Source organism: Simplicispira sp. GW247-4R2A (assembly GCF_059424465.1).
Map to the genome: position 1 here is coordinate 112270 of NZ_JBWKZM010000004.1, position 45515 is coordinate 157784.

At 65.6% G+C, this 45515-nt stretch carries 39 protein-coding genes and 1 pseudogene (1 of these 40 running past the window's edge); 22 read left to right on the forward strand and 18 right to left on the reverse strand.

The features are described from left to right. Together AC07ZH_RS04575 and AC07ZH_RS04580 are read left to right on the forward strand one after the other, a co-directional pair. Positions 1 to 383: the 3' end of an NADH-quinone oxidoreductase subunit L gene (locus tag AC07ZH_RS04575; RefSeq protein WP_495198745.1), read on the forward strand. Its footprint begins 1234 nt before the window's first position; only the last 383 of its 1617 coding nucleotides appear in the window; its start codon lies off the left edge, out of view; its stop codon occupies positions 381 to 383. Continuing rightward, positions 380 to 2863: pseudogene (locus AC07ZH_RS04580) on the forward strand (YbcC family protein); the annotation flags it as partial. The gene AC07ZH_RS04575 and the pseudogene AC07ZH_RS04580, both read left to right, overlap by 4 nt. Positions 2864 to 2897: 34 nt before the next feature. Here AC07ZH_RS04580 and AC07ZH_RS04585 read toward each other — a convergent pair. After that, the gene (locus AC07ZH_RS04585) at positions 2898 to 3881 is read right to left on the reverse strand and encodes a LysR family transcriptional regulator (RefSeq protein WP_495198746.1); all 984 of its coding nucleotides are present in this window, start codon (positions 3879 to 3881) and stop codon (positions 2898 to 2900) included. A gap of 88 nt (positions 3882 to 3969) precedes the next feature. Between AC07ZH_RS04585 and AC07ZH_RS04590 the strand changes: the two genes are divergently transcribed. Further along, the gene (locus AC07ZH_RS04590; protein WP_495198747.1) at positions 3970 to 5103 is read left to right on the forward strand and encodes a YeiH family protein; all 1134 of its coding nucleotides are present in this window, start codon (positions 3970 to 3972) and stop codon (positions 5101 to 5103) included. On the opposite strand, the gene AC07ZH_RS04595 is transcribed toward AC07ZH_RS04590, so the two are convergent. Both AC07ZH_RS04595 and AC07ZH_RS04600 read right to left on the reverse strand, forming a co-directional pair. Next, on the reverse strand, positions 5072 to 5377 hold the full coding sequence (locus AC07ZH_RS04595) for a YkgJ family cysteine cluster protein (RefSeq protein ID WP_119109706.1): 306 nt from the start codon (positions 5375 to 5377) through the stop codon (positions 5072 to 5074). The two genes, AC07ZH_RS04590 and AC07ZH_RS04595, sit on opposite strands and share 32 nt — an antisense overlap. 57 nt (positions 5378 to 5434) lie before the next feature. Next, a complete protein-coding gene (locus AC07ZH_RS04600; protein WP_495198748.1) occupies positions 5435 to 6025 on the reverse strand; it encodes an NADPH-dependent FMN reductase in 591 nt (196 codons plus the stop codon). A 247-nt stretch (positions 6026 to 6272) separates the two neighbouring features. Between AC07ZH_RS04600 and mnmG the strand changes: the two genes are divergently transcribed. The 11 genes from mnmG to AC07ZH_RS04655 all read left to right on the forward strand — a co-directional run bounded on the left by mnmG (position 6273) and on the right by AC07ZH_RS04655 (position 17098). Next, on the forward strand, positions 6273 to 8249 hold the full coding sequence (mnmG, locus tag AC07ZH_RS04605) for a tRNA uridine-5-carboxymethylaminomethyl(34) synthesis enzyme MnmG (RefSeq protein ID WP_495198749.1): 1977 nt from the start codon (positions 6273 to 6275) through the stop codon (positions 8247 to 8249). Beyond that, complete coding sequence (gene rsmG, locus AC07ZH_RS04610) at positions 8246 to 8932, forward strand: 16S rRNA (guanine(527)-N(7))-methyltransferase RsmG (RefSeq protein ID WP_495198750.1); 687 nt, start codon at positions 8246 to 8248, stop codon at positions 8930 to 8932. Before mnmG ends, rsmG begins: the two co-directional genes overlap by 4 nt. Before the next feature lie 87 nt (positions 8933 to 9019). Then, on the forward strand, positions 9020 to 9823 hold the full coding sequence (locus AC07ZH_RS04615; protein ID WP_495198751.1) for a ParA family protein: 804 nt from the start codon (positions 9020 to 9022) through the stop codon (positions 9821 to 9823). Between the two features lie 50 nt (positions 9824 to 9873). Beyond that, complete coding sequence (locus AC07ZH_RS04620) at positions 9874 to 10413, forward strand: RBBP9/YdeN family alpha/beta hydrolase (RefSeq protein WP_495198752.1); 540 nt, start codon at positions 9874 to 9876, stop codon at positions 10411 to 10413. Positions 10414 to 10421: 8 nt separating this feature from the next. Then, on the forward strand, positions 10422 to 11336 hold the full coding sequence (locus AC07ZH_RS04625) for a ParB/RepB/Spo0J family partition protein (RefSeq protein ID WP_495198753.1): 915 nt from the start codon (positions 10422 to 10424) through the stop codon (positions 11334 to 11336). 20 nt (positions 11337 to 11356) lie between these two features. After that, the gene (locus AC07ZH_RS04630; RefSeq protein ID WP_495198754.1) at positions 11357 to 12160 is read left to right on the forward strand and encodes a class I SAM-dependent methyltransferase; all 804 of its coding nucleotides are present in this window, start codon (positions 11357 to 11359) and stop codon (positions 12158 to 12160) included. 172 nt (positions 12161 to 12332) lie between these two features. After that, on the forward strand, positions 12333 to 13841 hold the full coding sequence (locus AC07ZH_RS04635; RefSeq protein ID WP_495198755.1) for a COG3014 family protein: 1509 nt from the start codon (positions 12333 to 12335) through the stop codon (positions 13839 to 13841). Between the two features lie 40 nt (positions 13842 to 13881). Then, positions 13882 to 14274, forward strand: a complete 393-nt coding sequence (locus AC07ZH_RS04640; RefSeq protein WP_495198756.1) for a YcfL family putative periplasmic lipoprotein — start codon at positions 13882 to 13884, stop codon at positions 14272 to 14274. A gap of 26 nt (positions 14275 to 14300) precedes the next feature. After that, positions 14301 to 14909 carry a penicillin-binding protein activator LpoB gene (gene lpoB / locus AC07ZH_RS04645; RefSeq protein ID WP_495198757.1) on the forward strand — a complete coding sequence of 203 codons (609 nt, stop codon included), beginning with the start codon at positions 14301 to 14303 and terminating at the stop codon, positions 14907 to 14909. A 180-nt stretch (positions 14910 to 15089) separates the two neighbouring features. Continuing rightward, positions 15090 to 16043: a hypothetical protein gene (locus AC07ZH_RS04650; protein WP_495198758.1), complete on the forward strand. Its 954-nt coding sequence runs from the start codon at positions 15090 to 15092 to the stop codon at positions 16041 to 16043. Between the two features lie 29 nt (positions 16044 to 16072). Continuing rightward, positions 16073 to 17098, forward strand: a complete 1026-nt coding sequence (locus AC07ZH_RS04655; protein ID WP_495198759.1) for an alpha/beta hydrolase — start codon at positions 16073 to 16075, stop codon at positions 17096 to 17098. A 37-nt stretch (positions 17099 to 17135) separates the two neighbouring features. Here the strand turns inward: AC07ZH_RS04655 and AC07ZH_RS04660 are convergent, their stop codons facing one another. From AC07ZH_RS04660 to AC07ZH_RS04675, 4 genes are all read right to left on the reverse strand, one after another. Further along, on the reverse strand, positions 17136 to 17765 hold the full coding sequence (locus AC07ZH_RS04660) for a flavin reductase family protein (protein ID WP_245960603.1): 630 nt from the start codon (positions 17763 to 17765) through the stop codon (positions 17136 to 17138). Between the two features lie 183 nt (positions 17766 to 17948). Next, entirely contained in the window at positions 17949 to 19958 is a 2010-nt protein-coding gene (locus tag AC07ZH_RS04665) for a methyl-accepting chemotaxis protein (protein ID WP_495198760.1), read from the reverse strand. Between the two features lie 141 nt (positions 19959 to 20099). Further along, a complete protein-coding gene (locus tag AC07ZH_RS04670) occupies positions 20100 to 20243 on the reverse strand; it encodes a DUF3149 domain-containing protein (RefSeq protein WP_119109889.1) in 144 nt (47 codons plus the stop codon). Positions 20244 to 20348: 105 nt separating this feature from the next. Next, positions 20349 to 21242 carry an AraC family transcriptional regulator gene (locus tag AC07ZH_RS04675; RefSeq protein WP_495198761.1) on the reverse strand — a complete coding sequence of 298 codons (894 nt, stop codon included), beginning with the start codon at positions 21240 to 21242 and terminating at the stop codon, positions 20349 to 20351. A 64-nt stretch (positions 21243 to 21306) separates the two neighbouring features. On the opposite strand from AC07ZH_RS04675, the gene AC07ZH_RS04680 reads away from it, so the two are divergent. Next, the gene (locus tag AC07ZH_RS04680) at positions 21307 to 22569 is read left to right on the forward strand and encodes an MFS transporter (protein WP_495198762.1); all 1263 of its coding nucleotides are present in this window, start codon (positions 21307 to 21309) and stop codon (positions 22567 to 22569) included. Positions 22570 to 22615: 46 nt separating this feature from the next. Here AC07ZH_RS04680 and AC07ZH_RS04685 read toward each other — a convergent pair whose 3' ends face one another. Next, a complete protein-coding gene (locus tag AC07ZH_RS04685) occupies positions 22616 to 24718 on the reverse strand; it encodes a putative bifunctional diguanylate cyclase/phosphodiesterase (RefSeq protein WP_495198763.1) in 2103 nt (700 codons plus the stop codon). 290 nt (positions 24719 to 25008) lie between these two features. Between AC07ZH_RS04685 and AC07ZH_RS04690 the strand changes: the two genes are divergently transcribed. The 5 genes from AC07ZH_RS04690 (at position 25009) to AC07ZH_RS04710 (ending at position 29777) form a co-directional block, all read left to right on the forward strand. Beyond that, positions 25009 to 25644, forward strand: a complete 636-nt coding sequence (locus tag AC07ZH_RS04690; RefSeq protein ID WP_119109721.1) for a MarC family protein — start codon at positions 25009 to 25011, stop codon at positions 25642 to 25644. Positions 25645 to 25649: 5 nt separating this feature from the next. Further along, complete coding sequence (locus AC07ZH_RS04695) at positions 25650 to 26345, forward strand: winged helix-turn-helix domain-containing protein (protein WP_495198764.1); 696 nt, start codon at positions 25650 to 25652, stop codon at positions 26343 to 26345. 87 nt (positions 26346 to 26432) lie between these two features. After that, positions 26433 to 27872, forward strand: coding sequence for a two-component system sensor histidine kinase CreC (creC, locus tag AC07ZH_RS04700; RefSeq protein WP_495198765.1), 1440 nt, complete (start codon positions 26433 to 26435; stop codon positions 27870 to 27872). Positions 27873 to 27981: 109 nt separating this feature from the next. After that, complete coding sequence (locus AC07ZH_RS04705; protein WP_495198766.1) at positions 27982 to 29475, forward strand: cell envelope integrity protein CreD; 1494 nt, start codon at positions 27982 to 27984, stop codon at positions 29473 to 29475. Next, the gene (locus tag AC07ZH_RS04710) at positions 29472 to 29777 is read left to right on the forward strand and encodes a hypothetical protein (RefSeq protein WP_495198767.1); all 306 of its coding nucleotides are present in this window, start codon (positions 29472 to 29474) and stop codon (positions 29775 to 29777) included. The genes AC07ZH_RS04705 and AC07ZH_RS04710 overlap by 4 nt, the downstream gene beginning before the upstream one ends. Positions 29778 to 29912: 135 nt before the next feature. Here the strand turns inward: AC07ZH_RS04710 and AC07ZH_RS04715 are convergent, their stop codons facing one another. The 7 genes from AC07ZH_RS04715 to nosZ form a co-directional block, all read right to left on the reverse strand. Beyond that, positions 29913 to 30539, reverse strand: coding sequence for a nitrous oxide reductase accessory protein NosL (locus AC07ZH_RS04715; protein ID WP_495198768.1), 627 nt, complete (start codon positions 30537 to 30539; stop codon positions 29913 to 29915). Positions 30540 to 30550: 11 nt separating this feature from the next. Then, entirely contained in the window at positions 30551 to 31096 is a 546-nt protein-coding gene (locus AC07ZH_RS04720) for a nitrous oxide reductase accessory protein NosL (protein ID WP_495198769.1), read from the reverse strand. Beyond that, on the reverse strand, positions 31093 to 31905 hold the full coding sequence (locus AC07ZH_RS04725) for an ABC transporter permease (protein WP_495198770.1): 813 nt from the start codon (positions 31903 to 31905) through the stop codon (positions 31093 to 31095). The genes AC07ZH_RS04720 and AC07ZH_RS04725 overlap by 4 nt, the downstream gene beginning before the upstream one ends. A 7-nt stretch (positions 31906 to 31912) precedes the next feature. Beyond that, entirely contained in the window at positions 31913 to 32845 is a 933-nt protein-coding gene (locus AC07ZH_RS04730) for an ABC transporter ATP-binding protein (RefSeq protein WP_495198771.1), read from the reverse strand. Beyond that, a complete protein-coding gene (locus tag AC07ZH_RS04735; RefSeq protein ID WP_495198772.1) occupies positions 32823 to 34088 on the reverse strand; it encodes a nitrous oxide reductase family maturation protein NosD in 1266 nt (421 codons plus the stop codon). The genes AC07ZH_RS04730 and AC07ZH_RS04735 overlap by 23 nt, the downstream gene beginning before the upstream one ends. Then, positions 34085 to 36718 carry a 4Fe-4S binding protein gene (locus tag AC07ZH_RS04740; protein WP_495198773.1) on the reverse strand — a complete coding sequence of 878 codons (2634 nt, stop codon included), beginning with the start codon at positions 36716 to 36718 and terminating at the stop codon, positions 34085 to 34087. The genes AC07ZH_RS04735 and AC07ZH_RS04740 overlap by 4 nt, the downstream gene beginning before the upstream one ends. A gap of 65 nt (positions 36719 to 36783) precedes the next feature. Beyond that, the gene (gene nosZ / locus AC07ZH_RS04745) at positions 36784 to 38727 is read right to left on the reverse strand and encodes a TAT-dependent nitrous-oxide reductase (protein WP_495198774.1); all 1944 of its coding nucleotides are present in this window, start codon (positions 38725 to 38727) and stop codon (positions 36784 to 36786) included. Between the two features lie 595 nt (positions 38728 to 39322). Between nosZ and AC07ZH_RS04750 the strand changes: the two genes are divergently transcribed. Together AC07ZH_RS04750 and AC07ZH_RS04755 are read left to right on the forward strand one after the other, a co-directional pair. Continuing rightward, on the forward strand, positions 39323 to 39796 hold the full coding sequence (locus tag AC07ZH_RS04750) for a c-type cytochrome (protein WP_495198775.1): 474 nt from the start codon (positions 39323 to 39325) through the stop codon (positions 39794 to 39796). 11 nt (positions 39797 to 39807) lie between these two features. After that, positions 39808 to 40851, forward strand: coding sequence for an FAD:protein FMN transferase (locus AC07ZH_RS04755; protein WP_495198776.1), 1044 nt, complete (start codon positions 39808 to 39810; stop codon positions 40849 to 40851). Positions 40852 to 40914: 63 nt separating this feature from the next. Here AC07ZH_RS04755 and rsmA read toward each other — a convergent pair whose 3' ends face one another. From rsmA to AC07ZH_RS04770, 3 genes are read right to left on the reverse strand one after another with little or no spacing between them, the layout of a single operon-like run. Beyond that, the gene (gene rsmA, locus AC07ZH_RS04760; protein WP_495198777.1) at positions 40915 to 41673 is read right to left on the reverse strand and encodes a 16S rRNA (adenine(1518)-N(6)/adenine(1519)-N(6))-dimethyltransferase RsmA; all 759 of its coding nucleotides are present in this window, start codon (positions 41671 to 41673) and stop codon (positions 40915 to 40917) included. Next, the gene (locus tag AC07ZH_RS04765) at positions 41670 to 43037 is read right to left on the reverse strand and encodes a peptidylprolyl isomerase (RefSeq protein ID WP_495198778.1); all 1368 of its coding nucleotides are present in this window, start codon (positions 43035 to 43037) and stop codon (positions 41670 to 41672) included. The genes rsmA and AC07ZH_RS04765 overlap by 4 nt, the downstream gene beginning before the upstream one ends. Before the next feature lie 22 nt (positions 43038 to 43059). After that, positions 43060 to 45483, reverse strand: a complete 2424-nt coding sequence (locus AC07ZH_RS04770) for an LPS-assembly protein LptD (protein WP_495198779.1) — start codon at positions 45481 to 45483, stop codon at positions 43060 to 43062. Between the last annotated feature and the right edge of the window lie 32 nt (positions 45484 to 45515).

Sequence of the window (45515 nt, forward strand, 5' to 3'; positions counted from 1 at the left end):
GCAGCGCGCTCGCGCTCAAAGGCTGGCGGATGCCCGTATTGGCGCTCGCGGCGTTCGCCGTGGCGCTGGGCTATTTCAGCTTGCACCTGCTGTCTGGCGCCTGGTTGCGCTTGCCGGTGCAGATGCCGCTGGTGGGGCTGTGCGTCTTTGGCGCCTTGGCCTTTGCTGCGCTCTTCTGGCTGCAGTCGCTGATTCGGATTGCGCCGCACTCGCCATTGGCACAGCGCCTTTACCCGTGGCTGTACGGCGGCTTTTTTCTTGACGAGACGTTCAATGCCATGACCTTTCGTGTGTGGCCACCGGCGAAAAGGCCGATGCGCCCCAACGCGCAAGGCTTGCCTGTTGCGAACGCTCTTTCCACCATTTCCGGAGTGCAGACATGACCGCCGCTAAGCTTTCTAACCCCGTGTCCGACGCACTGGAACAGCACATCGCAGCGGCATGCGCAAGGGTGGCGCCCACCTGGCCCCTGGACCGGTTTATCGCCGTCAATCCCTACTGGGGCTGGGTAGGGCAGCCGATTGAAGTCGCAGCGGGCACCCTCGGCACACTGGCCGGAACGCGACTGACGATGTCCCGGAGCTGGTTTCAAGCTGAGTGGGCCGCGGGCCGGCTGACGCATCGGCATCTGAAGCATGCAGCGGATTGCGCTGTGTCTGCGCTGGGCAGCGAAAGCGCGGACGACGGGGAAGCAGGCGTCAAGCGAAGCGTCCAAGTAGCGGCGCTTGTGAACGACTTGGTGCAAGCCTTGGAGCGGGCCGAGCCGAATCCGAAAAATCTGGCCCGCTTGCCGTTGATCAGCGATCTGCGCGACGCAGCCGGCGCGCCGAGGCCTGGCCTTTCGTGGAATGCGCTGATCACCCATCAGGTCAGCCAGCACTGCGCGGCTTACTTTGACGACCAGGGTTCTGCCTGGGGCTTGGACCGGAGCCAGGGGCTGTACGGCAGTTGGCGCGAGCAACTGGCGCACGACCATGGTTTGCCTTGGCGTCAAGGACGCAGCGCTCTGCATGCGCGCCTTGCACAGCTGCCCAGCGAGCCGCGCGCCAGCATCGCCAATTCGCTGGAAGGGCTGGGCATTGCGCCGCAGGGCCAGCAGGCTTATCTCACCGCGGTGCTGCTGTCTCTTGGCGGCTGGGCGGCATGGTGCGCTTACCAGCGTTGGCAAGCCCGCCTGGCCGGAGGCGACGACGAGCAAATTGAGCATTTGTTGGCGATCCGTCTTGCATGGGAATGGCTGCTGCACAGCGATGCAGAGCTTGAGACACGCCCAGCCTATTGGACGGCTGCATGGGCGCAGGCCGATGCTGCTGCCGAGGCGCTGGCGGCCGCCCAGCGCATCGACTGGCTGCTGCAGCACGCGCTTGAAATTGCCCAGCAGCAGGAAACCATCGCCGGCTTGACTCGGCCAACGCCTGCGAGCGCATTTGACGGCGCCAAAACGCCAAAATTTCAGGCCGTGTTCTGCATCGACGTGCGCTCGGAAGTGTTTCGGCGAGCGCTGGAGGCGGCCGAGCCCGGCGCCCAGACGCTGGGGTTCGCCGGGTTCTTCGGCCTGCCGATGGCGTACCAGCCACTGGGCAGCGCGCTTACACGGCCCCAGCTTCCCGGGTTGCTTTCGCCCACGCTGCAAGTGACGGAGTCGGTCAAAGCCAGCGGCTTGGCGGCAGCGAGTGGCACGGCGCAAGGTCCCCACTTGGCCCAAGTGCTGGCAGCCAAGCGCAAAGAGGCGCTGCACTGGAGCGATCGCTGGGCCGCATTCCGCGCAGCACCGTCGTCGGCTTTTAGCTTTGTCGAGAGTTTGGGTTTGCTGTATGGCGGCAAGCTGCTGAGCAGCAGTTTGGCGTCCGACGCGCCGGCAGCGCGTTGGGAAGACACCGGCTTGCCCGGCGGTGCGGCGAAACACTTGCGGCCGAGCCTGGCGGAGGGGGATGACGGGATTCAGGCTGCGGCAGCGCTCGCGCAGGGCATTCTGACCGCCATGGGCTTGGTGAAAAACTTTGCGCCGCTGGTGCTTGTCGCCGGCCACGGCAGTCAAAGCGCCAACAATGCCCATGCTTCAGGCCTGGATTGCGGGGCCTGCGGAGGGCAAAGCGGCGAAGTGAACGCCCGGGTGCTGGCCGACTTGCTCAACCGGCCCGCGCTGCGCGCGGAGCTTGCGGTGCGCGGTATTGCGATACCGGCAGACACCCACTTTGTGCCTGGAGTCCACAACACGACGACCGACGACCTGGTGCTGTTCGACACGCAGGACGTCCCGGCGCCGTTGGCGGGCTCGCTCGTGGCGCTGAAGTCGGCGTTGGACCAAGCTGGCGTGAGCGCTCGGGGCGAGCGTGCAGAGAGTCTGGGTCTGGGCAAGCTGGTCACACGACCAGCAGCGCTGCACCAGGCGGTACGTGAGCGCGCCAACGACTGGTCTCAGGTGCGCCCGGAATGGGGCCTGGCCAACAACGCCTCATTTATCGTGGCACCGCGCGCGCGCAGCCGGAATATGAATCTGGCTGGTAGGAGCTTTTTGCACGACTACGACCATGCGCTGGATCCCGAGAACAAGGTGCTCACGCTCATCATGACTGCGCCCATGGTGGTCACTAACTGGATCAACCTCCAGTACCACGCCTCGACCGTGGACAACACGCGCTACGGGTGCGGCAACAAGCTTCTGCACAACGTGGTGGGTGGCCACATTGGCGTGTTTGAGGGCAACGGCGGAGACTTGCGCATTGGACTGCCGCTGCAGTCGTTGCACGACGGTCAGCAGCTGCGCCACACACCGCTGCGGCTGAGCGTGTACATCGAAGCGCCGCGCGCAGCCATCGAGTCGGTGCTGTCCGAGCATGCCACCGTACGCGAATTGGTGGAGAACGGGTGGCTGCATCTCTTCTGCATCGATGCCTTCACGGGGAGGGTGGCGCAGCGTTGGCGCGGGTGCTGGAGGGAGTCTGAGGCGCCGGTGGCTGAGCCGCATGTTCGTCCTCCAATCCCAGCAGCGTCAGAAATTGCGCCAATGCTGGCGTGAACGGCTTCCCCCGCCTCAGCACGCAAAAGCACTGGCGCTGAATAGGAGGTAGCGGGGTCATCAGCTCCACCAGCCGCCCCTCGCGCAGAGCGTCGTGCACCACCCAGCGCGAGAGGCAGGCAATGCCCAGGCCTGCGGCGGCGGCTTGCCGGATGGCTTCCGAGCTGCCCAGTTCGATCACGCGGCGGTAGGCGTGCAGTTGGGGCAGGATGGCGAGGTCGCCGGTTTCGCGCGTGCCCGAGCCGCTCTCGCGCAGCAGCCAGACGGCTGCGCGCAATTGCTCCAGGCTGGTGGGGTCGCACGGGTCCAGCCCTTGGGCACCGCTGGGCGCGGCGACGAGCACCAGTTCGTCGTGCAGCCAGGGGCGCGCGTCAAGCTGGGGGTGGTGGCAATGGCCTTCGACGAGGCCAACATCCAGGGAAAAGGCCGCGACTTGCGCGCAGATGTCTTCGGTATTGCCAATGGCCACGCTGGATTCCCAGTGCGGCGCCGCGGCCGGGCTGCTGCCGAAGAATCGGGCCAGCAGGGCGGGCAGCACATGGTTGCCCAAGGTGGTGCTGGCGCCGATGCGCAGCGACTGCAATTGCTGGTCCGCATCGCGTGCCATGCGCTCGATTTCGGACGCGTTTTCGAGCATGTGCAGCGCGCGCGGCAGCAGCGCGCGGCCGTTGTCGTTGAGGAGCAGGCGCCTGCCGGTGCGGTCAAAGAGCTGCAGGGAAAGCAGGCGCTCCAGCTCATTCACGGCTGCGCTGGTGGCCGACTGCGAGAGCGCTGCCGCGTGGCTGGCGGCGGTGGTGCTGCCGGTCTGCGCGACGGCGACAAAGATCTGCAACTGGCGCAGCGTCAGGCGAAGGACATCCATGGGGTGCGGCGTTCTATCGGTATAACAGCTAGATCATATGTAAATAACCCGTTGGACAGGAAGTATGCCGCTACGCACACTGCGCGGCATGGCTTCTTCTACCGATCTGACCGTGCGTGCGGACGCTCCGTCTGCCGCTCTCCAGGGGGCTTTGCGGCTTCCTCACGTACCGGACTGGCGCCGGCTGCTTCCTGGGCTGGTGCTGAGCGCCGCGCTGGCCGGCGCCGGCATGGCGCTGGGCCGCATCGAGTGGCTGGCGGCACACGGCCTGAGCGCGCTGACGCTGGCCATCGTGCTGGGCATGCTGGTGGGCAACACGGTGTACCCCCGCTTTGCTGCCGCCAGCGGCCCGGGCGTGACTGTGTCCAAACAGAACCTGCTGCGCCTGGGCATCATTCTGTATGGCCTGCGGCTGACGGTGCAGGACATCGGCCATGTGGGGCTTGCCGGGGTGGTGGTGGATGCGCTGGTATTGGGCTCGACCTTTCTGCTGGCCTGCTGGGTGGGCACGCGCTGGCTGGGCCTGGACCGCCAGAGCGCCATGATGATTGGCGCCGGCAGTGCGATCTGCGGTGCGGCGGCGGTGATGGCGGCCGAGCCGGTCGTCAAGGCGCGCGCCGAGCAGGTGACGGTGGCGGTGGCGACCGTGGTGGTGTTTGGCACGCTCTCCATCTTTCTGTACCCGGTGCTGTTCGATTTGAACCAGCATTGGGGTGTGATCGGTGGCGGTGCCCGGGGCTTTGGCCTGTATGCCGGCTCGACCATTCACGAAGTGGCGCAGGTGGTGGCGGCGGCGCGCTCCATCAGCCCCGAGGCGGCCGATACGGCGGTTATCGCCAAGATGGTGCGGGTGATGATGCTGGCGCCCTTCCTGCTGCTGCTCTCGGGCTGGCTGGCGCGTGATGCGGAGCGTCCTGCGGGGCCACGCGCACCGGGCAAGGGTGCCAAGGCCAAGATCACCGTGCCCTGGTTTGCCTTTGGCTTTGTGGCCGTGGTGCTGCTGAACTCCCTGCAATGGCTGCCGGCAAGCGCCACGGCGGCGGCTACGGGCATCGACACCGGTTTGCTCGCCATGGCGATGGCGGCGCTCGGCCTTTCAACGCACTTCAGCGCGATCCGCAAGGCGGGCGCCAAGCCGCTGCTGTTGGCGCTGATCCTGTTTGCCTGGTTGCTGGCGGGCGGGGCGCTGATCAACCACTGGGTGCCGCTGCTGCTGGGTTGAGGAATGGGGCTGTCAGGGCTTCGAGCCGGGTGAGAAACACCATCGCCTGGCTGCGGTCGCTGCCGCACATGGCCGGCTCTGGCCGCAGGCTGGCGCAGACGGCGGGGCGGTCGGGCCGGCCAAAGAGACGGCAGCGCAGATCGGCGTCCAGTTGCACGCAAGGCACGCCCGCTGGCTTTCCCAGCGGCATTCCGGGGATGGCGCTGGAGATGGACGGCGCCGTGCAGCACGCTCCGCAGCCAGGCCGGCAGCTTGCATCTGCTATCGCAGGCATAGCTGGTAGCGCTTGCCTGTTATGCGCCAAGAGCGTTTTTCGCAATATTTTTCTGCTTCACACCGCGGGCTCGCCGTGCAGGCGCTTGGCCGCCCACAGCACCTGCTCGACCACGCCCCGCACGCCGCTTTGGTGCGCCGCATCGGTGAGCGTGCCTTGGTCGTCAAAGGCGCTGGCGGCGCCGGCAAGGGCGTAGGCGCGCGGGGCCAGCCAGCATTCGAGATTGAGCAACAGCGGCGCCAGGTGGCTTTGTGAGCGCAGCCCACCCAAGCGGCCATTGGACGCACTGAGGATGCCGACCACCTTGCCGCGAAAGGGTTTCACGCCGTCGGTCCATTCGGGGTCGCCGACCACCGGGCTGGAAGCCCAGTCGATGGTGTTCTTCAACAGGGCGGTGTAGCTTCCGTTGTACTCGGGCGAGCAGACGATCCACGCCGGGTGCTCCCACAGCAGGCGCTTGAGCCGCAGCACATCGGCAGGTGTGCCGCGCGCTTCGAGGTCGGCGTTGTACATGGGGATGTCGAGCTCGGCCAGTTCCAGCAGCGTCACCTCACTGCCTGCGGCCTTGGCCATGGCGGCGGCTTCGCGGGCCAGACGGCGGTTGAACGATTGTTGGCGGGTGCTGCCCGCGAAGACGAGAGTTTTCATGGCCGCGATTGGAGCATAGGCACAGCGGCAAGGCGCGATGGTTCTTGAATGCACCGTGGTTTGGAACGGATTCCCGTGCCGGCGCGTTGGGTGTTTCACGTGGAACAGCGTCGCCGGGATGGGTCTGATCACCTGCAGCGCACGTCCGACGCGGCAAAGTGGGAAAATTGCGGGTTAGCCCGTACCGGCATCCGCACCGCACGTGCTGTTTTTTGACCCAGGGGCACCAGAGCCCCGGAGCGTTTCCATGTTGTACCCCCAGGAATTTGATGTCATTGTGGTCGGCGGCGGCCACGCCGGAACCGAGGCCGCGCTTGCCGCCGCGCGCATGGGCGCGCGCACGCTGCTGCTCACACACAACATCGAGACGCTGGGGCAGATGAGCTGCAACCCCTCCATCGGCGGCATCGGCAAGGGCCACCTGGTGAAAGAGGTCGATGCGCTGGGCGGCGCCATGGCGCTGGCCACGGACGAGTCCGGCATTCAGTTTCGCATTCTCAACTCCAGCAAAGGCCCTGCCGTGCGCGCCACCCGCGCACAGGCCGACCGTGTGCTCTACAAGGCGGCGATTCGCCGCATGATCGAGAACCAGCCCAATCTCTGGCTGTTCCAGCAGGCGGTGGACGATTTGATGGTGGAGGGCGACCGCGTAGTGGGCGCCGTGACACAGGTAGGCGTGAAGTTTCGCGGCCGCACGGTGGTGCTGACGGCAGGCACCTTTCTGGATGGCAAGATCCATGTGGGCCTGAACAGCTATGCCGCCGGGCGCGCGGGCGACCCGCCGGCCACCAGCCTCTCAAGCCGGCTCAAGGAGCTGCAACTGCCGCAGGCGCGTTTGAAGACCGGTACGCCACCGCGCATTGACGGGCGCAGCATCGACTTTTCCCGCTGCGAGGAGCAGCCGGGCGACGGCATGCCGGGAGGGGTGAACGAGGGCGCCGTGCCGGTGTTCAGTTTCATGGCCCATGCCCATGGGGGCGCTGCCATGCACCCGCGCCAGATGCCGTGCTGGATCACGCACACCAACCTGCGCACGCACGAGATCATCCGCTCGGGGTTCGACCGCAGCCCCATGTTCACCGGCAAGATCGAGGGCGTTGGCCCGCGCTATTGCCCCAGTGTGGAAGACAAGATCAACCGTTTTGCGGGCAAGGACAGCCACCAGATTTTTCTCGAACCCGAAGGTTTGAGCACGCACGAGTTCTACCCCAACGGCATTTCGACTTCGCTGCCTTTTGACATTCAACTGGCCTTGGTGCGCAGCATGGAGGGCCTGGAAAACGCGCACATCCTGCGGCCCGGCTATGCGATCGAATACGACTACTTCGACCCGCGCTCTCTCAAGAGCAGCTTCGAGACGCGGCAGATTGCCGGCCTGTACTTTGCCGGCCAGATCAACGGCACGACCGGCTACGAAGAGGCCGCCGCGCAAGGGCTGTTCGCTGGGATCAACGCCGCCCTGGCGTGCCGGGGTGAAGCGCCCTGGCTGCCTGGGCGCGATGTGGCTTACCTGGGTGTGCTGGTGGACGACCTCATCACGCAAGGTGTGACCGAGCCCTACCGCATGTTCACCAGCCGCGCCGAGTTCCGCCTGCAGCTGCGCGAAGACAATGCCGACATGCGGCTCACCGAAGTGGGGCGCCAGATGGGTTTGGTGGACGACGCACGCTGGGAGTCCTTCAGCCGCAAACGCGAAGCGGTGGTGCGCGAAACCCAGCGCCTAAAGGACACCTGGGTCAATCCGCGCAACCTGGCTGCCGGCGAATCGGAGCGGGTGCTGGGCAAGGCCATCGAGCATGAGTACAACTTGTTTGAGCTGCTGCGCCGGCCGGGGGTGTCGCACCAGGACTTGACCGGCATGGATGGTGGGCGCTTCGTCAGCGCCGATGTTTCACGTGAAACCTTGGGCGATCTGTTTGACCCCGTGCGCGAGCAGGTGGAGATTGCGGCCAAGTATTCGGGCTACATCGATCGGCAAAAGGGCGATGTGGAGCGCGCTTCCCATTTCGAGCAGCTGCGCCTGCCGGATGCCATCGACTACCTACAGGTGACGGCGCTGAGCATCGAGGCGCGGCAAAAGCTGAACGCGCACCGCCCGGAAACCCTGGGGCAGGCATCGCGCATTCCCGGCATTACACCGGCCAGCATTTCGCTGCTGCTGGTGCATTTGAAAAAGGGCGGCCTCAAGGAGTACATCGCTGTGGATGCCGGAGCCTCTGCGTGACCGGCGCGTTGCGCCAAGGCCTGGAGGCGGGTGTGCGGGCGCTCGGCCTGTCGTTGACCGAGCCTCAAATTGACCAATTGTTGGCGTTTCAGGCGCTGCTGCAAAAGTGGAACCGGGTTTACAACCTGACGGCGGTGCGCGAGCCTGGTGAGATGTTGACGCACCACTTGCTCGACAGTCTGGCGGCTGTGCCGGCGCTCCAGCGCGAGCTTGCGGGGCAGGGAAGAGAAGCGCCACGTCTTCTGGATGTGGGTTCGGGCGGCGGCTTGCCAGGCGTGGTGTTCGCCATCTGTTTGCCGCAGCTTGCGGTCTACTGCGTGGACACCGTGGCCAAGAAGGCCGCGTTCATTCAGCAGGCGGCGGCGGCTTTGCGGCTGCCGGGCCTGCACGGCATTCATGCTCGGGTCGAATCGCTCGCCGGGCCGTTTGATGTGGTCAGCAGTCGGGCCTTTGCCTCGCTCAAGGATTTCACGCAGTGGTCGCATGCGGCACTCGCGCCCCAGGGCGTCTGGCTGGCCATGAAAGGCAAGCTCCCGCAAGATGAACTGGCGGCGCTGCCTGCGGGCGTGGAGGTGTTTCACGTGGAACCTCTTGTCGTTCCGGGGCTGGACGCAGAGCGCTGCATTGTCTGGATGCGTCCGCACAGCCATCCGAATGGGGCCGCAGCAGCGGCGCTCGCGTAAACTCAACCTCTTTGCCTGCTGCGGAGATGCCATGTCGGCTGTTGTGAATTTTCAAGTCATCTCTGCGTTACCCGCAGGAGTTCGCTGATGGCCCGCATTTTCTGCATCGCCAACCAGAAGGGCGGGGTTGGCAAAACCACCACCTCGGTCAACCTGGCCGCAGGCCTGGCGCGCATCGGCCAGCGTGTGCTGCTGGTGGACCTGGACCCGCAGGGCAATGCCACCATGGGTTCGGGTGTGGACAAGCGCAAGCTGGCGCTCACGGTGTACGACGTGCTGCTGGAATCCGCCTCGGTGAGCGAGGCAGCGGTACTGGCGGAGAAATGCGGCTACCAGGTGTTGGGCGCCAACCGTGAGCTGGCGGGCGCTGAAGTCGAGCTGGTGGACGTTGAGCGGCGCGAAAAACGCCTCAAGACAGCGTTGGCCGAAATTGATGCCGACTACGATTTCGTGCTCATCGATTGCCCGCCCTCGCTCTCCATGCTCACCCTCAACGGCCTGTGCAGCGCGCATGGCGTCATCGTGCCCATGCAATGCGAATACTTCGCACTCGAAGGCCTGACAGATCTGGTCAACACCATCAAACAGGTGCACGCCAACCTCAACCCGGACCTGCAGATCATTGGTCTGCTGCGCGTCATGTTCGATCCGCGCATCACGCTGCAAAGCCAGGTGAGCGAGCAATTGCGCGGCCACTTTGGCGACAAGGTGTTCGACACCGTGATCCCGCGCAATGTGCGCCTTGCCGAGGCGCCCAGCTACGGCTTGCCCGGCGTGGTGTTCGACCCTGCCGCCAAGGGCAGCCTGGCCTTCGTGGAGTTCGCCCGGGAGATGGTCGAGCGCGTACAGCGCCTGGCGCCGGCCACCAAGGAAAAAATAGCAGCCAAATAGGCCTCTAGCGCTTTGTCCATAAGCGCAGGCAGCTATCTAAATAGAAGCGTATGTCGCCCGATCACGTTCTCATTCTTCCGGGCTGGCAAGGCTCCGGCGCCGGCCATTGGCAGACCCTGTGGGAGGCGGCGCACGGCTACCGGCGGGTTGAGCAGCACGATTGGATGCACCCGCTGCGCGGCGACTGGAGCGCGCGGCTTGATGAGGTGGTGGTGGACACCGACGGGCCGGTGGTGCTGGTGGCACACAGCCTGGGCTGCATCCTGACCGCCTGGTGGGCGGCGCATTCGCAGCACACGCAGCAGGTGCGTGGCGTGCTGCTGGTGGCGCCAGGCGACGTCGAACAGCCCGATGTTGCCGCGCAACTGCCCGGCTGGGCGCCCATTGCCCGCCAGCCGCTGCCGTTTCCTGCCGTGCTCGTGGGTAGCCGCAACGACCCGTACTGCCGCTTTGAACGTGCCCAGGCATTGGCGCAGGCTTGGGGGGCGCGGTTTGTCGATCTGGGCGAGCGCGGCCACCTCAACGCGGAATCCGGCCTCGGCGCGTGGCCTGAAGGCCTGTCGCTGCTGCATGCATTGATGAAAGATTGAACACCACCATGGTCACCAAGAAACCCAAAGGCCTGGGCCGCGGCCTCGAAGCGCTGCTCGGACCGAAAGTGGCAGAACGCGTCAACACCGAGCCGGCCGAAGGCGCACCCAGCAGCCTGCCGCTATCGGCTCTGGTGCCCGGCATGTACCAGCCGCGCACCCGGATGGATGAGGGCGCGCTGTACGAGCTGGCCGAATCCATCAAGGCGCAGGGCATCATGCAGCCGGTGCTGGTGCGGCGCCTGAGTGCGGGTGAGAACGCCGGCCAGTACGAAATCATCGCCGGCGAGCGGCGTTTCCGCGCCGCCCACCTCGCGGGCCTGGACAGCATTCCCGTGCTGGTGCGGGACGTCCCCGACGAGGCCGCCGCGGCCATGGCGCTGATCGAGAACATCCAGCGCGAAGACCTGAACCCGCTGGAAGAGGCGCAAGGCCTCTCGCGCCTGGTCAAGGAGTTTGGCCTGACGCATGAGCAGGCGGCGCAGGCGGTAGGGCGCTCGCGCTCGGCCGCGTCCAACCTGCTGCGCCTCTTGAACCTGGCCGAGCCGGTGCAGACCATGCTGATGGCCGGCGACATCGACATGGGCCATGCCAGGGCGCTGCTCTCGCTCGACCGCACGGCGCAAATCACGGCCGGCAACCAGATCACGGCCAAGAAGCTCTCGGTGCGCGAGGCCGAATCGCTGGTGCGGCGCATCGGCGCCGATTTCAACCTGGTGCCACAAAAGCCCAAAAAAGAGAAATCGCGCGACATCAAGCGCGTGGAAGATGAGTTGTCCGACCTGCTGACGGCCGAGGTGGAGGTGCGCGTCAAAAAGCGCGTCAAGCGCGCCGGCCGGGTAGAGGAAATGGGTGAGCTGGCGATCTCCTTTGGCTCGCTCGACGCGCTCAACGGCCTGATCGAGCGTTTGCGCGGGGACTGATTCCCCATCCCGGCGACGCCATGCCGCGCTTTCCCTGGCCGCTGCCGGCCCTGCTGGTCTGGGGGGCGGCGTGGCTGGCCTATGGGTTGCTGGCGCGCGTCCTGCCGTCCGGCTGGGCGCTGCTGCTGGCGTGCGTGCTGCCGGTGGTGGCCAGCCCGCTGGCGGGCAGTTGGTGGCGCCGCACTCTCTTGGCGGCGGGTTTTCCGCTGGCGCTGCTGCTCTCGGGTACCGCCAGCGTGGCGCCCTGGGTCTGGCTGGCACCGCTGGCGCTCTTGCTGCTCGTTTATCCACTGGGCGCCTGGCGCGACGCGCCCCTGTTCCCCACGCCGCATGGTGCACTGTCCGATCTGGGCACGACCGTGCCATTGCACGAGGGCGCGCGCCTGTTCGACGCTGGCTGCGGGCTGGGTGATGGGCTTATCGCCCTGCGCCAAGCCTATCCAAAGGCGCACCTGGAGGGCATCGAGCGCAGCCGCCTGCTGCAGATGCTGTGCGCCTGGCGCTGCCCCTGGGCCTATGTGCGCCGGGGCGATCTCTGGGCGGCGGACTGGGCCAGCTACGCGCTTGTCTACCTGTTCCAGCGGCCCGAGAGCATGGCGCGCGCCCTCGTCAAGGCCCAGGCCGAGATGGAAGTTGGGACGTGGCTCGTCAGCCTGGAGTTTGCCGTGCCCGAGGTGGTGCCCGACGCCACGCTGCAACTCCCTGGCGACCGCACGGTGTGGCTTTATTGCATCGCGCAGCGTGAAAAATCGCACGCTGCGGCGCCAGATCGTGCGCGGGAACAAATTTCAAGCCACCGCGCACGCGGATACTTCGGACGGTAGCCCCGGTATTTGCTACATTCTCGCGGCTGGTCCCGCAGCGGCGTACTGGGGGCAGCAAAAAGGCGGAGAGCGTGCAAGCAAGCGCGCCCCAAGAAGAAGAAGGAGGAGGAAGGCAGTGCCCGTTGCGCAGCCGTGGATCACCTCTGGATAGACAACAAAATCGGAGGAACCCATGGCTTTTTCACGACCCTCGCGCGCCCGCGCCCTGGCCCCGTTGGCGCTCGCCCTGGCGCTGGCCGGCTGCGCCAACATGCAAAGCCACGACAAGCTGGCGACCGAAATGCAGACCGCCGGCAACAACGGCGGCATCCCCGCGGCGCTCTCGCGCCTGGAGGCTTCCGCCACCACCGAAGCCGAGCGAACCGAGCTGCTCTACAACCTCGAACGCGGCGAATTGCTGCGCATGGACCAGCGCTACGACGACAGCACCAACGCCTTTCTGCTGGCCGACAACCGTGTCAAGGCCTGGGAAGAAGCCGCCAAGACCGACCCGCAAAAGCTGATGGGCACGGTGGGCGCGGCCCTGGTCAGCGAGCGCCTCAAAGTCTACGAAGGCCAGGACTATGAAAAGGTCTGGCTCACCACCACGCTGGCGCTCAATCGCGTCGCCGTGGGCGACCTGGACAACGCGCGTGTCGACATCAAGCGCACGCACGAGCGCGAAGCGGTGATTGCCGAGTTCCGCGCCAAGGAGACGCTGGCCGCAGAAGAAGAAGCCAAGGCCAAGGGCGCGCAGTCTGGCGGCAAGGAACTGAACGGCTACCCGGTGGAAACGCTCAACGACCCCGAAGTGCTGGCGCTCAAGAACGGGTATTCGAACGCCCTCTCGCACTACCTCGCAGGTTTTCTGTACGAGGTGCTGGGCGAATCGGGCCTGGCCGCGCCGGGCTACCGCAAGGCCATTGAGCTCAAGCCCGAAACGGCGGTGCTCGAAGAAGGCCTGCGCGGCCTGGACAGCCGCACCAGCTTCACCTGGAAGCGCCGCCAGCGCATGACCGACGTGCTGTTCCTGGTCGAGGCGGGCGACGCGCCAGCGCGCAAGCCCAAGGCGTTCACGCTGCCCGTGCCGACCGGGCGCGGCATGGTCACGGTGAGTATTTCCTACCCGGTCATCGAGCCTTCCACCGATGCGCCTCTTGGCCAGATCTCCGCCGCCGGCTACGACTTCAAGCTGGAAAAGATTGTCGACGTGAACGTCATGGCACGCCGCGCCTTGAAGGACGAAATGCCCGGCATGGTGCTGCGCGGGGTCACCCGCGCGGTGGCCAAGGGCGTGCTGCAGGACCAGCTGCAAAAGAACGGAGGCCTGCTGGGCGGGCTTATCGGCGCCGTGGCCTCGGTGACCACCGAGCAGGCCGATGACCGCATGTGGCGCATGCTGCCCGGCCGGGTCTACGTGGCGCGCGGCTACTTGCCACCGGGCACGCACCAACTGAGCGTCAATGGCCGCCCCCTGCCCGAGCCGGTACAGATCGACGGCCAGTACGCGCTGGTGCCCATGCGCCTGTACCACAACACCGTGCTGATGGGCAAGGTGGCCACCATCGGCAGCCTGGCCGCTGTGTCCGCCGCGCCGCCCACACCCGCCGCCGCAGCGCCTGCGCCCGACACGCCCGCCAAACCGCAGAAGGCGAAAAAACGCCGCACCAGCAAACCCGCAGCCGCCAGCGCCGCGCAGTAACGGGCAACGCCACTCTCAAGCCAACCCAAGGAGCCCGCGCATGAACACACGCACCCTTCTCGCCGCCAGCGCCGCTTTCCTGGCGCTCTCAGGCGCCGCCCTGGCGCAGATGCACGACCCGGCCACACCGATTGCCGTGGCCGCCAAAGTTGCGCTGCGGGGTGAAGCCAACAACATCGCCGTGCGCGAGATCCGCATCGTGCGCAAGAACGATGTGCTCGTCGTGCAGGCCGACATGGCCAACATGGGCCGCAGCGACCGCACCGTGTTTTACCGCTTCCGCTGGCTCGACAACGTCGGCAATCAGGTGGGTGACGGCGAATCGTGGAAGCAAATGGCCGTGCTGGGTCTGGGCCAGCAGACCGTGAAAAGCGTGGCCCCGACCAGTGCCGCGCAGGATTTCCGCATCGAAATGAACGTAGAAACGCGCTGAACGCAGCGCCTTGCAGGAGAAACACCATGACCGCATTTTTCAGCCGCCACCTTGCCCTGGGCCTGGCCACCGCCACGTTGCTGCTGGCTGGTTGCCAGAACCTCTCGTCCCCCGTGATCCGCTTTGACCGCCAGGTCAACTATGGCGACGCCAAGGGCGTGGAACTGGTGACCAACGAGTTTGGTTCGTCCGACCTGCAGATGATCGCCGAGAAGATGACCGGCAGCCTGCTGGAAACCGGCATCTTCCAGGGCCGCCCCACGGTGACCATCTCCACGGTGAAGAACAAGACCAGCGAGTACATCGACACCACCAACGTGATGAGCTCCATCCAGACCGCGCTGGTCAAGTCCGGCAAGGTGCGCTTCGTGCGCTCTATCCGTGAGATGCAGTCTGGCGTGGATGAGCTGCAGCGCCAGAACCAGAGCGGCCTGTACAAGCAAAGCAGCACGGCCAAGATCGGCAACATGACCGCGGCCAAATACAGCCTGGAAGGCGAGCTGACCAGCATCGTCAAGCAGAGCGCCTCGACCAAGGACGTGTACTACAAGTTCACGCTCAAGCTCTTCGACGTGGAAGAGGGCACCATCGAATGGGAAGACGAAAAAGAAATTCGCAAAACAAGTCAGAGGTAACCCCCTGCGTCGCTTCGCGCCTTCCCCCCCCCCTGGAGGGGGGACGCCGCCAGCGCGGCGGGGCGGCCCTTGCGCGGCGGCCGCTGGTGTGCGCCGCGCCAGTTTTGTGCGATGCGGCCGAAATCGCTTGCATCGCCTGATCCACCCAAGAAGTCCAGTCAGCTCACAAGGAGCCCTACCATGCAACGCAGAACCACTCTGAACGCAGCGCTGTCCGTGCTGGCCGCCACCGCGCTGGCCTGGGGCGCTAGCGCCCACGCGCAGAACGCGGCGCCGCGCATTGCGGTCACCGATCTGGCCTACGCCCAGCAAGTATCCGAATACTTCATGGCCGGCCAGTACCAGCGCAGCAGCCAGATGAGCGCGCAGGGCAGCCAGGGCGGTGGCTACAGCCACGGGCCCTACGGCGGTTCGGGCTCGTACTCGGGCCAGCAGTCCATGCAAGCTTCCGAGCAGGCCAGCGGCACCTACGTGGCCGGGCGCTACAGCTACATCGAAATGCGCGAGCTCGGCGGCTACACCAACGACATCAAGGGCGCCATCCTGCAGGGCACCTATTTCAAGCTGGTGCAAGGCCGGGGTTTTGACGCTGGTGCGCCGCAAAACTCGAAAGCCGAGCAGGTGCTCAACCAGGTGCAGGGCGGCAAGATGGCCAAGCCCGTGCGCCAGAACGACGTGACCAACGTCATCGCCCGCCTCAAGAAGGGCGAGTTCAAGGGCGCCGACTACGTGCTGTTTGGCGTGGTCTCCAGCATCGACTTCACCGACGCGCTCTCGCCCCTGCAGGGCACCAGCAGCGCCACGCGCCAGTATGGCCTGCAATTGCTGGCCGACTTCTCGCTGATCGACACCAAGACCTACGAGATCAAGGCGGCGTTCTCGGCCCAGGGCGAGGGCAACGACACCAAGATCCTGTCGAACCGGGGCGACATCGCGCCGCCGAACCGCTCCAAGGTCATGAAAGAGACCTCGCTCAGCCTGGCCCAGGACGTGTACCAGCAACTGGCTGGGCAGTTGGGCTACACCGACGCCAAGCTTTCGCGCGGCGTGCGCCGGGGCCAGCCCATGCCCATGCAGCAGGGCGGTGAGCCGATGCGGGAAGCCCCGCCGGAGCAGGTCATCATCCTGAAGTGAACGGCGATTGGGCGTCTGAAAGAGACGGCATGGGCCCGTCGCCCGCAGCGCTCCAGGCCCGCCCCGTGCGGGCCTTTGTGCGTGGCGGTCGGGCGGCGCTTGCTTTGGCCAGTGCCGCCCTGTGCGGGTGCACGGTGCCAGCATCGGAGCGCGGGAATGGCACCCCGCCCGCTGCCGTGGAACCCGCTACCGCCAGCGCATTTCATACCCGGCAACTGCCCGCAGCCGATGGCCTCACGCTCATGGCCCTGGAGCGCCCTGCGCGCGCCATGCCGGTGCGCTACCGCGTCATCGTGGTGCCCGGTTCCGGCTGCGCCGGCATGGCGCCACTCGCTGACCGCTACTTTGCCGGCCTGCTGCATGCCCAGGTGCTGGTGCTGCACAAGCCCTGGGTCGATCCGGACGCCAGCACGCCTGCCGATCGGTGTTCTGCCGCCTTCGTACAGGCGGATGGCCTGGGGGCCTGGCGCGCCCATGCCATCGCCGCACTGCGCGCAGACGCGCGGACCCGGGTGGGTGAGTCGCCCCTGCCGCAGCTGCTGATCGGCATTTCGGAAGGCGCAGAACTTTTGCCCGCGCTGGCGCCCGAGGTGCCCCACCTGGCGGGCCTTGTGCTGATCGGCTCCAGCGGCCTCGACCCCAGGGCAGCCTTGGCGCTGCAAGCGCAGCGGCAAGGTGCCACCGCTCGGCTGCAGGTACTGGAGCGTGCCCAAGCCGGCCCGCTTGCGGGCGCGGCCGTGCGCGAGGGCCGCAGCCTGCGCTATTGGCGCGAACTCTGGCAATGGCCGCTGGAGCAGCCTTTGCTCGCCGCTCCCTGGCCGCTGCTGCAGGTGTGGGGAGCGCAAGATGCCCTGCTGCCGCAGGCGGCGTACCAGCGCTTTCGTGCACTGGCACGGGGGCGTGCTGCCCCTTACTGCGCCCGCACACTGCCCGGTGCCGACCATGGCTTGCAACGTCCTGGGCACGACGGCGTGCAGCAGGTGTGGGCCTGGCTGGAGCAGTGGGCGCGTGCGCCAGGCAAGGGGCTGTGCGCGGGTGTGGCAGCGCCAGAGTGAGCGGCCATTTCCGTAGCGCCTGCGCTGAGGGCTGCCTTCACCGGGGGCGCTTCATGCGAAAGAGCTGCTCTTTGCCAATCGAAAAATAATCCGCCGCGCCGCCGCCGCGCAGGATGGGCTGGGCGGCGGCGGTGTCGTACACGCCGCCCGGCAGCAGCGCGCGGTCGATGTGCACGGCCACCACTTCGCCCAGCACCAGCCAGGTGTCCACGGCAACGCCCTGGGCCGATTGCAGTTGCACGATCTGGCTCACGCGGCATTCGAAATGCACCGGCGAGCGTGCCACGCGCGGCGGGCGCACCAGCCGCGAGGGCAGGCGATCGAGCCCGGCGAGGGCGAATTCGTCCACCTCGGGCGGGACCGATGCGCTGCTCGCGTTCATCGCCTCGGCCAGCGGCCGGGTGGCCAGGTTCCAGACGAATTCACCGCTGGCGCGCACGTTGCGCAGCGTGTCTTTCGCCTCAATGCTGGCAAAGCCGATGATGGGCGGGGTGTAGTTGAAGGCGTTGAAGAAGCTGTAGGGCGCGAGGTTGGCGGTGCCGTCTGGCGCGCAGCTCGATATCCAGCCAATCGGGCGCGGCCCGACGATGGCATTGAACGGGTCGTGCGGCAGGCCGTGGCCGAGGCGCGGTTCGTAGAAATGGGTGTTGGGCGTCGTGGGGCTCACTGGGTAACCTCCGTGCTGCGCACCGCGGTGCGCGGCTTGCCTGGGGCGGTCCTGCGCTGCGTTCATGCGCCATCACGATAGCGGGTTGGCCCGTGGCCCGCTTGGGCAGGAGGCAAAAGCGCTTCCAGAATAATAGCTTCTAGCGCTTTCTGCATAAGCGCTAGAGGGCTAAAAACCTTGAAATTACGGGTTGTGCGCCAGTGCCTGCCGCGCGAGGGGCTTCGCGGGAGCGGCAGCGGACAAGGTCCGAGCGGCTGCGGGTGCCATGCTTCCCAGCCGGAATACGCCGACGGCCGTCACCAGTTCTTGCGCGTGGTGGTTGAGGTTGTCGGCGGCGGCAGACGATTCTTCCACCAAGGCGGCGTTCTGCTGTGTCACCTGGTCGAGTTGATCGACGGCCGCGCTCATCTGTGCGATGCCTTGTGTCTGCTCCGCCGTTGCCAGGCTGATGCTGCTGATCAGCTCGCTGACCTGCTTCACTTGGGTGACGATGTCCTGGATGGTGCTGCCCGCCTGGTGTACCAGTTTGCCGCCGGCGTCGACTTTGCTCACGCTGTCGGCGATCAAGGCCTTGATTTCGCGTGCCGCTTCGGCGCTGCGGCCGGCGAGGCTGCGCACCTCGCTTGCCACCACGGCAAAACCGCGCCCTTGCTCGCCCGCGCGGGCGGCTTCGACGGCAGCGTTGAGCGCCAAAATATTGGTCTGGAAGGCGATCCCGTCGATCACGCCAATGATGTCACCGATGCGGCGCGACGCCGTATTGATCTCGTCCATGGTCGTGACCACGTCGCCCACGACCTCACCGCCGCGCGCCGCCACTTCGCTCGCCGTCTGCGCCAGTTGGGCGGCTTGGTGGGCCACGTCGGCATTGCTTTGCACGGTGCTGGTCAACTGCTCCATGGAGGCAGCAGTCTCTTCCAGGTTGGCGGCCTGCTCTTCGGTACGTTGCGACAGGTCGAGGCTCCCGGCGGCGACCTGGCTGGCGCCCGTGGCAATGCTGTCGCTGCTGGTGCGCACGGCGGAGACGATGCCGCGCAGGCTGGCGTTCATGCTGTTGAGTGCCGCCAGCAACTGGCCCATTTCATCCTGGCTCGCAGGGGTTGCGTCGGAAGCCAAGTCACCTGCCGCGATACGCTGGGCCAGTGCCAAGGCCCGCTCGACCGAGCGCGTTGTGCTGCGGCGCACCAGCCACAGCACCATGCCCGCCAGTACCGCAGTGGCCAATGAAATCAGCAAGACCTCCAGCAATAGGCGGCGCGTGTCGGAAGCCCGGCTGGAGACTTGCGCCGACATGACCTGCATGGCTTGGTCGAGCAAATTGGCCTGGGCGTCGATGTACCCCGTGAGGGTGGCGATGTAGTCTTTGCTCGGCGTGTCGAAGGACGAGGCTTCGACGATTTTCTGGGTAACCAGCGCCAGGGCCGCGTCGGCGGCCTTTTGTGCACCTGCAGCGGGTTCGGCCAAGGTGCGCCGCGCCAGAGGGTCGTTCGCCATGGCCAGCGCCAGGGCTTCTTGCGCCTGCCGCGCGGCCACGCGCGCGCCCTGTACCAGCGCGGCGGCCTGCGCCTGACTGCTGGGGTTGGCCTGCTTTGCATTCAGAAACGCCGCGCCGACGGCGCGTGCCTGGCCCAGGCTCTCCGTGAGACGAGGCAGGTGTTCGAGGGCGGCCATCGTCAGGTAGTAGGCGCTGGCGGGGACATGCAGCGTAAGGCCAGAGCGGTCGACCAGAGCCAAAACAATTTCCAACTGCTCGTCAATCACGGCGGATTGTTGGCGAAAGCTCTCCGGTACGGTCAGGCTGCGCTCGCCAACCGCCTTTCCTAACTCGAGCCAGCGCTTTTGCACCGCCTCGGCCCGCGCCGTCAACGCTGCGTCGCCAAAGCGCTGCAGCGTGCTGAGTTGCTCTTGCAGTGCCTTGGTAGAACTCGCCAGCAGTGCTTCACGTGGCGCGCGTGCCTCCTCGCTGCCGGAGAGAAAATTGGCGGATTGGCCCCGGTGCTGCTGCATCAACTGCACGGTGTGGACGACGGCAATCGCAGGCGCCACGCCCGAGAGGGCTTTTTCAGAACGCGCGATGTCGGTCAAGCCGCCCGAGAGCACCAGCCACATCGGCAGGGCAAGGGCGATGAGTCCCAGCACGCCCACCAGCAGGAATTTGCGCGACAGGCGCAGGTTGTCGATCAGCTTTTGCATGGTGCCCCTCACAATTCGATACGAATCGTGTGAAAGCGCATTATTTGCACAAAGCGTGGGCGTGGTGGCCCAATTTGACCTGATGAATGTCAAGTTGCAGGCTCGCGTGTTCACGCGATGTCGAGCGCCAGGGCGGCCGGATCAGGCCTGCTTGTCGCGTGGCGGTTCGTTCATTTTGTGGCGCACCACCAAGGCAAAACCGGTGATGCCCACCACCATGATGGCGATCCCCACGATGCTCATCAGGCCATAGTCGGTGGAAAAAAGATCGGTGAGCGCCTTCATGAACATGTCCTCCGTTAAATACACAATTTATTTAGGGATATTTTGGAAGTGTGGGACGTTTGGGTGTTGACGCAACGCAAGGCAGCGTGCTGAGGCCGCAAGAACTCAGGGTTCTGTGCCCTGCGTAGCACGCATCGCCTTGCCCAGAAATCGTCCTGCCGTCTGCCCCACGCTGCGCCGCACCATGGCGCTGAAGGCGCTCGGGCTGTAGCCGAGCTCGGCGGCAATCTGTGCGATCGACAGTTCGCGGGCGGCGAGCGAGACGGCCTGCGCCAGGACCACCTGCTGGCGCCACTGGGTGAAGCTGGTGGCCAGTTCCTGCCGGAATAACCTTGCCACGGTGCGCGGGCTGGCGCCAGTGTCCCGCGCCCAGGCGGCCAGCGTGTCATGGCGCGCCGGGTCGGCGAGCACGGCTTCGCACAATTGGCGCAGGCGCTTGTCGCGCGGCAGGTCCACGCCCAGGCGGCGCGTGGGGGCTTGTGCCAGCTCCTGGCGAATCAGGGCGCTGAGATGCCGTTCACGCCGACGACCTGACGCCCCCGTGAACGTCGGCTGGTCGTCTGCATCGGTCGGCATCTCGCGGACCAGCGCACGCAGCAGGGGCGAGACTTCGAGCATGCGCGCGCCGCGCCAGGCGTCGGCCTGTGCCAGCGGCGCGGCGTCGGGCCCGCAGCGGCTGCGCGGCACATACAGGTAAAGCGTGCGCAGGTCGGCGTCGTCCACCAGAGTGACGGCGTGCACCATGCCAGGCGGTATCCACAGCGCATGCGAGGGTGGCACCAGGTAGCTGCCGCCATCGACACCGAGCCGGATCACGCCGCGGTCGGCCATGGCGACCTGTGCCCAGGGGTGGCTGTGCGGTGCAACCTGGGTGTTCGCTGCCAGATGGCGCACTTTGGCACGGACCGGCCGTGCGGCTGTCGGTACGAACAAATGCGGCGTGATGGAGCTGACCACCGGTCGGGAGGCCGCGGCAGCGAGGAGGGGCGTGCTTGGCATGATCGCAACAGAAATTGGCAGACTATCGCCATTCGGACGTTCTGCACCAGCCTACCATCGCCGCATGACTACCGCCACTTCGCGCGCGCAGGCCGCCGTGCCCCTGCACCAGGACGCCAAAACCATTGGCCTGATCGGGATGGCGCACGCGACCTCGCATTTCTTTCACATGCTGCTGCCGCCGCTGTTCCCGTGGTTCATCAGTGATTTTTCGCTCAACTATTCCGAGCTTGGGCTGCTGGTGACGGTGTTTTTCGTCATCTCGGCCGTTGGGCAAGCCTCGGCGGGTTTCCTGGTGGACCGGGTGGGCGCACGGCCGGTGCTGTTTTTCGCCGTGGGCTGTTTTGCCGCCGCCGCGCTTACCGCTGCGTTGGCGCCAGGCTATCTGGGCCTGGCCGTGGCGGCGGCGCTCGCAGGCCTGGGCAATGCCTCGTTCCACCCGGTGGATTTCACCATCATGAACAAACGGGTCTCGCAGGCGCGCCTGGGCCACGCGTTCGCGGTGCACGGCATTACCGGCAACCTCGGCTGGGCGGCTGCGCCGGTGTTCATGGCGGGTATTGCCACGGCCAGCGGCTCCTGGCGCATGGCGTGCTTTGCCGCCTGCGGTGTGGCGCTTCTCGTGCTCGCCGTGCTGTGGTGGAACCGCGATGCCGTGGACGACAGCCAGGGCGAATGGGCCCATGCAACGCCAGCGGGCGGTGCGCAGGCCAAACCCGAGCACCCGATGGCGTTTTTGCGCCTGCCCTCGGTATGGCTGTGTTTTTCGTTCTTTTTCTTCAGCACCTGCGCGCTCGCCGCCATGCAGAGCTTCGCCAGCCCTGCGCTTGGGAGGATGTATGGCCTGCCGCTCGATCTGACGGCCCTGGTCATTACCGGCTACATGCTGTTTGGGGCGGCCGGGATGGTGGTGGGGGGCTTCCTGGTCTCGCGCGTCGAGCGTCTGGAGCGCACCATTGCCGTCGCCATGTGCGCCGGTGCGGTGCTGCTGGCGCTGGTGGGCACGGGCTGGTTGCCGGGCGTGGCGGCGCTGTGGGTGGCCGCCATCGCGGGCGCCGGCACGGGCGTTGCCGGGCCGTCGCGCGACATGTTGATCAAGCGCGCTGCGCCGCCGGGTGCCACGGGGCGTGTCTACGGCACGGTGTACTCCGGCCTGGATTTGGGTTTTTCCGTGGCGGCGCCGGTCTTCGGTGCGTTGCTCGACCGGGGCATGACCAGCGCTGTGTTCTATGGCGCGGCGCTCGCGCTGGTGCTGGGCGTGTCGTCTGCGGGCATGGTGGGGGTGGGGGTGGCGGCGCGCTCGGCGCGCAGGCCTGTGGCCGCGTGAGGCGGTCCGATTTCCCGTCCTAAGTTTGTGAACACGTTCTAAACCGCTATACCGGGTGTGCTGCGCGCCAGGTGCGGGTCCACTCGGGCACGGCAGAGGCAGGCATGGGCCGGGCAATGCCATAGCCCTGGGCCAGTTCGCAACCCAGCGACAGCAGCACGTCGCCGTGCTCCATGGTTTCCACGCCCTCGGCGATCACCTCACGGCGGAAGGCTTTGGCCAGACCGATGACGCCTTGCACGATGTAGATGTCGTCAGCATCTCCCAGGATGCCGCGCACGAAGCTCTGGTCGATCTTGATGACCTGCGCGGGCAGGCGGCGCATGTAGGTGAGCGAGGAAAACCCGGTGCCGAAGTCGTCGAGCGCAAAGCGCACACCCATGGCCTGGCAGCGGCGCATCAAGTGGGATATTTTCGCTATATCGGCCAGGGCGCTGCTTTCCAGGATTTCAAGCTCCAGGCACTCGGGCGCCACGTCGGGCTGGGTGTGCAGCAATTGCTCCAGCCGTTCTGCGAAGCCATCTCCCAGCAACTGGTAGGCGCCGACGTTGACGCTCACCTTGAGCCTCAATCCCTCTGCATGCCAGCGTGACATTTGCGCCAGGGCCGTCGCAATCACCCATTCGCCCACGAAGGTGTCCAGTATGTGGTTTTCAATAGCGGGCAGAAAAAGCGCGGGAGCAAGAAGACCGCGCTCCGGGTGTTGCCAGCGTATCAGCGCCTCGGCGCCAACCACCTCACCCGTACGCAGGTTGACCTTCGGCTGGTAATGCAGCTCGAATTCGCTGCGTTCCAGGGCGGTGCGAATGTCCTGCAGGTTCTGGCGCTGGCTTGCCTGGGCGGCATCGTGGGCCACATCAAAAATGGCCAGACGGTTCTTGCCCGCCTGTTTCGCCTGGTACATGGCGTGGTCGGCGTGGCGCAGCAGCTGTTCGGCGTCCACCGCATCGCGTGGGTACAGCGTGACGCCAATGCTGGCCGAGACCTGCAAGGTGTCGCGGCCCAGCGGCACGGGCTCGCTGGCGGCGTGCAGCAGGCGCTCCACCACCGGGCCGAAATCTTGCGGCTGCTCGAGATCGGCCATCACCACGACGAATTCGTCGCCGCCAATGCGCGCCAGGGTATCGCCTTCGCGCAGGGCTTCCGCCATGCGGCGGGCCAGGGCGATGAGCAGCTGGTCGCCGGTTGCATGGCCATACCGGTCGTTGATGGCCTTGAAGCCGTCGAGATCGAGAAGCGCCACGGCCAGGTACGACGAGCGGCGCTGGCACCGCGCCATGCATTGGCGCAGGCGGTCAAACATGAGCACGCGGTTGGGCAGCTCCGTGAGGACGTCAAAATGGGCAAGGCCTTCGAGCCGCTGCTCGGTCTCGCGTGCCTGCGTGACATCGCTGAACACGGCGACGTAATGCTGCAGCCGTTTGTTGTCATCGCGCACGGCACTGATGGTCACGACCTCCAGGAACAGCGAACCGTCCTTGCGCCGGTTCCACATCTCCCCTGACCAGTGGCCTTGCTGGGTGATGGCTTTCCACATGGCGGCGTAAAACTCGGGCGATTGCCGGCCTGACTGAAGGATGCGCGGGTTCTGGCCGATGATCTCTTCGCGCGGGTAGCCCGTAATGCGGGTGAACGCGTGGTTCACGTCAATGATCGTGCCCTTGGGGTCGGTGATGCTGATGCCCTCGCGCGCATGCGTGAACACGGTGGCCGCCACCTGCAAATTTTCGCGACGGTGCAGGCTTGAGCAGCATTCCTGGTACGAACCCACCAGCCGCTGCGCCAGACCTTGGGGGGAGCGTCCCTGCACTGTGGCGCGAAAGGCGCACTCGAGCCAACTGCCATCGCGCCGCTGCAGGCGGTGCTCGATTGCATAGCGCTCACGCCCGCCGCGCAGGCATTGGTCCCACAGGTCGTGTTGGCGGGTTGCGTCGTCTGGGTGCACCAGCGCCTGCCAGCCGGACACCGGCAGGCAGAGGCTGTCATCCTGGCTGGCGCCGAGGAGCTCCAGAAACAGGCGGTCGAACAGGACCTCGCCGCGCTCGAAATCCACCATCCATGCCCCGAGCCGTGCCGATCGCAGCACGTCACCCAGGCGTTCGGTGAGTGCTCGCAGCTCGGACATTTCTGAGGGAGTGGGAGTGGACATGGCGGCTGAATGCGAACTACTCCATAGTTACATACCTTCACATGCCTGTAAAGCGCACCCTCAGTCATGCGTCAGCCCACGCAGCGTGCAAACAGCGCCAGGCGCCAAAGGCAAAGCCATCCGCAGAAAGCGGGGAACGGGAAGATTCGGGCCTGTTGTCCTTTGTCGGGCCGCGCGCGGCCTGGCGCTGTAGGGACTGGCGGGGAAATGCGGCACACTCATGCCAGACCGAATTCTTGCAGGAGCCGATTCGTGAAAACAACTACCGCAAGCACTGCAGGGAGCGTGGCATGGATCTGAAACCGCTGGTCACGCTGCTGGCCATTGTGAACCCGCTGGCCATCGTGCCCTTCTTCATTCACTACACGCAGGGCTTTTCCGAGGCCCAGCGCAAACGCACCATCCGCACTGCGGCGTTTAGCGCCTTTTGCGTGATTGCCGCCTGTGCCCTGCTGGGCTTGCAGATTCTGGAGTTCTTCAACATCTCGCTGCCAAGCTTTCAGGTCGGCGGCGGCATGCTGCTGCTCATCAGCTCCATGAACATGCTCAACGCCCAGCCGGCCGAGGCCAAGCCGGCGACCAATGAGCTGGAAGAGGGCGCCGAGAAGGCGGCCGCGGGCGCCAGCATCGCCGTGGTTCCGCTGACCATTCCGCTGCTCACCGGGCCGGCCTCCATGTCTACGGTGGTGATTTATGCCAACAACGCGCAGACGTTCTGGCAGCAAGTGGCGCTGGTGGGGTACGGCCTGGTGATCGGTCTTGCCACCTGGGTTTGCTTTTCGCTGGCGGACCCCATTGCGCGTGTGCTGGGTAAAACCGGCATCAACGTCATGACGCGGCTGATGGGGCTGATATTGGCGGCGCTGGCCGTCGAGGTGATGGCTGGCGGTTTGGCGAAGATTTTCCCGGTGCTGCTGGGCCACTGATTCCTATGGTGGCGCGCGTACTGCTGCTGGAAGACGATCCGGCCATTGCCAGGACCGTCGCCTACGCGCTGGAGCGGGCCGGCCTGCAAGTGACGCACAGCCTGTTGGTGCACGACGCGCGCAGCCTGTGGAGCGCTGGCGGCTTTGACTTGCTGGTGCTCGACGTCGGCCTGCCCGACGGCAGCGGCCTGGACCTGTGCCGCGAAGTGCGCGCCGCCGGCCATACCCCGGTGCTGATGCTGAGCGCGCAGGGCGAGGAGCTCGACCGCGTGCTCGGGCTGGAGTTGGGTGCCGACGACTACCTGGCCAAACCCTTCAGCCCGCGCGAACTCGCAGCGCGCGCCCGCGCCTTGCTGCGCCGAGCGGCCGCGCCCCCTGCCGCGCCGTTCTCGGCGTCCCAGCCTCCTGCGCCAAGCGCGCCCTTGCGCGACGACGCCCAGGGCCAGCGCGTGCAGCTGCATGGCCAACCGCTGGCGCTCACGCGGCGCGAGTACCGATTGCTGTCTTGCCTGCTGGCAGGCGCAGGCCGTATCCACAGCCGCGCGGCGCTGCTCAACGCCGCCTGGGGCGACGACAGCGAGAGCACTGACCGCACGGTGGACACCCACATCAAGACGCTGCGCGCCAAGCTGCGCGAGGCCGACCCAGGGCGCGAATACATCAGCACGCACCGGGGCATGGGCTACAGTCTTGATCTCTAGTTTTTTGAAGAAAATAGGCCTCTAGGGCATATGAATAAAGCGCTTGCAACTATATTTTTAATAGTTTTTGTCCCACGCCGCTGACCCATGCGCTTAGGCATCCGCCTGCTGTTTGCCTTCTTCCTCATCAACGGCATTGCTGCGTTCTTCGTGCTGCGCGTCTTTGTGGCCGAAATCAAGCCCAGCGTGCGCGAGGTGATGGAGGACACGATGGTGGACACGGCCCACATCCTGGCCGAGCTGGCCAGCGACGACCTGGCTGCTGGGCGCCTGCAGGCCGGGGACAGCGCCTTCGCCCGGCACGTGCAGCACTACGCCAGCCGGCCGGTTGATGCCGCCATCTGGGGCTTTTCCAAGCAGTCGCTGGATTACCGCGTGTACGTCACGGGTGCCACCGGCCGGGTGCTGTTTGACTCGCAATCGGAGGCGGTTGGTCAGGATTTCTCGCAGTGGCGCGACGTGGCGCTCACCCTGCGCGGCGAGTACGGCGCCCGCATGAGCCGTGACACCCCGGGCGACGCCACCAGCGGCGTGATGCACGTGTCTGCGCCTATCTTCGTGGACGGCCGCATCGCCGGGGTGCTCACCGTGGCCAAGCCCACGCGCACCGTGCAGCGCTTCATCGACCGGGCCGAGCACAAAGTGCTGATGGGCGGCCTGCTGTTGCTGGCGCTGTCGGCCGCCGTCGGCGTGGCCGTGACGCTGTGGATGGTATGGAACGTGCGGCGCCTGCGCGACTATGCCCTGAGCGTGCAGGGCCCCGAGGCTGGCGCGCCTGCCACTGCGGCCACCCCGGCGCTGGCGGTGCCGCAAGTGCCGGGGGAGTTGGGTGATCTCGCGCGCGCCATGGAGCGCATGCGCCTGCGGCTGGAGGGGCATGGCTATATCGAAGCGTACGTACGTGCGCTGACGCACGAGCTCAAAAGCCCGGTGGCGGCCATTCGCGGCGCAGGCGAGTTGCTGCAGGAGGACCTGCCGGCCAGCGACCGCGCGGCATTTGCCGGCCAGGTGGTGCAGCAGAGCGAGCGCCTGCAGCGCCTTATCGACCGGCTGCTGGAGCTGAGCAAATTGGAGCAGCGCCAGCAGGTAGACGCGCAAGGCTGGGTGGCGCTGCACGACTGTGCGCGCGCCGCCATCGCCCACACCCAGGCGCGTGCTGGCCAGCGCGGTGTGGCGCTCACGCTCACAGGCGATGGCGCGAGCGGTCCGTGGGAGGCCGAGCTCATCGCGCTGGCCATCGGCAACCTGCTGGACAACGCCATCGATTTTTCGCCGGCCGGCAGCACCGTTGCGGTGGAACTGCAGGGCAGCACCATCGCCGTGCAAGACAGCGGCCCCGGCGTGCCCGACTACGCCTTGCACCGCCTCGGTGAGCGCTTCTTCACCACCGCCCGCCCCAACGGCGAGCGCAGCGGCTCGGGCCTGGGGCTGGCCATCGTGCAGCGGGTGGTGGCGCTCCATGGTGGGCGCATGGTGGTGCGCAATACCGCGTCCGGCCTGCGGGTGGAGTTGATCTTGCCCGCTTGACCCTTGCGCTTTGCGCTTTGCGGGCGGACTTCACACCGCCCTCACACACTTCATCCTGCCCTCACGGCGGCGTTTCAGACTGCCTTCACATTGACTGTGAAGGACTCCCTTGAAACACCCCTGGTTCACCAAACTGGCCACATTGGCCGCCGTGGTTCTGTTGCTGCTTTTCGGCCTGGGCCAGATTGAAGACGTGGTGCAGGGCCGCCAGCACTACCGCAGCGCGGCCGCGCAAGGCGTGGCCAGCAGCCTGGCCGGACCGCAGACCTTGGTAGGCCCCTTCATCCACAGCGCCTGTGTGGAAAGCTGGGACATCGAAACTGGTGCAGGTGACGCGCGCCACAGCGAAGAGCGGCGCCGCGAGTTCCTGCTGACCGCCATGCCCGACCAGCTCGATTTGCGGTCGGGCGCGGCCATGCAAGAGCGTGCGCGCGGCCTGCACAAGGTCAATGCCTATACGCTCAAGACGCACCTGCAGGCGCACTGGGCCTCGCTGGCCAGCTTGCAGCCGCAGACGACGGTGCGCGGCTCGCGCATGCAGTGCGGCGCGCCCATCTTGATGCTGGGCGTGGGGGACGCGCGCGGCATCCGCACCGCGCAGCTCACGCTGGACGGCGGCGCGGCGCTGGCACTCAAGCCGGGCACCTTCCATCCCGTCTACAGCCGGGGATTGCATGCGCCGCTGCCGGCTGCAGTGCTGGGTCAGACGGCGGGCCTTTCCGCCGCGCTGGACCTGGAACTCGTGGGCACCGAGCGCCTGTCCATCGTTCCGCTGGGCAACCACACCGAGGTGATGCTGGACAGCGGCTGGCCGCACCCGTCGTTTGGCGGCCGCTTTCTGCCGTCCGAGCGTGAAGTGCGCAGCGATGGCTTTGGCGCGCGCTGGCGCTTGTCGTCGCTCGCCACCACGGCGCAGCAGGACGTCGCGGCGGGCAAGCCGGTGTGCACGGCCGCCGCCGACGGCGAGGGGCCGCAAGTGGTCCCCGCAGGCAGCAAAGGCTGTGCCGACAGCTTCAGCGTGGCCTTCATCGACCCGGTGAACCCGTATTCGCTTGCCGACCGCGCCACCAAGTACGGGCTGCTGTTCATCGCCCTCACTTTTGTCGCCGTGGGCTTGTTCGAACTGATGGGGAATACCCCCCAAGCTCCACCGCGGAGCGGGGCGCTGCCCCCCGAGGGGGCCGCTTTTCCATCTTGGGGCGGCCAGGCGATGAAAACCCTGCGCGTGCACCCGGTGCAGTACCTGCTGGTGGGCTGCGCGCTGTGCAGCTTCTTCCTGCTGCTGCTCAGCCTGTCGGAGCACCTGCCCTTTGGCGCCGCCTACGCGCTGGCGGCCAGTGCCTGCGTGCTGCTGCTCGGCTACTACGCCTGCCACATGCTGGAGAGCGTGCGCCGGGGCCTGCCGTTTGGGGCAGGCATGGCGCTGCTCTACGCCCTGCTGTACGTGCTGCTGCAACTGGAACAAACGGCGCTGGTCGTGGGCTCGGCAGCGCTGTTCGCCGTGCTCGCCCTGGTGATGGTGTTGACGCGCCGGGTGAACTGGTACGGCCTGACATCGAGCCGCGCCCTGCCACCGCTGTCGCCCGGGCCGGACACGCCATGAGCGCGCAAGACAGGTTCCCGGCGCCTGTGAGCGCCTGGGCCCAGCACCTGATAGCCCCGGTGGTGGCCGAGCAGAGGCAACTGCCCCCTGTTGAGGCGCAGCGCGTGCAGCGCCTGCACGACCAGTTGCTTGCCGCCCTTCAGGCGCGCGACCGGAGGGCCTTGCGCAGCGCGCGCCAGGCTGTGCTGGAAGCGGCGCTCGTGCAGCCTGGCAGCCCGGCGGAGCGCTCTGCGCTGCGGGCCCTTGCATGGCGCATGGCGGCCTTACTGCCGGCAGCCATCCGCAGAGGCCAGAATGGGTAGCCAGACCGGCTCAGCCACGGCGTTGGCAGGGGCATCTGAACCCCTGCATAGCCGGCCTGAGTGCCCAAAAAATAAGGATGAAATAGGCCTCTAGCGCTTGCTGCATAAGCGTAAGCTGCTTCTTTATTAATAGTGTCAGTGTGTGTGCGTGGCCCGGCCGCCCAGGCGCTGCACCAGCGCCGCGTCGATGCCAGCAAAGGCCCGTACCTCGCCGCCGCGCTGCGCGGCGAATTGGCGCGCCGCCTGCTCGGAGGCAAACGCGGGCAGGTTGCCCGCGCGCATCGGCCCGTGGGCAGAGGAGCCGACGACGTAGAACGCGTTGGCGGCGTTGAGCATCTGCAGGCTGCCAAAATCGGTCACGTAGCGCGCCACGATGTCGTCCGCGCTGCGTCCAGGGGTGTAGCGGCCAACGTTGTTCAGGTACATGAACAGGCTCAGAGGCGAATCAAAAAACTGCGCATCGCCGTTGGCAAAGATGATCTGCGCCGCCCATTTGGGCGCGCGGGCAGGGTACATGCCGCAGACCGGGCAGCGCACGCCTGCGGGCACCGGGCGGGCGGCAGCCAGGGGCAAACCCGAGGCTGGGTCATAAGGCGTGGGCGGCGCCACCAGACAGACATCGCTCTCCGGCACGGGCACGGCCTTGCCGGCCATCCAGCGGCTGGCGCCCGGCAAGAAAGCCAGTACTGGCCCTGCCAGCAACATAGCGGCCAGGGCGCGCCGCGTCGGGCGTGCCAACTGCAAGATGTGGGAGGCGTGCATGGCTGTGGTGCCTACATGCGGGAGTCGCGTTGCGCGCCGCCGCTCAGGTCCACCATGTCCGGCTTGATGGCGGCGAACGGCAGCACTTTGCCGCCGTTTTCAGCAGCAAAGCGCTGCGCGTCGGCCTCCAGCGCAAAACTTCCTACCGTGGGCCCCATGGAGCCCGTGCGCTTGCTGCCAAACACATAGAAGGCGCTGCGTGCGTCGATCCAGTGGCCCTCTGGGTGGTCCCAATCGGCCTTGGCCATGTCTTGTATGAAGACCGCGCGGATCGCCCGCACCTGCTCACCTGCGAGCAGGGTGCTCAGCACCTCCATGGAGTCGCAGAAGAAGGCGGGCTTTTCCTGGTCGGCATAGAAGATCTGCGCCTTGGGGCCGGGGTAGTCGGACAGCAGCATGCCATCGAGATCGCAACTCGTGGTGCGGTCAATCTCGACCGGCACAATGCTCGCGGTGTCGCTGGCCTTGTGGCAGCCGGTCAGGCCGAGCGTGGCGCCCAGCACGGCCAGGGCGACCATCGAGCGAAGGGAAAAAGCAAAGTCGGGTTTGAGGTTCATCGAAATCTCCAGCGTGCCACCAGAAGCGGCAGAACAATCCATACCAGCATGACGCCGCCGAGCAGCCCCTGGCTGCCCAGCGAGGCCGGCACGATGGTCGAGAGGCCATAGAGCGTGCGCACGTCGTCGAGTGAAAACACATTCAGGATGCGAAACACGTCGGCCGGGTTGAGCAGCAGCAACCAGGCAAAGACGTCACCGCCAAAGTGCCCCCCCGTGGCCACCAGCACGCCGAGCAGCAGCAGGTCAAACACCAGCACGAAGAAGAACCACAAGGCAATCGCCATGCCCGATGCGCGCGTGCGTTCGCGCGCCACCACCGACAGCAGCACGGCCAGGCTCAGGAACGCCAGCCCCAGCAGCACGGAGCTGATCATGAAGCCGAAGTAGTGGTACAGCCCGGCCCAGCTCAGCTGTTGGTAGAGCAGCACCGCCACCAGGCCAAAGCCCGCCAATGTCGAGAGCGTCAGGGCCGCGGCCAGGCCCAGGTACTTGCCCAGCAAGAGTTCCAGCCGCGTGATGGGCAGCGCCAGCAGCAGATCGAGCGAGCCGCGCTCGCGCTCACCGACGATGGCGTCAAACCCGAGCAGCAGCGCGATCAGCGGGATCAAATAAATGACCAGGCTGACCAGGCTGGCAATCGTGACTTCGATGGAGCGAAAGCCCACAGCACCCTGCTGTGCACCGCCGAAATAGGCAATGACCAGCGAGAACACCGTGAACACGAGCGCCACGGCCAAGACCCAGCGGTTGCGCATGCGGTCGCGAAATTCCTTCGCGGCCAGGGTGAAGATTTGCGTCAGTTCCATGGGGACCCTAGTCGGAAAAGCCGAAGAACAGGTCTTCGAGCGAAGGTTCGCGCAGTGCCAGGTCGCGCACCTGGGTGCCGAAAGGGGCGAGAGCCGCCAGCACGGCCATTTTGTGCTCGCGTGGGCAGGCCAGGCGCAGCCCGCCCGTGATGGGTTCGGCGGCAGCGCCTGTTGCGCCGTGCAAGGCTTGGCCCACCGCCTCCGTACAGCCGGGTTCGAGCGCCAGGTCGAACACCAGCGGCATTTGTGCCTGGTCGCGCAGCGCTTGCACGCTGCCCAGCGCCTGAATGCGGCCATTGGCCATGATGGCGAGCCGGTCCACGCGCTCCTGCAACTCGGCCAGGATGTGCGAGGTGATGACGACGGTCACGCCGCCCGCCTGCAGCGTGCGCAGCGTGGCATAGAAGTCGCGAATGGCCTGGGGGTCCAGGCCATTGGTTGGCTCGTCGAGGAACAGCACCTGCGGCGCACCCAGCAAGGCCTGCGCAAAGCCCAGGCGCTGGCGCATGCCCTTGGAATACTCGCGCACCGGCCGTTTGAGCGCATGTGCCAGGCCTACGCGTTCCAGCAGGCCGGGGCATTGGTCCTGCGGCGCGTGCTTGAGGCGGGCGAAGAAGTGCAGTGTTTCCAGCCCGCTCAGGTTGTCGTAGAGCACGACGTTTTCGGGCAGGTAGCCGATGTGCCGGCGCGCGGCGCGAAAGCCCCGGCCGCGCACCGGCGCGCCGCCGAGGACGATGTCGCCGCTGCTTGCCGCTTCCAGCCCGAGCATCATTTTGAACAGGGTGCTCTTGCCCGCGCCGTTGTGGCCGATGAGGCCAAAAATCTCGCCGCGCGCGATGTCGAGGTCTACACCATCGACCGCGTGCACCGCACCGTAATATTTGGTGACGCCGCGCAGCGAAACCGCTGCTTGTGCGTCAACCGGGGAAGTACTTGCCACGCCAGAGGCTCCAGTTCGTGTGTTCAGGGTGCATGCGCGGGTGCGCGTCGACGATTGAGGGGACGCGCAGCACAGGAAACTGTTGGCCGACAAGCCGCAACGCCTGCACCGCGGGGCTGGCCAGCAGCAGTTTCATGCCGGGGTAGCGCCAGGTCAGGCGGTCCACCATGTCGTTGGCCGTGTAGGGGACGTCGCCAAGGCCATCGCCGTCGCGGTCCCAGCCGATGTAGTTGCTCCAGTAGTTGCCTACTTTGCCGCCCCAGGGTTCGTCCTTGGTGCCGATGTAGCGGATCTGCTGACGGTTGTCGATGAAGTCGTTTTGCTCAACGACGTTGTTCTTCACGCCGGCTGAGAGATGGGCGCCGACGAAGTTGTCGACGATGAGGTTGTGGCGCAGGGTCACGTACTCGACGTCGTAGATGAAAAAGCCCCGCTGGTTGCCGGCGACGATGTTGTTCTCAACCACCGAGTCCTGTACCGAGCGCAGCATGATGCCGTGGTCGGCATTGCCCCACGCGCGGTTGCCGCGCACGGTTTGATTGTGCACCTCCATCAGCGCCAGGCCGCCACGGTTGTAGTAGCTATCGTTGTCTTCCCACAGGTTGTAGTAGGACGACATGTAGTGCGCGCCGTAGCGGCTGTGGTGCAGCTTGTTGCCCCGGAATACCGCGTGGTGCGAGACATCGACATACAGCGCATCGCGCACAAAACTGATGTTGTTGCCGATGATCTGGGCGCGCTGGGAATTGTAGAGCTCGATACCGTTGCCGCGCCGCCCCGAGTCGTAGTCGCGTTTGCCAGTGATGGTGTTGCCTTCGATGCGAACGTCGTTCGCCTTCTCGATCCACAACCCGAACAGGTTGTAGGTGAGGTCGCAGTGTTGCACCACGGCACGGTCCGCGCCGGGGTAGAGGTAGATGCCGGCGTTCTGGCCTTGCAGGCTGCTGCCCGAGTCGCGCACTATCAGGCCTTCGATCGTGACATCGGTTGCGGTGACGCGGATGGTGTCGCCCTGGTTGCCGCCGCTGATGGTGGGGCGGTCGATGCCGCGCAGGACCAAAGGCTTGTCGATCAGCAGGTTGGCGCGGTACTGGCCGCGCGCCACTTCCACGGTGTCGCCCGGTGCAGCAGCGCGCACAGCGGCGGCCAGGTCCTGGCCCGGCCGCACCTGCAGGGTGGCCGCATGCGCGGCCCCCGCCAGCAGCAGCGCCGTGCACAGGGCGGGAAGCAGACGCAGGTTCATGGGATCAGCAAACCGAAGGACTTGAGCGCCAGGAAGAGCGCCGCGCCGATCAGCAGGTTCTTGAAGCCCACGTAGCTCAGCATGTCCATGACGCCCGCCACGCGGTAGTGGTCGCGCCACCATGGGCCGTCCTTGACGTAGCGCCGGCCCGAGAGGCGGATCAGCACTTCGTACACGCTCCAGCCAAACCACCAGCCAATGATGGCGCCTGACGACAAGGTGCCCATGGCCGTCATGATCCAGGCGACGGTGGCTGCAACGGCCAGCGAGAAGCCTGCCACTTGCAGCGCGCGCTGGCTGTGCCAGCCTTCGCTGCTCCAGGGCCAGAGGTGGTCGCGCAGTTCCAGCCACAGCCATTCGAGCTTGCCGATGTTCACCTTGTGGGCGGGCAGTGCCGGATCGGTCGGCATACGCGGGTCGGGACCGCCTACCGCCTTGGCGCTGATCTGCTCAGTGAAACTGGTGGCCGGGTAGATCGGGAAGAAGTAGCCATTGTCGCCAATCGGGGTCATTTCCAGACCGTCCTTCTCCCGGCGCTTGCGCTCTTTGGCCAGCGGTGGACAGCCCTTGGTGTCGGTGTAGAGAATCATGCAATCGAGGCAGTGCAGGCACTCACGGTGGTCGATGCGGCCATCGGCGTCAATCGCCTGCGCGCCGCAGCCCACGGCGCAGGCTTTGCAACTGTTGCAGTCCTGCTTGCGCTTGAGGCCGAACCAGCGGAAGGTGCTGGGCATGGCGAGCGACGCGCCCAGTGGGCAGATGTACTTGCAGTACGGCCGCTCAATGAAAATGGATACGCCCAGAATAGCCGCCACAAACAGGCCGTAGGGCCAGGCGCGGTTCATCACGCCGACCAGAAAAGTGGTTTTGAAAGGCTCGACCTCAGAGAGTTTTTCCGCCAGGCCCATGGAGAACATGGACACGGTGAGCAGGAAGAAGAAGATGGCGTACTTGAGCCACTTCAGGCGGTCGTGCCATTTTTGCGGCAGCTTGGTCTGAAAGCGTCCCAGGCCGACGAAACGGGCGATCTTGTAGATAGCCTCTTGCAGCGAGCCAAACGGACACATCCAACCGCAGAACAGGCCGCGTCCAAACAGGAACACGGTGGCGATGATGAAGATCCAGAACAGGAAAATGAACGGGTCGGAGAGGAACAGCGACCAAGTCCACTGGAACAGCAGCGCATGGAACCAGGTCAGCACCTGGGTAATGGAGGGTTGCGCCATGGCGCCAAATCCGACGAAACCAATGGACAGTGCCCATGCCGTGTATTTGAAGGCATTCACCGGCCACTTGTTTTTGTGCGTGGACAGGCGTGTCAGCCGCTCGCGCAGCGCATAGACCACGGTCACGGCCACCAGCAGCACGACAAAAAGAATGATTTCAACGCCACGTGCCTTCCAGATGCGCACCCAAGGCGCCTGAGGCACATCCACCTTGGGGCGGCCGCCTTCGAGCATGGAGGCGGGCAGCCAGTAGGGCGAGTCGAAGCTGGTGAAGCTCTTGGCACCGGTAGCACGATCAACGCGGTTGCCCAGAAGGCTCAGCTTCCAGGGATAGGCATCCGAAAACGCCTTCGAGCGGATGATGAAAATGGCCGATTCGTTGAACCGGGGTGCGCCCGCGGCTTCCACACCATACAGGTTGAGGTAATCGAGGTCGCGGAAGGTAAACGAATCGGCGTCCTGCTTGACCTGCACGCGGTCGTACAGCCCGCCGCGCACGAAACCCGAGCCTTTGAACGATTCGCGCCCCGCAGTGCGGATGATGAAGATGGCGTGCTCGCCTTCCTTGAGCTGGAGTTTTAAGCTGTCCCAACTGGTGGCGCCCAGCACGCTCTTGCCGATATCGGGCTGGCTCAGATCGCCAAACCACAGTTCGATGAAAGGGTCGGCGCTGCGGTCCAGGCCCAGTTGCTCGGGCATGACACGCAGATGCTGAACCGCACCGCGCCCCACCAGCTCGTCCCAGGTGAGGGCCTCGCCCGTCACTTTGTAATGTGCCGGCTCGCGTACCGTTGGCGCAATGATGCCGACCTCGCGCGCCACGGTCGACCCCGAGGTCATCATGACCTGGTTTTGCGCGATCACCGTCACCGTGGCGCCAGAAATGGCGTCCAGGCCCACGACGCCTTCGTCGGGGCGGGACTGGCCGATTTCAAGTTTTTCGGCAACCGATTTGCCGATGTACTGGTTGTTGAAATTGATCAGGGCAGATTCTGGAATGCCCAGCAACAAGATGGGCTCTGAGTGCTTGAGCACCTTCACACCAACGAAGTGGCCTATCTTGTCCATCCCGATCAGCGTGACCACGGGCTTGCCTGAATAGGCGGGTGTGTCGGTGATGTCGGTCGAGAGCATCACATAGCCGAGCAGCTTCCCGTCTTTGCCGGCCTTGTCGTAGGCCTCGACATAGGGCGGCTGGCCCTTGCGCTCAGAAAAATAGGTGGCGCCCGGGAATACGTCCTTGCAAGGCAGCAGGGCGCACATATCCTTCGCGGTGGCAAGTCCAGCGGGCAATTCGGCCTCGTAGGTCCCTGATGCCGCCCGCGCGCCTGGTGCAAATGCACTCAGCAGCAGGGCCAGCGCGAGCCAAAGGGTCGCCATGAAACGGGGTTTGGGCAGAAGCATCAGGAGTCCAGAGAAAAAAAAGGGGCAGCGCATTCCAGGGACCGCGCTGCCCCCTACGGGGCCGGTCAGGCCTCAACCATCATGCGCGAACGCATTTCGAGGTGCAGTGCGTGGCAGAAGTTGGTGCAATAGCACCAGTACACGCCTGGCTTGTCCGCAATGAAGGTGACCGATTTGGTCTCTTGCGGATTGACGATGAAGTTGATGTCGTACTTCGGAATAGCGAAACCGTGCGTCAGATCTTCCACCTTGTCGAGGTTGGTCAGGATGATGGTCACCTCATCGCCGCGCTTGACGGTCCACTCGCGCAGACCGAAGGTGGGTGCCTGGGACGTCAGGTACACGGTGACCTTCTTGCCCTTGCGTTCCACGCGGCAGTCCTTCGCATCCTTGGTGGCGTTCGGGAACTCGTTGATGTCATACACCTGGCGCGTGCGGATCAGGTTGCGCGGGATGATGATGGAGTCGTGCGGCTCGGAATACACCGAGTGGTCGGCCACCAGCTTCATCTTGTCGCCACTGATATCGATCAATTGCGCCGTCTCGGGGTGCAGCGGGCCCACGGGCAGGAAGCGGTCCTTGGAGAACTTGTTGTCCGACAGGAAGTACTTGCCGTCGGCGTCCTTGGTTTCCCCCATGGAGGTGAAACCGTGGCCAGGCTGGTACTGCACGTCCAGGCGATCGACCACCGGTTTGGCCGACTTGTCGCCAGCGTAGGATTTGATGGCGGCCTCCACATTCCACTTGACGATCTGGCTGTCCAGGAACAGCGTGGTGTAGGCATTGCCGCGACCGTCAAAGCCGGTGTGCAGTGGGCCCAGGCCGATTTCAGGCTCGGCCACCACGGTCTCGCGCTCGGTCTTGAGTTCGCCATCGAACCACTTGAGCACACGCTCGTGCTCGATCAGCGTGGCGGTGGGCGAGAGCTTGCCTGAGCAGGCGTAGTACTTGCCGTCGGGGCTGGCGTTCACGCCGTGCGGGTTCTTGGGCACGGGCACATAGCAGGTCAGCGCCGTCTTGGGGTCGGCATTGCTGGCCTTGCTGCCATCGACCACCGGCACCTTGGAGCCGCCGTAGGTCTTGAACTTGCCGGCCTTGATGGCAGCTTCGATGCGGGCAATGTTGAAAAAGAGGCACGCATCCATTTCGGCGGACATCATGTCTTCGTAGTGCACGCCGTTCTCAGTGTTGTACTGGTTCGTGCAGGCCAGCTTGCCGTCGTAGGACGTGGCCACGAGGTCGCAGTTGCCGTCGACCACCACTTGCCAGCGCACTTCCATGGATTCGGAATCCACGCAGGTGAAAACCGAGCGGTAGGTGTCGATGGCATCCATGTGCTTGCCGTTGTTCTCCAGGGGAATGCCGAATTCGCCGCCACAGAACACACGCGTCGTGTGGTTGATGGCTGCGTCGACCGGGTCGCGCTTGTCGGGGAAGGTGCCGTGGAAACCCTGCACCAGCGGCAGCTCGGTGATCTTGTCGGTTTCCATCGTATCCATGCGGATGCGCGCCAGGCGGCCGTGAATCTTGTCGTTGACGAAGAGGTACTTGCCGTCGTAGGTGCCATCCTTGTACGAGGGGTGCACGTGGTGCGTGTCGCCCGTGTGGTACTTCAGGCTGCCATCGGGCTTGGTGCCGATGATTTTCTTCGACTCATTGGTGATGCCCCAGCCCACCAGGCAATCGACGTTGAAGACGGGAATGCGCTTGAACAGGCGGCCGGACGGCAAGCCGTAGATGCGGCACTCACCCGAGTGACCGCCAGAGGAAAAAGAGTAGTACTCATCAAGCTGGCCGGGGGCCACTTCGTACTTGCCCACCTCGGACGCAGCGTGTGCGGCAGGTGCCGCAGGTGCCGCGGTTGGGGCTGCTGGTGCTGCAGCACCGGTGGCAGGCTTGTCGTTGCAGGCGGCTACGCCTGCTGTTAAGCCGGCCAGAGCGGCTGTATTGAGAAACTTGCGCCGGCCGATGCCTGCAATTTCTGGTTGGGTCACTTTTTTGTCGGTCATGATTCAGCTTTCTTTCAGGTTGCCTCGGTAAAAAAAGGAGGGCCGCGACCGGGTGGTGGGGCGGCGGATTGGGTGATCGCGCTTCTCGGGTGCGGCGCGGCTGGCTGTTCACCTACCAGCAGGGGCGTCGGTAGCGAGGCGATGGATGCGGGAGCGGGGCCTGCGGCGGGCAGGCACAAAGGGCAGTGGAGTGACGCCGTCGTAACGGGCAGGCCATCGTCGTCAAGCACCAGCAACGTGACTCCGCCAGTGCCAGCGCACACCAGTTGCGTGCGGGTGGGATGAATGAGCGGGGAGGCCGCAGCTACGCCCAGGGCGCAGAGGAAGCTGGCGAGCAGAACCTGGCGCAGCCAAGTCAGAGCCCTTAATGTTTTCATGGGTAAAAAGTTTAGGCGTTTACCCTAGGCATCTATTGATTGATATCAAGAGAATGGCGGGGTGCTCTGGTCCACCATCTCTTGAGAGCGTTAAAGTCGGGGCTCTTGGAGAGCTTCGCGGCGCACAACGCCGGACGCGAACGGCATCCCGTGTATTACAACCGGGGATTCCGAAATGGCTTAAAAGAAGCCTCCGTCGTTTTCACACAAGGACCCCCATGAATCCCGCCTCCCGCTTTGCCGCCGTCGCCCTCATATCCGTTTTCCTGGCCGCGTGCGGCGACAAGAAGCCTGAAGCCCCGGCCGCCGAGCCAGCCCCTGCGGCGGCACCGGCTCCTGCTCCCGCTCCCGCGGCAGAACCTGCACCCGCCGCAGCACCGGCGCCTGCCGCCGCCGCCGCCGCTGCACCTGACGCCGCCGCCGCTCCCGTGGCCGATGCGGCTCTGGGCAAGAGTGTTTTCAACAAGACTTGCTCCCTGTGCCATGCTTCAGGTGCCGGTGGCGCGCCCATCCCTGGCAAAAAGGATGAATGGGGCCCACGCGTTGCCCAAGGCAAGGACACGCTCTACAAACACGCTATGGAAGGCTTTACCGGCGCCAAGGGCACGATGCCTCCGCGCGGTGGCAATCCCAAGCTGACGGACGACGAAATCAAGGCTGCCGTCAATTACATGGCCGACCAGTCGGTCTGAGGCTGCTGGCCATGCACGACGTGCGCAAACCCGTGACCATGACGCGGCGGCGCGTCGTGATGGCCTTGCCTTTGCTTGGCGCCGCACAACTGGCGGGAGCCGGCGTGCTCCCGACTGCTGCACCGGCGCTGCAGCGCAGCGCACGTGCCCTGATGGGCACACGCGTGGACATGGCGGTGGCATCTGCGGGCGCAGGTTCGCAGGATATCGACCACGCCATGGACGCCGCCTGGGTTGAAATGGAGCGTCTGTCGCGCATGATGACGCGCTACGACGAGACCAGTGTGGTGAGCGCCATTACCCGCGCGGCGGGCAAGCATGCGGTTGCGGTACCGCCCGAAATGATGGCGATATTGCGCGATGCGCAGGCGCTGTCGGTTGATACGCACGGCGCCTTCGACATCACCGTGGGCGCCTTGCGCGCCTGGACGTTTGGTGAGCAGGCACAGTTGCCTGATCCTGCGCTTATCGAAGCCGAGCGCCGGTTGGTCGGATACCGGGGCCTGAGCCTGGACGCCAGGGCTGGTACCGCGCAGCTGGCGCGCGCTGGCATGGCGCTCGATCTGGGAGGCATTGCCAAACTGCCCATTCTTTCCGCCGGCATGCAAGTGCTGCACGCGCACGGCGTGGACAACGCGCTGATCAATGGGGGCGGTGACGTACTGCTTGCGGGCACGCACCATGGCAAACCCTGGCGTGTCGGCTTGCGTGATCCGCTCGCGCCCGAACGCATGCTGGGCGTGCTGGCGCTGCAAGGCCAAACCATCGTCGCATCCTCGGGTGACTACGAACGCTTCTTCATGGCCCAGGGCGAACGCCAGCACCACATTCTCGACCCGGCAACCGGGCGGCCTACCCACGGGCCCCATGGCATCAGCCTTCTGGCGCGCGATGTCGCCAGCGTCAACGGCCTGGGCGCTGCCATGATGGTGCTGGGCGGCGAACGTGCGCAGACCTTGATTCAGCAGCGTCCGTTGGTGCAGGCCCTGATCATGCGCCACGACGGCTCGGTCTGGCGCACGCCAGGCATGGCGACTGCATTGCAAGCGGCCTGAGTGGCGCCGCTGGCGGCCCTGGCGCTTCGTGCGGTGCCAGGTGTCTGAACTCATGAACACGTCTCAGACTTGCTGCACCAGAGCGACGTATTCCTGAACAGGGACTTCTTCGGCCCGGCGCTGCACGTCAAAGCTGCCGGAAAAGCCGCGTGCATCGAGCCAGCGGCCCAAGGTGTGGCGCAGCAGTTTGCGCCGCTGGCTGAACGCAACCTGCACGCATTCTTCGAACACCTCCAGAGAGAGCGCTGCCACGTCCTGCCGAGGCAGCATGCGCACCACGGCGCTGTTGACGCGCGGTGGCGGATCAAAGCTCTCCGGCGGAACGAACAGCACATCCTCCATGGCGTAACGCCATTGCAGCACCACCGACAGGCGGCCATAGGCACTGGTGGCCGGTGCCGCCACCATGCGGTCGATGACCTCTTTTTGCAGCATGAAGTGCTGGTCGGCAATGACGTCCACGTACTTGAGCAGGTGGAACAAAATGGGCGTAGAAATGTTGTAGGGCAGGTTGCCGACTACTCTCAATTTCGTAGCGTTAAGCGCTTTCGCCACCTGCGAGAAATCTACTTTTAATACATCAGATTCAATGACCTGCAACTGGCCGTGCTGGCGCAGCCGCGCCGCCAGGTCGCGGTCCAGTTCGATGACAGTGAGCCGCCCGAGGCGCTCGACCAGCGGCTGCGTCAAGGCCGCCAGGCCTGGCCCGATCTCGACCATCGGGTCGCCTGGATGTGGGGCGATGGCCGCGACGATGGCGTCGATGATTCCGCCGTCGGTCAGAAAGTGCTGGCCAAAGCGTTTGCGGGGGAGGTGCTTCACTGTGGCACGTCGCGGTATTCAACGTAGGCGCGTGCACGTTGCTCGCGCGCCCAGGTCGCATAGGCCTCTTCCATCTTCTTTTGGCGCACCGCCTCGCGTGCCGCTTCGCGCTGTTCGCGCGGTGTCAGCCGTTCTTCGCGGCGCTCGACCAGCTCAATCAGGTGCACGCCAAAGCGCGAGACCACCGGCTGGCTGATTTCGCCTGGCTTAAGGGCGTCGAGCGCGGCTTCAAACTCGGGCACATAGCGCCCAGGGGTGGACCAGCCAAGGTCGCCGCCCTGCTGCGCACTGCCATCCTGCGAATGCTCGCGTGCCAGCGACTCGAAGGTGGCGAGGCCAGCGACGATGCGCTTGCGGTAATCCGCCAGCTGTGCCGCGGCTGCCGCTTCACTGAGTTGCGGGCCGGTACGCAACAGGATATGGCGTGCGTGGCTTTGCACCACAGTGGCTGTGGCGCTGGCACGGGTCTTCTCGATCACCTTGAGGATGTGAAATCCGGCGCCTGAGCGCACCGGGCCTGCAATGCCGCCGACAGGAAGTGCTGCTGCGGCTTTCAGGAACAGTTCGGGGTAGCGCTCGGCAGGGCGCAGGCCCATTTGCCCGCCTTGCGCCGCTTCCGGGGCGTCGGAGAACTCTTTGGCGAGAGCGGCAAAATCGTCCCCCTTGCGTGCGCGTTCGGCCACGCTGCGGGCACGCTCTTCGCGCTCGCTCACCACGGCGGAGCTGGCCCCCTCGGGGACGGCGATCAGGATGTTGGCGAGGTTGAGCTCCAGCCCGGCGGTCCCATTCTTGGGCTGCTGCTCGCGCAGGTACTGGTCGATGTCGAATTCACTTACCTTGATGCCTGAATTCACCTCACGCTCGCGCAGGCGCTGCAGCACCAGCTGGGTGCGCAGTTCGCTGCGAAACTGTGCCGGTGAAATGCCGTCGCCAGCGAGCTGGCGGTACATGGCATCTTTGGAGACATCGTTTTGCCGTGCCACGCTGGCTTCGGCCTGGTTGACGGCGAGATCGTCCACCGTAATGCCCGCCTCGCGTGCCAGTTGCAGTTGCACTTTCTCGAAGATCAGGCGTTCGAGCACTTCACGGTTCATGACACCGGCTGCTGGCACAGATGCGCCTTCGCTGATCAGCTGCTTGCGCAGGCGTTCGGTGCGATTGGCGAGCTCGTTGCGGGTGATCGGTTCGGAATTGACCACGGCCACGATGTAGTCTGCCGCCTGCGGCTCATTGGCCTGGCGGTTGGCGGGAGGCGCTGTCGTGGCTGCTTGCGGCTTGGGAATGCGCACGCCCTGGGCGATGGCGGGTACGGCGAGCGCGGTGGCAAGGAGGGCCAGACCGGCAACGAGGACACGAGGATGCATGGGGCGGGCCTTAAACACGGGCTTAGTCGTAATTGCTGAAGCGGCTGGGCACCGTCGGGGTATCGCCCAAGGTGCGGTAGCCGGGGATATTTTGGCGCAGACTGGTGAGTGGGTTGGAGCCCAGGCTCAGGCGCGAGAAGCCGACGAACTCTATCTGGAACAGCAAGCGGGTGTTGGACGTGACCAGGCTGTTTTGCAGGCGTTCAAGCACCACACGACCGATCCAGCAGCAGCTGTCGTACTCCAAGCCGACCACCGTATCGACCAGCTTGCGGTCGTGCAGGCTGTAGTTGAGTCGGCCCACACCATACCAGCGTCCTTCACGTGACGCCCCCGCGTGGGTCTCTGATGGCGGTTGCGTCGGCGCTGCCAGGCCCCACAGGTCAGCGAGCGGCCATTGCCAGCCGACGTCCACCTGCTCGCTGCTGTCGCGCTGGAACCGGTACGCGGCACTGACGACGTGGAAGGGGGCAGGCTGGTAGCGCGCGCCTACCGTAGAGCGGATGGAGCGGCGCGTCTTGGGATTGAACTGCACCGTGGAATTGAACCCCCACTGCGGCGTCCAGTTCAGCGCGGCGCCCACCATCAGGTCTGACAGGCGGTCCTGCACCACAGGTTCGCCCGGAAGCGTCACGTCCTGGTTGGAAAAGCGCACCCGCTGCGCCACGCCAAAACGCGCTGCCTCGGCGCCGGTATCAGGGTCGAGAAGACGTGTCGTCAGGCCCAGCGTCAGCAGGTTGTTGTCGGCGATGCGGTCCTGGCCGCCGTAGGCGTTCTCGGTGTAGATGGTTGCGAAATTAAAGTCGTTCGCCGCCGTGTCGTACACCGGCAGCAGGTGCTGATCGCGGTAGGGCGTATAGGTGTAGAAGGCACGTGGCTCAAGCGTCTGCACGAAATCGCGGCTGAAGAAGCGGGCGTCGCGCTCGAACACCAGACCACTGTCGATGCTGAAAGTCGGCAGCGCCCGGCTGGCCGAGCGCGCGCCGTTGGCAATGGGGGTATCGAACTGGTAGTCGGTGGCGTGCAATTGCAGGCGCGGTGTGACGAAACCCGCGGGCCACAGGAAGGGGCGGCTGATTTGCGCCAGTGCGTAGCTGCGCTGGGCGTTGGGCTGCAGCGTGAGGCCACTGTTGCTGCGAAAGTGCGTGGTATCGAGCTCGATACTGGCATCCAACCCCAGACCCAGCTGGCTCGGTACGTAGCGGTATTGCAGCTGGGGCAGCCGGTCGTAGGGCGGCACGATGGGGGCCAGCGGGTCTTGCAGCGTCTGCCACTTGAGTGTGCGCAGCATTACATGCTGGTCGCCGCTGCCCCAGGTGACCAGGGCATCGGCCGGCAGCAGGCGCTGGGTGTCGCTTTGCGTGCCGCGGCCCAGGTCGCGCCAGTAGTTGTCGTCGCTGACGCGGCGGATGTTCAGGCCGATACCGATGCCCCCCAGGGGGCTGTCGAAATTCGTGTTGTGCTCCAGCGTATAGCTCCAGCGGGTGCGATCGCGCAGCCGATCGGACGGCAGGACGTCGCCCAGGATACGGCCTCGGTACGTCGGCTCCAGGTAGCGAAACTCCCCCCCCGCGCGTACGCCGCGCTTGGCGATCAGCGCCGCCTCCAGTGTGGCGTCGCGGTTGGGGGCAATGTTCCAGTAATACGGCTGCGAGTACTCGAAACCGTTGACGCTATCGAATGGCACAACGGTGGGGGGCAGCAGGCCTGACTTGCGCTTGTCCGAGAGCGGGAAGCTGATGTAGGGCACCGGCAGGATGGGCACGCCCTTGAACTCCAGCACGCCGTTGTGCGCAGTGCCGACCTCCTCGACCTGGTCGATGTCGATGCGTTCGGCACGGATGATCCAGTCAGGCTGCCAGCCCGCGAAGTCCTCGCGCGTGCACGTGGTGTAGGTCGCATCGTGCACCACCGCGCGGTCTCGGTCGAGGAAGTCCACGCGCGTGGCTTCGCCATGTGCGCCGTTGGCCAGGAACTGGTAGCGCGCGTCGTTGAAGAAGCCGTCGAAGGCGTCCACGTGCAGCTGCAACTCGCTGCCTTCGTACACATTGCCTGCGCGGTTGATCCGTACCTGGCCCGTGGCATGGGCCAGATCGTCGGGAGCGGTGTATTCCAGCCGATCGGCGTGGATCACGGTGTCGCCACGGCGCAATTGGGCGGCGCCCTCGACCACCGTGCGCTTGTCCGTTTCCCCCCACATGTGCTCGCCAGAAACGAAGATCGGCAAGTGCGCGCGTGCCGCGGCCGGAATCGTTTCGCTCAGTTGTGGGCTGGCGCGCAGTGGCACCGGTGTGCTGGGTGCCTCCTGTGCCCAGGCGGCCAACGGCGCGCCATACAGCGCCAACGCCACTACGCGCGACCAGGCTGCCGTCGCGCGCAGGCGCGAACGCGGCGTCGGGCAGGAGAGGGTGAATCGCGGGTAGAACGGCAAAAGCTTTGGGTCCATCGGGGTGGGGGGGGGGGGGGGGGGGGGGGGGG

What these genes read in the sequence shown, in the direction of transcription:
- AC07ZH_RS04585 (WP_495198746.1), bottom strand. Translation starts at nt 3,881, where the DNA reads ATGGATGTCCTTCGCCTGACGCTGCGCCAGTTGCAGATCTTTGTCGCC.
- AC07ZH_RS04590 (WP_495198747.1), top strand. Translation starts at nt 3,970, where the DNA reads ATGGCTTCTTCTACCGATCTGACCGTGCGTGCGGACGCTCCGTCTGCC.
- AC07ZH_RS04595 (WP_119109706.1), bottom strand. Translation starts at nt 5,377, where the DNA reads ATGCCTGCGATAGCAGATGCAAGCTGCCGGCCTGGCTGCGGAGCGTGC.
- AC07ZH_RS04600 (WP_495198748.1), bottom strand. Translation starts at nt 6,025, where the DNA reads ATGAAAACTCTCGTCTTCGCGGGCAGCACCCGCCAACAATCGTTCAAC.
- mnmG (WP_495198749.1), top strand. Translation starts at nt 6,273, where the DNA reads ATGTTGTACCCCCAGGAATTTGATGTCATTGTGGTCGGCGGCGGCCAC.
- AC07ZH_RS04615 (WP_495198751.1), top strand. Translation starts at nt 9,020, where the DNA reads ATGGCCCGCATTTTCTGCATCGCCAACCAGAAGGGCGGGGTTGGCAAA.
- AC07ZH_RS04620 (WP_495198752.1), top strand. Translation starts at nt 9,874, where the DNA reads ATGTCGCCCGATCACGTTCTCATTCTTCCGGGCTGGCAAGGCTCCGGC.
- AC07ZH_RS04625 (WP_495198753.1), top strand. Translation starts at nt 10,422, where the DNA reads ATGGTCACCAAGAAACCCAAAGGCCTGGGCCGCGGCCTCGAAGCGCTG.
- AC07ZH_RS04630 (WP_495198754.1), top strand. Translation starts at nt 11,357, where the DNA reads ATGCCGCGCTTTCCCTGGCCGCTGCCGGCCCTGCTGGTCTGGGGGGCG.
- AC07ZH_RS04635 (WP_495198755.1), top strand. Translation starts at nt 12,333, where the DNA reads ATGGCTTTTTCACGACCCTCGCGCGCCCGCGCCCTGGCCCCGTTGGCG.
- AC07ZH_RS04640 (WP_495198756.1), top strand. Translation starts at nt 13,882, where the DNA reads ATGAACACACGCACCCTTCTCGCCGCCAGCGCCGCTTTCCTGGCGCTC.
- lpoB (WP_495198757.1), top strand. Translation starts at nt 14,301, where the DNA reads ATGACCGCATTTTTCAGCCGCCACCTTGCCCTGGGCCTGGCCACCGCC.
- AC07ZH_RS04650 (WP_495198758.1), top strand. Translation starts at nt 15,090, where the DNA reads ATGCAACGCAGAACCACTCTGAACGCAGCGCTGTCCGTGCTGGCCGCC.
- AC07ZH_RS04655 (WP_495198759.1), top strand. Translation starts at nt 16,073, where the DNA reads ATGGGCCCGTCGCCCGCAGCGCTCCAGGCCCGCCCCGTGCGGGCCTTT.
- AC07ZH_RS04665 (WP_495198760.1), bottom strand. Translation starts at nt 19,958, where the DNA reads ATGCAAAAGCTGATCGACAACCTGCGCCTGTCGCGCAAATTCCTGCTG.
- AC07ZH_RS04670 (WP_119109889.1), bottom strand. Translation starts at nt 20,243, where the DNA reads ATGAAGGCGCTCACCGATCTTTTTTCCACCGACTATGGCCTGATGAGC.
- AC07ZH_RS04675 (WP_495198761.1), bottom strand. Translation starts at nt 21,242, where the DNA reads ATGCCAAGCACGCCCCTCCTCGCTGCCGCGGCCTCCCGACCGGTGGTC.
- AC07ZH_RS04680 (WP_495198762.1), top strand. Translation starts at nt 21,307, where the DNA reads ATGACTACCGCCACTTCGCGCGCGCAGGCCGCCGTGCCCCTGCACCAG.
- AC07ZH_RS04685 (WP_495198763.1), bottom strand. Translation starts at nt 24,718, where the DNA reads ATGTCCACTCCCACTCCCTCAGAAATGTCCGAGCTGCGAGCACTCACC.
- AC07ZH_RS04690 (WP_119109721.1), top strand. Translation starts at nt 25,009, where the DNA reads ATGGATCTGAAACCGCTGGTCACGCTGCTGGCCATTGTGAACCCGCTG.
- AC07ZH_RS04695 (WP_495198764.1), top strand. Translation starts at nt 25,650, where the DNA reads ATGGTGGCGCGCGTACTGCTGCTGGAAGACGATCCGGCCATTGCCAGG.
- creC (WP_495198765.1), top strand. Translation starts at nt 26,433, where the DNA reads ATGCGCTTAGGCATCCGCCTGCTGTTTGCCTTCTTCCTCATCAACGGC.
- AC07ZH_RS04710 (WP_495198767.1), top strand. Translation starts at nt 29,472, where the DNA reads ATGAGCGCGCAAGACAGGTTCCCGGCGCCTGTGAGCGCCTGGGCCCAG.
- AC07ZH_RS04715 (WP_495198768.1), bottom strand. Translation starts at nt 30,539, where the DNA reads ATGCACGCCTCCCACATCTTGCAGTTGGCACGCCCGACGCGGCGCGCC.
- AC07ZH_RS04720 (WP_495198769.1), bottom strand. Translation starts at nt 31,096, where the DNA reads ATGAACCTCAAACCCGACTTTGCTTTTTCCCTTCGCTCGATGGTCGCC.
- AC07ZH_RS04725 (WP_495198770.1), bottom strand. Translation starts at nt 31,905, where the DNA reads ATGGAACTGACGCAAATCTTCACCCTGGCCGCGAAGGAATTTCGCGAC.
- AC07ZH_RS04735 (WP_495198772.1), bottom strand. Translation starts at nt 34,088, where the DNA reads ATGAACCTGCGTCTGCTTCCCGCCCTGTGCACGGCGCTGCTGCTGGCG.
- AC07ZH_RS04740 (WP_495198773.1), bottom strand. Translation starts at nt 36,718, where the DNA reads ATGCTTCTGCCCAAACCCCGTTTCATGGCGACCCTTTGGCTCGCGCTG.
- nosZ (WP_495198774.1), bottom strand. Translation starts at nt 38,727, where the DNA reads ATGACCGACAAAAAAGTGACCCAACCAGAAATTGCAGGCATCGGCCGG.
- AC07ZH_RS04750 (WP_495198775.1), top strand. Translation starts at nt 39,323, where the DNA reads ATGAATCCCGCCTCCCGCTTTGCCGCCGTCGCCCTCATATCCGTTTTC.
- AC07ZH_RS04755 (WP_495198776.1), top strand. Translation starts at nt 39,808, where the DNA reads ATGCACGACGTGCGCAAACCCGTGACCATGACGCGGCGGCGCGTCGTG.
- AC07ZH_RS04765 (WP_495198778.1), bottom strand. Translation starts at nt 43,037, where the DNA reads ATGCATCCTCGTGTCCTCGTTGCCGGTCTGGCCCTCCTTGCCACCGCG.
- AC07ZH_RS04770 (WP_495198779.1), bottom strand. Translation starts at nt 45,483, where the DNA reads ATGGACCCAAAGCTTTTGCCGTTCTACCCGCGATTCACCCTCTCCTGC.